Below are 57671 nucleotides of genomic sequence, written 5' to 3'. Positions count from 1 at the left end.
GAACCACTGCCACTGCTCATCGAACCCCCGTCATCTGCCCCCGACTCCGAATATACGCCTGATGAAGGGATGTTCACGACCTCTCCCACCAGCAGGGCATTCGGATTTTTAAGCTGCGGGTTGGCATCAATGATTTCCTTCAGGGTTACGCCCCATGCCTTCGACAGTTTCCAGAGGGAGTCCCCCTGCTTTACCGTATGCTTATGGATAATGGGTTGGCTGCCGCCTGGTACCGGAACAGGCTCTGTCGGTACTTTGATTTTGGCACCGACATCGAGCTTATTCGGATCCACCAGCTGCGGATTGGCATCGATGATTTTCGCTAAAGGAACGTCGTATTTTTTGGACAGCTCATATAGGGTGTCGCCTTCCTTGACGATGTGTATCTTCACGCCGCTAAAACCTCCTACACTCTTCTAGGCGTCATGTAATTCGCCCGCTTTCGTTAATACATCCTATGCACGGAATAGGCGATTGACATCCCTCTGGGCAAAAAAAATCCTTTCATCGACATGAAAGGATGGTTTAAGTCGTTTATTTAGCTGTCCTAAAACGTTAGGATTCCCACACTTTATAACCGTCTTGATCCACAATTCTGCGGAATTCCTGGAGCAGTTGAAGCGTAATTGGACCAGCCTGCCCTTTTCCGATCATCCGTCCGTCAATTTCCCGAGCGGCGATAACCTCGGCGGCGGTTCCTGTAAAAAACACCTCGTCTGCAATATATACGTCATGCATGCTGAAAGGCTCTTCCTTCAATTTAATGCCGAGTTTATCGCATAAATCAATAATCGCCTGACGTGTAATGCCTTCAAGCGCACCAAGGTAGCACGGTGGCGTGGTGACCACGCCGTTTTTCACGACAAAAATATTGTCCCCGGAGCCTTCCGTCACATATCCTTGTGCGTTCATCATGATCGCTTCATCCGCTCCCGCAAAGTTGGATTGGATCTTCACAAGAATATTGTTCAAATAGTTCAGAGACTTGATTTTCGGATTGAGTGCATCCGGAATGTTACGGCGCTGGGCTACGGAAACGGCCTTCAAACCGTTCAGATAGGCTTCTTCAGAGTAGATCGCCAACTGCTCCACAATGATCAACACCGTTGGTTTAGGGCAGCGACGCGGGTCCAGACCCAGATTGCCTGCGCCTCGGGATACCACGATACGGATGTACCCGTTCCGCATATCGTTGCGCCGAATCGTTTCGGCCATAGCCTCCAGCAGCTCATCATATGCCAGTGGGATGACTAAATCGATGGACTTGGCGGAATCGTACAGCCGATCCAAGTGTTCCTTGCACTTAAAGATGTTGCCGTTATATATCCGAATGCCTTCGAATATGCCGTCTCCGTACAAAAATCCATGATCAAAAACGGATACTTTTGCATTCTCTTTTGTGACGAATTCTCCATCCAGATAGATCCATTGCTCTGACATTTACTTAACCTCCATTTTCTCACTCTCGTACGCGTAGCCCGGATAAGTGCCCAGCACACGAACCAAACATCCCAGCGCTTCAATCTCTCCCATGGCGGCGAGCAATAGAACGGAATCGGCTGCGGCCATGACATCGATATAAAAATAGTAATTACCGAGTTTCTTCTTCGTCGGACGGGATTCGATCCGGGACAGGTTCAGGCGCCGCCAAGCAAAAGCAGAAAGCACCTGATGCAGCGCTCCCGGCACATCCTCTGGGAGGGTCACGAGAATGCTGGTCTTGATATGCTCCGGCGAACGGTTGACTGAAATCGGCTCGCGTCCGATCAGGACAAACCGGGTGTAATTGTTATCATGGTCGGTAATCCGCTCGGCAAGCAGATTTAATCCGTGAGTGGCTGCGCCAAGTGAAGTGCCGATCGCCGCCCAGCCCTGACCGGGATTTTCCTTTACGATCTTAACCCCTTCAGACGTGCTGCCTACCTGCTCCAGCTCAGCCTGTGGTGCGGCCTTCGCGAGGAACTGACGGCACTGGGCCGTTGCTACTTGGTGAGACCAAATTTTTGTGATTTTACTGTAATCCATCGTACCGTCATTTGAACGGAACTCGGCAGCATTTCCGATCAGGTTTTGAATGGAAGGATAAACCCACTCTACCTGCATCGGCAGATCCACCTCATTGACCAACCAATCCATATGAAGGCTCACGGAGCCTTCGATGGTATTCTCAATCGGGATCACGCTGTAATCGCTTTTTCCTTCTACTGTAGACATAAATACATCAGAGATCAGTTTATGGTGGACAAACTCCACCGGCTCACCGTTAAGGAGATAAAGTATCGCTTCATGAGATACCGATCCTGAGGGCAACAAGGCTATTTTTTTCATGCGGTAACTTCCCCTCTAATCATATCCAAAAAGGATCTATTGTTTATATCATCCAAGAGCTGGACGCCTTCTGCAACTGGATTCAATGGGTAACACGAAGACGAGATTCCTTCCGCCTTCATCGTCTCCAATAAATATGCGCTCAATTCTTCCACCCGCGAAACGTTCCGATCCACCAACGCAATCATCGTCGGGCCCGCTCCGCTTAGTGCAATACCGAGCGCTCCGTGTCTTGTCGCTTCAGCCAAAATCTTGGTCATCCCAGGCACAAGCGGTACCCGATAGGGCTGGTGAATCCGGTCTTGCATTGCGGCATGAATCAAGTCCAGTCTGCCTGCCGAAAGAGCCGCAGTCATCAAGGAGGTTCGACTAATATTATATACAGCATCCGCTAAACTGACCTGGGCGGGCAGCGCTTCCCTTGCTTTGGATGTCGCCAACTCGAAATCGGGAATAACGACGAGCGTGCCGAGGTCTGCTGGAGGTTCAATACGTATATAATCCGCATGGGCTCCGTCCCATACCGCCGTAATAATCCCTCCAAATAAAGAAGCCCCTACATTATCCGGGTGCTTCTCAAGATCCGTCGCCATGTCAAAAAGCTTGGAATCGGGCAGCGGCGAACCGATCAGCGCATTGGCAGCCGCCAGCGCACCTACAATCGCAGATGCACTGCTGCCAAGACCGCGGGTAAGCGGAATTTCGGAATACATGGAAATCTCGAGATCAGGAACAGCCTGTCCCGCTTCTTCAAAAACCATCTGAGCCACCTTGTAGATCAGGTTGCTCTTATCCGTCGGCAGACCACCCATCTCATCACCATGAAGATGGAATACGGTCCGCTCCGACGCCTTCATCTCGATCCAGGAATATAAAGACAATGCCATGCCGAGTGTATCGAATCCAGGTCCCAAATTAGCCGTACTGGCCGGAACCTTCACCCGGACACCTTGAGACAAACTCATACCCGTGCAGCTCCTTCAAGCTTAGCAATAGCATCCATTACGGCTGATTCTGTATCCGATACGACGAGCGGTTCAGCGTTCACGGTAGAAATGGCGATATTCGGATCCTTGAGCCCATGCCCTGTCAGCACACAGACAACGGACTCTCCACCTTTAAAATATCCTTCTCGCTTCATTTTATAAACGCCTGCAATGGAGGCAGCCGATCCTGGCTCGGCAAAAATGCCCTCACGCGATGCGATTTTGCGGTATGCTTCTAAAATTTCTTCATCCGTCACGTAGTTAATCTGTCCACCGGATTCCGCTGCGGCGGCAACCGCAGTTTTCCAGCTGGCCGGGTTCCCGATACGGATGGCAGTCGCTACCGTTTCCGGGTTCGCAATAGGCTCTCCCTTCACGATCGCCATAGCACCTTCCGCTTCAAATCCTAGCATTTTCGGTAGTGAAGATGATTTACCCGCTGCGTGGTACTCTTTAAATCCTTTCCAGTAAGCGGAGATGTTCCCCGCATTGCCAACCGGAATCGCCAGCACGTCCGGAGCTTTCCCTAACTGGTCAACAACTTCGAATGCAGCCGTCTTCTGGCCTTCGATTCGATAAGGATTCACGGAGTTCACAAGCGCAATCGGATGCTTCGCCGTAATCTCGCGCACAATTTCCAGCGCGCGGTCGAAATTGCCCTCAATCGCAATAACCTTCGCTCCGTAGATCATCGCCTGGGCGAGCTTGCCCAGCGCTATATTATTGTTCGGAATGATAACGATACAATTTAATCCGCCACGAGCGGCATAAGCAGCCGCTGCTGCAGACGTATTACCCGTTGAAGCGCACATGATGGTGCGGCTTCCCTCTTCCATTGCTTTTGCTACGGCCATTACCATCCCGCGGTCTTTAAATGAACCCGTGGGATTAAGCCCCTCAAATTTGAAATGCAGATCAATTCCGAGCTCTTCGGATAAATTCACAGCTTTGATCAGGGGGGTATTCCCTTCCTTTAGCGTTAGAAGCGGAGTACGCTCATTCACCGGCAAATATTCTCTGTAGGTTTGAAGCAATCCTTCATACGGCATCTCTCTTGTTCTCCTTTTCTTATGAAAAAATTATATCGGGTTATTTAATGAGTTCTAATCCCTTATCCTTCAACACGGTAAACACTTTTAATCCGGCGAATGACTTCCAGGCCTTCAAAATGATTCAGCACTTCATCCATATTGGCTTTGCTCGCATTGTGCGTGACGATGATAATCTCTGCGTCCGGATTATGCTCGTTCGGCTGCTGAACAACGGATTCCAGGCTGACGTTATATTCGGCGAACACCTGCGTAATTTGGGCAAGTACACCTGCTTTATCGTCGACATGAAGCAAAATGAAGTTCTTGTACATGATCTGCTCATCGGTTTTGAGTTTCTTCGGTTTGTAAGGAACGATGGCTTTGAGCCCGTTAACGCCGAGCTTCAGATTCTTGATGACCGCAACCAAGTCTGCAACAACGGATGTAGCGGTTGGCATCTCGCCGGCGCCGGCTCCGTAAAACATCGTTTCACCTACAGCTTCTCCGTATACATAAACCGCGTTGAATACCCCATTCACGGCCGCGATAGGATGTCCTTTTCGAACCATCGTAGGCTGAACAGTGATGCTGAACTCATCGTCCTGACGCTCCGCTATACCCAGCAGCTTCATCTCGTAGCCCAAACGCTTCGCATAGGCGATATCTTCTTTGGTCACTTGCGAGATTCCCTTAACGGTTACATCCTGAAGCTCAACGTTCGTGCGGAAGCCAAGTGTCCCTAGTATCGCCATTTTGCGGGCCGCATCCAAGCCTTCTACATCGGAGGTCGGATCGGCTTCTGCATAACCCAGCTCCTGAGCTTCTGCCAGGACATCCTCATACGATGCGCCTTCTTGGCTCATCTTGGTCAAAATGAAGTTGGTTGTACCGTTCACGATCCCCATGATTTTCATGATTCGATCCGAGGAGAAGCCTTCAATCAGCGTGCGGATAATAGGAATACCGCCAGCAACGCTTGCCTCGTAGAACACGTCGCACTGCTTCTCTTGCGCCTTGGCTAATATTTCGGCACCATGGAGAGCCATGAGATCCTTATTCGCGGTAACGATATGCTTGCCGCGCTCCAGCGCTTCGAGGATATAGGTTTTCGTCTGCTCAATCCCGCCCATCACTTCAACGATGACATCAATCTCGGGATCGCGGATGACCGCCCATGGATCTTCCGTCAGTTTATTCTGGTCCACATTAACACTGCGGTACTTCTCCAAATGTTTGACAGCGATGCGTTCTATCGTAATCGGCGAACCGACCTGGCTGCTCAAATCCTCCTGATGCCCCTCAACGATGCGGACAACCCCTGTCCCTACGGTTCCTAATCCCAAAAGTCCTACTTTGACCGGTTTCATTAATACTCTACCTCCTGTATCCCATCGCATAGATATCTATTTATTCATCATAACTTAACCTTGGCCTATCATCTGCACTCTTCTTACTCCGGTTATGCGTCTCAATCCGTCGAGCAGATCATCCAGCTCCTCATTAAGCCGGGAAACTTCGACAGAAATCACGACATTGGCGATTCCCTGGAGCGGAATGCTCTGATGAATGGTTAACACATTCCCGCCTTCACCCGCTACCAGCCCCAGCACTTCGGATAGCATCCCGGAGCGATGTTCCATATCGATAGAAATCGTTACGATTTCATCTCGTTCCAGTTGATTGATAGGATGGATTCCATCCTTGTACTTATAAAAAGCGCTTCGGCTAAGCCCAACCTGCTCAACGGCTTCGTGGACCGTCCTAACGTCTCCCGACGCCAGCAATTTTTTCACTTGCATCGTCTTAACCACAGCCTCGGGAAGGATGTCTTCCCGGACCAAATAGTAGCGTTCCTTCACAAACGTCCTCTCCTCAAAGACTACTGTATTCGTATAGTGGACATTATACTGGATATACCAAGTAAGGGCAATACATAAGTGTCCAGTTTTTTTAGATATCCCGATATTTCTTATGTCAACTCTATAGCCTATACTATATCGCAATTCGAATCAGAACACATCGATATTCACGTCAAAATTGTAAATGATGCGTAAGAAAAAGCAGTCTCCGGTATGCGGAGACTGCCGATAACGTTATACTGACGATGTGTAACTCAAGGTCAACCCGCAGTATTCGCATGGTACCGATTCGCTTGGGTTTAACATGATTCTGTTTCCGCAGCCAGCACACTCATGACTTTTTGGTCCCAGTGACGCGGCTGGTATAGGTAATTGCTCGAATGAAGTATGGGTATTCATCATACTATTGCTGTCTTCCGCGGGATGATTATTTGAAGGCTGTTTAAAAACATTTAGCTGCACCCTTCCATCCTTTATGATTCCGTTCGGAAAGTGTTTGTGATTGAGCAGATACTGCAAATCTTTTAGCACTGTGGATAGTGGATGACGAACATGTAATGCAATATCTTCAATGCTCTGATGACCGCTTAGGACAAAGGTTTCATACTCTTTTGCAAGTTTATAAAACCTCGCATTTGCGCTTAACCTTAATCCATACAAGATAGCAACGATCAATAAAGCTATAATGCCTACTACTAATGCCAAGCCAATAGCTTTATCAGCTCGTTGATTAGGTTCAAACTCACGATATGGAACAAAAAAGTAATACATCACAATAAATATGTAACCACCCATAAGACAATTGGTTAATTGAAAGTAACTATAGCCCTTCCTATAGTTCATATGGGTCGTTTTGATAAAACTCCATAGTACCGGCAATAAAATGACCGGAAACAATATAAAACTCCCAAACAAGATTAAAGCATCCCAACCGGTTGGCTGGAGCTCATACTGTTGATCTTCTTTCACTTTCTATTCATCCTCCTCCCCTCTTCTCACAGTGATTTAATATCATCCGTTATTAAGAAGGATCCCGCAGTATTCACATTCCTTGGCTTCCATATGGTTGAGCAAAACGTTGGAACCACAGCCCGAACACTTCACGTTTTTCGGCTGTGAAGGTATTGGTGGTGCTTTGATGGTTCTAAGTACGTTTCTACGATCACTTTCTCGGAGACTCGCGGAACCCGCAACCTGAGTGGATTGGATCTGCTCGGCCCCAACCTCATTCATATTCCGTTCAAACATCAACATGCCGTCAACGATAGTTCCACGCGGAAAATGGTTATTATCCATTAAATACTCTAAATCCTTCGCTACTCTTAATTCCGTTTGTCTTACTTGCTCTGCAATTTCATGTATATGATGGATCTGATGAATAAAGATTATCTGCCTATACTGATCCACCAGCTTGAAATAGTGTTCACTTCGGTTCGAGTAGAATCCGGCCGCGACTACCAGCAAAACAAAGGATATAGCAAACACTGCGAGAATGTAAGAAAAAATGGAATTCAAGAAAAAACCGTAAAGAATATACGAAACAAAACTTGCTATTAATTGAAATGAAATTAATTTATAGGTAAAGCCTTTTCGATAGTTAAGCTGATTAGAGGCCCCCCTCCAAATGGTCAATGGAATCAATATATACGGCAAAATCAAGCTGCCCATAATCAAAATAAGATCAATTACCTCTATCTTTGGTTCATATTTATAATGTTTTTGCTCCTTTATTTGAGTTGCCAAAGCTAAACCTCCCTTCTCGGCTAAGCAACAATGATCGTGCCGCAGTACTCGCACTCTTTTTCCTCTTGGGGTGAAATCACAGTCCTTGCACCGCAGCCGGAACATTCCACAGATTTCGATCCAATATCCTGTTGAGTCTCAGCCGGTTTTACTGACTCTCTATGCAATGCAGGGATCATCAGCACACCATTCTCAATCTTTCCATGAGGAAGCATCCGCTCCTTGATCATAAAGTTCAAATCCCGGATCACATGGGCCTGGGTTTGATTTGCTACAATCGCAATATGATCGATGTAGATCAGGCGCCGCTGCAAGACGGCCTCTGTATAAATACTCAATAGCTTTCGAAATCTCTTGTCTGCTAGCTCAGCCGCAACAAGCAGCAGCATGGCAGGGACTAATAGGCACAAAGCCATCGCTAAATTGTCGTTTAAGAACTCCTCGCTGGTTTCACTCGCCAGTAAAAAGATCACAGAGGTCATAATGTACGAACCGAAGAATACCCACCCCATCAGCCTTGCGTTTCTTCCCCTGAAACTGTGATGTTGTTGCGTGGGTAAAATACGAAACCCCGCGATGATCAAAGCTAATGGAAAAAACACATACGTCAGACCGATAATAAAATAATCGAATTTTGTAAATCGCGATTTAAACGGCTTCACTGGAACGCTCATACCAAGATCTCCTCAATTTTGTTCTTCATCGGACGCATGAATAAGATTAAGCCACAATCACCGTACCGCAATACTCACATTCTTTTTTCTCCAGATGCGTTACGACCGACCTCGCCCCGCAGCCCGGGCATTCCACAGACTTCGGTGCTGGATCGGGCGTCGCTTCGTTCCGGGTTAATGGCGCTGGTTCAGCCGCAACTTCGCCCAGTGAATACTGCATTCTCTGTCCACTGCGCGAAACAAATTCCCCTTGGAATGGGGATTGGGTTCTCCTCTGCAAGGACGGGATGACGACGACTCCATTGTCGAGCTTTCCGTTAGGCAGCATACGCCGTTCAAACATGAACGTGATATCCCGAACGGCATGTGCCGGCGTTTGTCTTGCCTCACGAGCGATATGTTCAATCTGGACGAGCCCTCTTTTCATAATGGCATTCGAATAAAATTGCAGCAAACTGTTGAATTTCTTGTCTTCCTTTTTGGCAATCAACAGCATGATGATAGCTGGAACCAGTATAATAACGCCCCACACGATGGAAGCCGAATAGAGGCCATCGACATCTTTATCATCAATAGTCGCCAGAATCATAAGCAGTTCAAAGATTCCATAGGTGATGACCAAAACCCACCCGAAGAGACGGTTGTTTCGTCCCTTACAGTGATTATGGCGGTGGGTGACAAGCACCCGAACAGCTGCCAGCACAATGGCCAGCGGAAAAAACAGAACCGCCAGCGCAATAATGGAATAATCCACTGTCGTGAATTTCTGTTTAAAGCGCTTGAGATCAGAAGCTTCCATATTCTATCCCCTCTATCATCTGCATTAGGTTGATCCCGCTTTTGCTTTCAGAAGTTCGGTGTTGCGATCCTGTACCGTTCTAAGGATATCGCGGATGATGTGAACCGTTTGCTCTGCCAGCTCATCGCGTTGTTCCGCCCGTGTCTCCCCGATCAGCGCCACTTGGTCCTCCAACATCGCGATTTTTTGCTGGATCATATGCTCCACTTCATATAACGAGGTGTGTGTGATTGGATCGCTATACCGAAGCGTTTCCTCCAGTTCGGCCATCTGCCGGTCTAACGATTGAATGTTCTCTCCTGGCATCTCCCCTAGTTTCCTCCGGATTCCCCCGATCCAAGCCACCGTCTCTTTCTTAACCGAAAGATGGCCACTTTCCTTCCGTTCATGAGCTCCTGCATATTTTCCCGCCAAAGCTATCAGTCCCAAAACAACCGAAAACCCCAGGAAGGTTATCAGATGAATCATCAAATACGAAGATTCAGGCAGCTTAAATAAATATCCCAGCAGAATAACTTCCAGCAAGACGGAGATTGCATAGATTCCTATAATAACGCCTGAAGCAATATAAAAAGGAGCTCCTGTCGAAGCCGCTTTGCGCTGGTGCATGACAAAACCGATAAATACGAGAATGGCCGCCTCGGCGCATCCGAGGGCTATGCCCGATATCCAAGAATTCAGCTGAACGATCCCACCGATCAATCCGAACAGAAGGATGGTTACGACCGGAAGCGCTACGGCAGCCAGCCATAATCTGTTTCGACTTGTGGTCCTTGTGTTCACTCTATTCCCCCGCTTTCACTTCACATCAATTTATGACCGCACTCCATGCAAAACTTCTGGCCCGGTTTGATCTCATGATGACACCCAGGACATGTAAGTTCATGGCTCGACCCGCAGTGCGGGAAAAACTTGGCTTCCGCATCCACCAATTCACCACATGCCCGGCAAGGCATAGGCAGCGGTGCACCGCACTCCGGACATTCAACAGCACCAGCCGGGTGGTCATGGCCACACTTAGGGCATGCATGGTAAGGGTCTCCGCAGTGAAGACAAAACTTGGCATTCGGAGGTAGAGGCTGCCCGCAATCGTTGCACCGGACGGTTCTCGCCAGCTCTTGCTCGGCTTGCGCTTGAAGCGACTGGCCGCATCCCGAACAGAATCGGGCTTCTTCCCCGTTCCGTGTTCCGCACTTGGTACATGCCTTCTGGTTGATTGGCATATCATCCTTCTCTAGTGCCTTTGAACTCTCAAACATATGCCGGGCGGTCTCGTACATCGGGCCGACCATCCCAAGTCCCATGCCCAGCCCGGTCCCCATGACCGCTGCCGGACTGCCGGGATTCTTCGCTGCCCCCTCAAGCGTATTAAAGGTTCTTTCCTGATGGTAGGTATACCCGATGATGTCCATTTCCGCTTTTTTTGCCAACGCTTCTTTGATTCGAATCGCAGCGGGGTCATTCTCCGGTATGTTGATGGAATCTACATAGAAATTCAACAGAGTGATCCCTATCTCTTCAAATGAAGGCGCAATCGCTTCCATGATATGCTTCGATATTTCCGCTATGTAAGCATTGATCTCCACAACGCTAATTTTTTTGCGAACGATATAGGAGGATATGATTTCCGTAATATTGGACATCAGTACGCCGCGATAATATTTAATCAGGGTGCTCTGGTCAAAAGTTTGCAGCGTACCGACCATGGTCCCCAGAAACTTTCGCGGATCGCTGATCTGTACGCCGAATTGGCCAAAGGCCCGGACCGATACGATAATATTGTATTTCGGATCTTGCAGCTGGATCGGCGAGTTGGTTCCCCATTTCACGTCCAGTGAACGAAGTTTGTTCACAAACCAGACTTCTGCCGTAAAGGGAGACTTCCCACCGAACGGAAGATTGATCACATTGGATAAAATCGGTATATTCGCTGTACTCAGCGTATGCCGCCCCGCCGAGAAGGAGTCCAGGGCCTGACCGCCCTTGTACAGGATTGCCTCCTGTGTCTCATGAACAATGAGCTGGGTCCAAGTCCCTAACTCCTGATTCGGATAACGCCATGCAAACACATCCGGCGGCCCTTCGTATTTTACAACTTCAATAATAGCCATAGTTCTACTCTCCTTTTTACGCCGTTCCTTCCATCCCGATGGTCTATGGAAAAGGACTATTGTACTACTATTGTATACGATTTACCCGATATGTGGATGCAAAATTTGGAAAGCTAAATGGAAAAAGGCATAGCGGAACATTTTCACAGCAGATACCATAAATCACTGCGCATGTTTACGTGTTATCGATTCACGCAGATACAACTTCATTCATAAAAAAAATACCGCCAAGCCTGCTGTTACACAGACCTTGCGGTATTTTTCTTCAAAACGTATTTGTCATGCATTAATAGTAGCTGCTGCCTTCAACAAATTCGAATTCGAAATCGCCAATCCGTACAATGGTGCCTTCTGTCGCGCCCCGTTTCCGGAGCTCTTCATCAACGCCCATATGACGCATCGTTCTTGCAAGTTTCAGAATGGCATCATGTGAATTCATCTGCATCCGTTTCAGCATCCGCTCAATTCGTTCGCTATGCACCACATACATCTCATTATCCCTAGTGACGGTGAAGGAGTTGTCGTTTTGCGCTTTGAATTTATACACCTTACGCTCGGAAACCTCGGATACTTCTTCAATCGCCGGCTCATCCGGAATGCTTTCGAGTACATCGATCGTGCGATAAAGAAGTTCCTGAATACCCTGTCGAGTCAGCGAGGAAATCGGCATGACCTCGATGTCCGGACGGATCTCCTTCACCTTCTCTTTGAAGGCTGCCAAATACTCTTCCGCCTCCGGCATATCCATTTTATTAGCGGCTACGATTTGCGGCCGATCGACCAGAACCGGGTTGTAAAGCCTAATTTCATCATTGATTTTTTCCCAGTCCTCAAACGGATCCCTTCCTTCCGTGCCTGCCATATCCACAACATGGATAATGACGCGTGTTCTTTCCACGTGCCGGAGGAATTCGTGACCAAGTCCCACGCCTTCATGAGCACCCTCAATCAGACCAGGCAAGTCAGCCATTACGAAATTGCGACCGTCTCCAACCTCAACCATTCCCAAATTCGGTGTTATGGTTGTAAAGTGGTATGCGCCGATCTTCGGCTGAGCCGCAGATACAACGGATAACAAGGTGGATTTGCCTACGCTAGGGAACCCGACGAGACCCACATCAGCCATCACTTTAAGTTCCAGGGTTACGTAACGCTCTTCGCCTTCCTCACCGTTCTCGGCAAGTTCAGGCGCCGGATTGTTCGGCGTAGCAAAGCGGATATTTCCACGCCCTCCACGGCCTCCTCTGGCAACAACAACCTGTTGACCGTGCCGGGTCAAATCGCCAATCACCTCACCGGTATCATCATCCATTAAGATGGTACCCGGTGGGATACGGACAATCATGCTATCCGCATTGGCGCCATGCTGACTTTTATTGCGGCCTTTTTCTCCGCGCTTGGCCTTGAAATGCTTCTGGTAACGGAAATCCATCAACGTGCGCAGTCCTTCGTCCACCCGGAAAATCACGTCGCCGCCCTTACCGCCGTCACCGCCGGCAGGTCCGCCTTCAGGAACGTATTTCTCTCGACGGAACGCAATGAGACCATCTCCGCCGTCTCCGCCTTTTACATATACTTTTGCCTTATCTACAAACATGAAATCACCTTCCTCAAGTCACAAACGGCAAATACAAACGATACGAGGTCTCCCCCGGCTCCGTCTGCTCCACCCGAATGCCTTCGCCTTTTACGGATTGTTCAATCTGAAGCTTCAAGCTGTCCGGGTCTCCAAAGGATCCTTCTCCTTGTGCCCATACCATCAGCTCTTGTTCTTTCTGCATAAATGTTAATGTTAATTGCCGGGTATCTCCCCAGGACGCTTTTCCGCTCAATTGAAAGGCTCTCACCGTTTGAATGATTGCTTCGGTAAAAGACTCCGCCGTTTGTGGCGATACTTTGTCTTCCAGTTGTACCTGGTCCACAACTTCAACGTCGAGCTGCAGATTGTTGCTGTACGTACGGTATGAATGTAAATAAAAAACCAGCGAAGGAATGCCTAACTTAGAGATTCTGCTCTCCGTCGCCATCCTGTCCTTTATTCTTTCCACAGAACCCACTGTTTTATCAAGCTTTCCAAGTTGAATGTAGCCGTACAAAATTTGAAGCTCATTCATCCAATCATGACGATGGTGATTCAGCATCTGAATCGCCGTCTGCTCCATGTTCCGAATGATGGCTTGCTGTCTGCGCTCGTCCGATTTTCGGACAAGCCATGCACCGCAGGCAGACGCAGCGACAGCCCAAACCGTCAACACTGCTCCTGCAGCCAAAGTCGGTTTCCATACCATCCATGCTACGGGTATTACGGAGGTTAACCCCGCCCCAGCTGCTATCCATTTCCAGGATTTCATCGCTTCTCCTCGTCTTTCAACAGCAATTGGTTACATTCACCAAATCCCAGTATATCATAGACCTTCAGGACGGTTCATCCCCTGGATGATGATCTTTGCGCAATTTACAAAAAAAGAAGCCCCGGCAACGATGCCGAAAGGCTTCTTCTGTATGCAGCATAAGAAACGATTAAGCTTCTACTGCAGCCGCTACTGGAGCGACATCAACCGGGTAGACGCTCACTTTCTTGCGATCACGACCCCAACGTTCAAATTTCACAACGCCGTCAACTTTCGCAAACAAAGTATCATCTTTACCGATACCTACGTTCGTGCCTGGATGAATTTTCGTTCCGCGTTGGCGAACCAAGATGCTGCCGCCAGTCACTGCTTGACCGTCTGCACGTTTCACACCAAGACGTTTCGATTCGCTATCGCGACCGTTCTTTGTGGAACCTACACCTTTTTTCGATGCGAATAACTGAAGATCCAATTTCAACATGTTGTCTACCTCCTTCTTCAAGTAGTCAATTCTTGTATTCTTATATACTTGCCGTATGAATCGGCAATTCCCTGTAACATAACAACCATGGATTCGAGAAGCAGTTGAACTTGTCCCGAAACGGAATCGTCTGCCGTCGGCGGAAGATTCGCGCTAAGAAAGCCGCCCTTCATCCGGGTCTCCATAACAGTTCCGGTTAACACTTCAATGGAATTGACCGTTCCCACTGTAATGCTGGAAACTCCAGCACATACAATATCTTCTCCAGGATTGGCATATCCCGCGTGCCCCGTTACCTTGAAGCTATGGATCCGTCCATCTCCCCCGCGCAGTACTTGTACAGTAATCAATTACCGCACCTACTTACGCTTGGATTTTCTCGATGGTTACTTTAGTGTAAGGTTGACGATGACCTTGCTTCTTGTGGTAGTTCTTCTTCGGCTTGTATTTGTATACAACGACCTTACGGCCTTTACCGTGCTTCTCTACCTTTGCAGTTACAGTCGCACCGGAAACAACCGGCGTACCTGCTACCAAACCGTCCTCTTTGGATACGGCCAGTACACGGTCGAAAGTCACGCTCTCGCCGTCACCTGCAGTCAGCTTCTCGATGAACAATACGTCGCCCTCTTGAACTTTGTATTGTTTACCACCTGTTTCGATAATAGCGTACATTTGCTTGCACCTCCCTATGTCTCAGACTCGCCTAGTTTAAGGTGTCCGTCCTAAGTAGAAACGTCCTTGCTAACCCAACCGGAGCGGTTACAGCATGTGCAGCAATTCATACTAGACACATACCCAATGATAATATCATATCCCATGTTCACCGTCAACATCATTGTTCGATAATCACGCCTCTGCCCCCACAAGCTCCGCAGGGCTTGGCAAATGGGAGCGAAGAGCTTTCTCTGGCTTTTTTGCGGGTCATTTCCAGCAGTCCCAGCTTGGTCCAACCCACCACAAAACTCTTGGTGCGGTCCTTGCGCATCACAGCCTCCATGGCTGAAACAACCTGCTCCCGATGCTCTTCACGATCCATATCGATAAAATCAACGATGATAATGCCTCCGATATCCCAGAGCCGCAGGATTCTTGCAATCTGCTGCGCCGCCATAAGATTTGTCTTCAGTACCGTTTCCTCGAAATTATCGCCACCGATATATTTGGCTGTATTCACATCCATGATGGTCATGGCCTCCGTCTGATCTACAACGATGGTCACACCCTCGGGAAGCGTGATTTTCCTTGCAAAGCCGGCTCTCATCTGCTCGTCCAGCCCGTAAGCTTGAAAAATCGGACTTCCTTCCGAGTAATATGTAACCTTAGGCTCTATCCCAGGAACGGTTTCCTTCAAATAGCTCTTGGTTTCCTCGCCTTTAAGCTTGCTGTCGATCACAAGTTCGTCATGAAGCGGATCAAAAGCATCGCGGAGAAAACGCTGCAGCATACCTAAATCACGATGAAGAAGCGTCGGAGCAGGAGAAGATTCGCCCTTGTCGAGAATTCGCGCCCACTCTTTTCGCAGATATTCAAGATCTCCCTTAAGGAATTCTAGAGGCTCGTCCTCCGATACCGTGCGGATAATGATCCCCTCTTCGTCTGTGCGGAGCTGATCGCCGATACTCTTCAGCCTTGCTCTTTCCGCATCACGTCCAATTTTCTTGGAGACGGCAACATAATCCGCAGTAGGCATGTACACCATGCATCTACCGGGAAGCGAGAAATGGGTAGTGACCCGCGCCCCCTTGCCACCTCTCGGTTCCTTCATCACCTGCACAATCAATTCCTGGCCTACTGTTAGCAGCTCCGATATTGACGGCTTCTGCTTGGGCTGCTTCTCTAAATGAGGATGGAGCACATCATCAATATATAGAAATGCATTCTTCTTCAGCCCGATATCTACAAAAGCCGCCTGCATCCCCGGCAGCACATTAACGACCCTGCCCTTATAAAAACTACCGACTACACTTTCCTCACGACTCCGCTCAACGGCGAATTCTGCTAACCTCCCATCTTCGATGAGGGCCATCTGAATGGTCTCATGTTCACAATGAACTATCATTTGCCTCATGGCTTCACCCCTCAAATGGAAGACGATATTCTATTTTTTTATCCTAACACAATCTCAGATGATATGAATGGATAAAGAATCATGGCCCGCCCTGCGTCTTCCTCATGGTGTTTACGATTTACGCATACCAGGGCGGACCATTTGATGCAAAATAAGAAGAGATCACATGCTGCTCCGGAACGACGGCAAGCAGGCTGCCTCGTCCGCTCATGACATAAATCAGATGATACTTCTCTCGTTTAAATAGACGCATGATATCATCCAAAGGTTTCGAAGAATCTGCAACGATTGGCTGGGCAGGACCGAGTCCATCCAAATTCCGTTCATAAATCTCGCTCCGATTAACCAAAAATCGTAAGAACCGGTAATGCACATTCCGATAGTCTTCAAAATTGGAATACGCTAAAAAGAGACCGATCATCAGCACATTTAAACGGATACCGCCGCCTGCGAATAATGGCTGCAAGCCATATCCTATCATGATCAAGCTGCACAAAATGCCAGCGCGGGAAGCCCACAGCAAGGTTGCATGATATGGGGCGAGCAGGCTCATGAGAGCCTGCAGCACTTTGCCGCCGTCCAGCGGCAGTATCGGGAGAAGGTTAAACAGCGCAATGATGAGATTCCCCTGAATGATATAAGATAACAGCTGCTCATCTCCCCACCCCGCCCATCTGCACACCAGGGTAATTCCAATCATGATGACATTTTGCAGCGGACCCGCAAGCGCAATTATTATCTCCTTCATCGCGGTCATCCTGCCGTCATCTTCAATGACAGCAACGCCGCCGAACGGCAGCATCTGAATGGCTCGTACCTTGAACCCCATCGCTGCCGCTGCGGCGGCGTGTCCCAATTCATGAATAAACACGATAATAAACAGGGTCAGCAATTCTAAAAAGCGACCGGTGAATACAGAGGCCAGCATGACAATAACAAAGAGAGGATGCAGCGACAATACCGTTCCCTTAAACTTAATCAAACGGAATCACTTCCGCCGGATCGACACCACGATTCCCCTCTTTCAGTTCGAAATAAAGGGCGGGCGGGCTGCCTGTGCCTGAAGACGCCAACGTGCCGATAATATCTCCACCTTGGACCCAATCGTTTACCTTAAGTCCCGTTTCTGCCAGCCTGCTGTATATCGCCGTTCTCTGTCCTGTATGCTGTATGAGAATGGTGATCCCATTCTCAGGATGTTCTTTGACCTCAAGCACGCGTCCGGTCTCTATACTTTTAACCGCTCGGTCTGCTAAAGAACCCCCTCCGGCTTCCAAAACGATGCCTTTAAGATCCACGGCAAAGGATTGGACCACCTTTCCGGAAAGCGGAGAAACTAAAGAAGTCCCGGCATTGACCTTCGTCGAGTGCTCATCAGTTTGTCCAAAAATCGGAATAAAGGAAGGCGCGCTTCCAAAGTGCTCCTCGTACCATACCTGGGCTGCCTGGAAATCCATCTCATGGCTCAGTCCCTCAACAATAAAAGCTTGCGTACGAAGAGCCCACGGCTGCTGAAACGAAAATACCCCCCATGCCAATCCAAACACCAGCGCGCTGACGATTATGCGGCGTGCCAAGCCCGACAAGAATGAAGCTTTTCTTGGCGGTTCTCCTGGATCACCGGGATCCAGCGTACCATGCCAACCACGGTGCCCTTGCTTCCAAAGCCGCTCAGGATCAGGTTCACTCTCTGCGAAACGCGGGGAAGGGTTCGCTCTGTGATCCTGCATAAAGCCTGTCTTGTCAAGATTAAGATTGGCAGGTTTTCTCTCGGAAACGGGCGTCCATGACGACTTATCATGCGGCGCCGGCGACTGTTCCCCTTCCAGCAGCTCGCGAATGCGGGCTTCTCTTCGGTTCTTGACTGAAGTTTTGATGTCCATTGTTCTTTCCCCCTTGGGGCTTGTTTTCTTACTCTATCCTATGAGGAGATGAAAGATATTTAGAACAAGCCCTGTTGAAGAGGCTAGCAGAATGTATGCAGATCAAAACAGCGTTGATGAAGCAAACAAAAAAACCGATGCCTTCCGGCACCGGTTCGTGTTAAAAGCCCTTAACCCATTCCAAAAAACTTTTTGAATTTGGTGAACATTCCTTTTTTCTGATGAATTTGCATCAGAGGAACGGTGTCACCCAGGATACGCCGGGCGATGTTTCTATAGGCGATGGCTGCCTGGGAGTCCGGATTCATCACCGTAGGCTCCCCGATGTTGGCCGCTTTAATGACCATTTCATCATCCGGCACGATACCGATCAGATCAATATTCAGCACCTGCAGCACATCTTCAATCTCCAGCATGTCGCCAGATTTCACCATGTTCGGGCGAATCCGGTTCACCACAAGCTTCGGAGACTCGACATGCGAGCTCTCCAGCAGGCCGATAATCCGATCCGCGTCCCGCACGGCCGCATTCTCGGGTGTTGTAACCACAATCGCTTTATCTGCACCGGCAATGGCATTCTTAAATCCTTGCTCGATTCCAGCCGGACAATCGATAATGACGTATTCGAATTCCTTTTTCAATTCAAGTACGATATCTTTCACCTGCTCCGGAGAAACGGCATTCTTGTCTTTGGTCTGGGCTGCAGGAAGCATATACAGCTCATCAAAGCGCTTATCCTTGATTAGCGCCTGGTTAAGTCGGCATCGCCCTTCTGCAACGTCGCACAAATCGTATATGATCCGGTTTTCCAGGCCCATCACGACATCCAAATTACGAAGACCGATGTCCGTATCAACCAGACACACTTTTTTACCGAGCAGTGCCAAAGCTGTGCCGATGTTCGCCGATGTCGTCGTTTTACCGACTCCGCCTTTACCTGAAGTTACGACGATTGCCTCTCCCATGTTCTACACCCCTTTAAACACATTAAAATCCCGACCCAAACGTGAGATGTTGCTGATCTTATCGATCTCCATGCTTCCGTCCTTCAAATACGCAAACTCCATGACCGTTTCCCGCGTCTCCCATTCATCCGGCGGTCTGCTGATCATCTGGGAGATACGGAGCTGAGTAGGAGCAAAATACGAAGCCGCTATAATCGCTTCCTCGTTGCCCTCTACACCGGCGTGAGCGGTTCCACGCAGAGCTCCCAATATGTAAATATCACCGGTACACGTTATGGTCCCGCCGGGATTCACATCGCCGAGGAACAAGAGATCACCGTCATGATGCAGCACCTGTCCGGAACGCACCATTCCCGTCTTAAGCTTAAGCTTCTCCTCTGGAATGAGCTCGGACTCAAGCGGCGGCGACTCCACATTACGTATTAGCAGGTTGCCCTTTTGCTTCAATATGTCAAGAATCGTCTGCTTCTCTTCTTCGGAAATTTTCCGGGAACCCAGCTTCACATCCACATGAATGATAGGTCCGGTCAAAATATTCTGATGACTGTGCTCCAGCTTATAGCGCAGCTCGCCGAGCAGCTCCTCCAGCTCACACTGGTCATCAAGCAGGAATACCAGGCCATCTTTGATGCCCTTAATCGTTACATGATTGGATTTTACAGCCATAAGCCTGTCCCTCCCATCCCTATACATTTCGCGCTCAAACCTTCAAGTTCCTGCTAGTCTAGTAAAATGTCATAATGGAGGGTTCAGGATGCCTTCCTTCTCTGATTCTTCGTAACCAACTCAATCTGCTTGCGAAGAGGAACGTAAATCGCCAGAGCAAAGGCAAAATGAACAAGGAGATTGGGTAGCATATGATGAAGCAGTGACCAATTATAAGAAGTCGGATTGAGTCGAAACACCTTATATATGCCAAAAAGCGTACTGTCAAACAACAAGCTCCCCAGAATGACAACGGTCATCATCACGGGCAGCGGCGCCCGCGGGGACTTGAAGACAAGTCCCACCAGATACACGGATACGCCCATAGCAAATGAATAAGTGCCAATCATCTCGCCGTAATACACGATATCGTGAAGCATGCCGAATAGGAGTCCGAGCACCAGCCCCGTATGGCGATGATAATAAATCGATACAAAAAACAAACAGACCAATACAAAATTAGGATAAATCTGAAGCTGCAGCGAGCTTGGCGTTAACCAGAAAACCACCGTGCCCTGCAGGATAAACAGCACGAACAGCAACAGGACCAGAATCTGTTTACGTGCCATCTTATTCCGGCTCCTCAGGCGTAAAGACGATGATCAGATACTTCCAATCATCAAACTTGGCCGCTGGTTCGATCGTAGCCGTTCTGCTCTGGCCATATTGGCTTACCTGAACACTTTTCACCTTACCAATGATCAAGCCTTGTGGTATAACGCCACCGGCACCGGATGAAATGATTTTATCGCCTTTCTTGATCGGATCATCTTCCGTAATCCGCGTCATGAGCAGCGTGTTGGTCTTCTCATCATAGCTCTCAACCACGCCAAACGTTTTATCCTCTTTCCCGATGGCCGTTACCGAAATCGGCTGCGGATTCGGATCCTGGGCGTCCATCGTTGTCAACAGCTTCACCGTTGAGGTGAAATTGCTTACGCTGCTAATGATGCCGACCATGCCGTCCACTGTCGTGACCGACATATTGGGGCGAACCCCATCGCGCTCGCCCAGATCGACGACAAGTGTCCGGTTATTCGGATCCGAGTTGACGCTAAGCACCTGGGCAGTACGATACTCATATTTGTCACGATTTTTCTGGTTCTCTGTAAAATTAAGTTGATCCGTCAGCGCTTCGAAATTAGCTTTCATGTTATTGTAATTCGCACTCTCCCGAGAATATTGGGCTACGGCTCTACGCAGCTCCTCGTTCTCTTCATAGATCTCCTTCATGTTCCGTACATCTTCAAAGAAACCCGCTATATAGGCAGCGGGCTTATAAAACACACTTTGCACAAAACCGACCGTATCTTTGACAAATTTTTCAGGCCAAGATAAAGAAGCTCTCGGGCCGAGCGTAAACCCCATAATAGCGATAAACGCTACCAGCCCGATGAGCATAATAAACAAACGCTTATTACCTAGCAGCTTAAACAGTTGCAACACCCTCTAACTTACTGTTTTCTCTCCCAACATTAGGGGTTTACACTTATCTTCAGATGTCTACCGTCTGGAACGGACGGCAGAGCTGCTCCGGGATTTAAACAAATGAATGTTCTCGAGCGCTTTACCTGTGCCAATGGCTACGCAATCCAGCGGATTCTCTGCAACGATCACCGGCATGCCGGTCTCTTCGGCGAGCAGCTTGTCCAGGTTGCGAAGCAATGCGCCGCCTCCCGTAAGCACGATGCCCCGGTCCATAATATCCGCAGCAAGCTCCGGAGGACATTTCTCAAGCGTAACCTTAACAGCTTCAACAATCGCATTAATGGTATCTGCCAACGCTTCGCTAATCTCATCCGAAGTAATGGTAATCGTCTTCGGCAGACCCGTCACCAAGTCACGGCCGCGAATTTCCATCGTTTCCACGGTCTCCAGCGGCATGGCAGAACCGACTTCCATCTTGAGCAGCTCGGATGTGCGCTCACCAATCATCAAGTTATATTGGCGTTTGATATAGGAAATAATAGACTCATCCATCTCATCGCCTGCAACGCGTACAGAGCGGCTGGTTACGATACCGCCAAGGGAAATGACCGCCACCTCGGTCGTACCTCCACCGATATCAACGACCATGCTGCCTGTTGGTTCCCACACAGGCAAATCTGCACCGATTGCAGCTGCAAAAGGTTCTTCGATCGTGTAAGCTTCACGTGCACCCGCTTGCTTGGTCGCATCTTCAACCGCACGCTGCTCGACCGCCGTAATGCCGGAAGGTACACATACCATCACGTTCGGATGACGCGGGAATATGGAGCGCTGCTTCTGCGCTTGACGAATAAAGTATTTAATCATCGTAGCTGTTGTATCAAAATCAGCGATGACGCCGTCTTTCATCGGACGAATCGCACGAATATTGCCTGGTGTGCGTCCAATCATTTTCTTAGCCGATTCTCCGACGGCTTCAATGCTCTTCGTATCTGTACGCAGAGCAACCACGGAAGGCTCTCTTACGACAATCCCTTTCCCACGAACATAAACCAGCGTATTTGCCGTCCCCAAATCGATTCCCAAATCTTTCGTAAAACCACCTAACATGATGTATCTCCCTTTCTTCGTCAATCTGAACTATTATATTACATCAAGCCCCGTTCCTTCAAACTTACAAACGATCCGTCCCCAATGATCAGATGATCCAGCACGTCGATCCCGACAATCTGTCCTGCCTCTACTAAGCGGGCAGTCAGCGATATGTCTTCCGGGCTGGGCGTCGGATCTCCGCTAGGATGGTTATGCGCGCACACCAGGGATGCACTGCTGCATTTGATGGCCGCTCTGAACACCTCGCGGGGATGAACGATGGAAGCATTAAGGCTTCCCATCGATAACGTTTCCTGGGCAATGACATGATTTTTCGTATTTAAAAATACACAGACAAAATGCTCTTTCTGTAAATAGCGCATCTGTTCACTGAGCAGTTCTGCCGCGTCATGCGGACTGCGAATAATAACTGGCTCTACATGTCTCGATGCGGCTAAGCGCCGTCCAAGCTCTATGCCAGCCTTCAGCTGAACAGCCTTAGCGGTTCCAATTCCTTTGATTTGCGTAATTTCCTCAATGCTAAGATCAACAAGCTGCCGGATGCCGCCTGCTTCACCCAGCAGCCGCTGGGCTATATGTACGGCAGATTCCTGGCGGGTTCCGGTCCGAAGCAATATCGCCAGCAATTCTGCATGGCTTAAAGCGCTCGCCCCATATTGCATCATGCGCTCTCTAGGTCGTTCATCATGGGGGATGTCGCGCAGCAATAGCGTTGGCGACTCCATATATTCCCCTCTTTTCTAAGATTTAAATCAGCAGGTCACCGAAACTTCAGGACTCCCCTACATTTCGCATGCCGTTGTTCTATATCTATGAATCGGTGAGTACATCCATCCCCATTTCAGACAGCATGTCCGACAGCAGAGAAAGCGGCAGGCCGACAACGTTAAAATAGTCGCCTTCGATTCCTTCCACGATGGTTGCACCCAAGCCCTGAATCGCATACGAGCCTGCTTTGTCAGCAGGTTCCCCGCTCTTTACATAAGCCGCGATCGCATCATCACTTAACGATTTCATCTTTACGGTTGTCACACGGTGGGCAACCTTTGTACGACCAGATTCCCGGTCAACACAAGCCACGCCCGTGTACACGAGGTGAGCCCGTCCTTGAAGCATGGACAACATCCTTGCCGCGTCAGCATGATCCTCCGGTTTCCCGAGAACATGATCATCGACAACTACAATCGTGTCGCTTCCCACAATGATACCATCTCCCGGATCATCCGTCAGCTTTCGGAGAACCGCTTCCGCTTTACGTAGTGCCAGTGACTCCACAATTCGCTCTGGCGACCACCCTTGCGGGGTGTTCTCATCAGCTTCACTAGGCATAATCTCGAATGGGATACGAAGGGAGGCAATCAATTCCTGACGCCGAGGAGAGGTTGAGGCCAATATGATACGGCGGTTTCTCTTCTCATTCAAGGGGGATAATCTCCTTTGTCATGTCTTAGAGCCTGCGGTATAACCAAAGCGCTGCTATAATGCCAAGCAGACTGAGCAGGCAAAAGTTAAGTTCAAGGTTAATATCATAACGAATAATGTCAAAATCAGCGCGAGGCGACCACTTAATCGGTGTAGTAGACGTTAAAAACGACAAAGCTTTGACAGGCTGAAGCGCCTTAGCAAGCCATGTTCCCGTTAGCCACCCCAGCAGCAAAAACAAGATGAGCATTCCTTTGTTTTTCTTCATGCATCCTCTTCCCTCGCCATATTTTGACACCCTAATTATTATACGGTGAATCGATAAGCAATACAAACAGAAATCCGGCAGGGGGAACTATTTCCAGTTCCAAGCCGGATTTGACGTAAATTTGAATTTATAGGCCATCCAGGAGTTTCTTTTGGCCCATGACATAGTTCATCATGCCCGTTTGAATCTCCCACAAATGCCCCTTGGATTGATTTTTGTTATATTCGGAGAGCGCAGTGATTGAACTGTTCATAGATTGCTCCATCGCCGGCAGCACTGCCCCGGTCTCCGGACCCAAGCCGGCAGCCAGCAACTTCAACGATTGGGTCCACTGCTGGTGCAAATTTGTGATCGCAGTCATATTCTCCGACGCCACCGCGACCGCCTCCTGCTTCCCCAGCAGCGATGCCGATAGCGTACTCAACTCCGATACCAGCTGCCCGCTTATCGTAAAATAATCCGTCAGCGTCTGCTCCTCGCCCGCAAAGACAGCTGACTCTATATTAGGGAGCGCGATTTCTCTTACGTATAATTCGACGCCTTCGGCCTTAAGCTGATTGCTGAGCAGCTTGGCCTGCTCGCGGTCTGGTGAAATGCCCGCGTACACTCGGTTCTCCTCATCCGAATCTCCGCCGGCGGCAATACCGGACTGCAGCAGCTCCCCCTTCGCTTGCTCAGCCCGTTCCGGCGTGCTGAACACACCATACTGAAGCATATAAAAGATTTGACCTGGAATGTGAACAGACGATTCAGTTAAATCAGGTGCGAGGGATGCACCCGTTCCACCAGAGATATCAGCCGATGCTTGATTAACTGCATCATTTGTTTCAAGCTGTCCCGATGTTGGATCCTCACCTGCATTACCGCCGTTAAACATAGACAGCACCATGTACCCAAACAGCAAACCCGTAACAACAGCGGCTGTCACGGACAAAGCCATTTTCCAGAAGGAGGTAGGTTTGCGTGAGCGATAATAACTGTAGTCATCAGCAGATGACTCATATAGATCCGCCTCGGGCCCGAGATTCCAGTTGGAGTCGTTCGCTTCGGGGTCCACTCTTCCGGGATACACGTCATCATGAAGATCATAGAGTTCCTCACGCTCATGCCTATCGTCATATGTATCGGTATGTTCAGGTCCGTCACCGAACGACCCGCCGTCGATATGATCCAGACGCCGTCTTTCCTCAGCTAATCGGCCCCTGGACCGGTTATGACGCGAGGTTCTCCACTCTTGACCGTTCACATTCGGGGTCTCCCCCTCCTCCCGGAGAGGCGGAACGATGCGCAGATGATCATACTGCATACTTCCCCTAGGTTCGAACGAAGTGCCCGCATCGGTAAACCGATCTGCCGCCGTTGTGTCAAACTCGTCGAATATGAGATGGCGGTCATCAACTTGGTCATTGCGTCTTGCTGGAACTTTTTGATACGGATCCCGTTCCTCACGCATATGATCCTTATGACTGTCCTTCGGCGGATCGTGATCAAAACGAATCGTCATCCGTGCTTTATTCATATCCACACACCTCACTTGTCCTTCTACACCTAGCTATATGATCAAGCTTGGCAACTTATGAGTGTGCGAAAAACAAAACAAACAGGCTGATCAAGAAAGCCTCTTGATCAGCCTGTTATACTTATCGATTCCGCTCGCTTTGCCTCCATTTGGAGACAAAAGCCCATGCAATCCCCTACTGCAGCGAAGCGGCAAAGCAAGCGCGCAATCCATTTACTTCTTGCCTTTAATAGACTCTGCTAAAGCAGCGCCGACCTTCCAAATATCGCCCGCACCCATCGTCAGAACCAGATCGCCTTCTTTTACGCGACCTTTGAGATCGCTCAGGACATCTTCTTTGGTAGGCAAATAGCGGGCACCGGCATTGCTGTTCTGGACAATCAGCTCCACCAGCTTACCGGAACTGATACCCTCGATTTGCTTCTCGCCGGCAGGAGAATAAATATCGGTGATGATCACCTCATCGGCTTCTCCGAACGCGCGGCTAAACGCATCCAGAAGGAAAAAGGTCCTCGAATACCGCTGCGGCTGGAATACGGCAATAATCCGTTTGCCCGTAGCTTTAGCAGCACTGATCGTAGCCTCGATCTCCGTCGGATGATGCGCATAGTCGTCAATCACCAGAATGCCTTCTGCTTCACCCAGCACCTGGAAGCGGCGCTTAGCGCCGTTGAACTTAACAATGGCCTCTACAATCGCTTCAAACGAAATGCCGCCTTTCAAGCAGCATATCACCGTAGCCATTGCGTTGTAGACATTGTGTTTACCCGGTACGGATAGTTCCACGGTGCCTAGCTCCATTCCGTTATGAAGCATCGTGAAGCTGACGTGACGGTCGCCGAGCACCAGATTCGTTGCAGTATACTCCGCATCCGCATGAATGCCGTAGGTAGTCACATTGCATTTGAGGTCAGGCAAAATAGCCTGAATGTTGTTATCGTCCGCGCAAACCACGGCCGTCCCGTCTGCCTTAATCTGGCTGAGGAATTGTACATAAGCTGCCTTGAGACGATTGAAATCCCCTTCGTAATTCTCCAGGTGATCGGCCTCAATATTCAGAACAACGCCGAGCCAAGGGTGATACTGAAGGAATGAACCGTCGCTCTCGTCGGCTTCGGCCACCACGTGCTCGCCTTCACCGGCTTTGGCATTCGTGCCAACGTTCATGATTTCCCCGCCGATGATAAATGTCGGATCGACTCCGCATTCTTCCATCACGAGTGCGATCATGGATGAAGTGGTTGTCTTACCATGCGCACCCGCTACGGCGACCCCTTTGCGTTCGTTCAAAAGACGCGCCAGCATCTGTGCACGGTGAAGGACAGGAATGTTCAGCTTCTCTGCTTCGACCCGCTCCACGTTGTCTTTGGACAAAGCCGTCGAGTAAACCACAAGGTCCGCGCCCTGGACTTGCTCGGCGGTATGTCCAATGTATATTTTGGCGCCCTTGGCCGCCAGCTTTTCTGTCAATTCTTGCGATGCCACGTCAGAACCCGTGACTTTATAACCCATCTCCAGCATAACTCTTGCAATGGCGCTCATCCCGTATCCGCCAATTCCTATAAAATGAACATGTTCCAATGTATTCAACAGATATCACCAACCTTTTTCAGAATCGGAAAGGCCCAGGAGGTTGGAACGCACGTCGGCAATCAGGTACAACGTGCCCGACACCACCCCAAGATCCTCCGCTTCCGTCCGTGACTTCAACTCTTCAAGTGCGTTTTTCCAATTTGGTTCTATGATGATTTGCAGTGTATGTTTGGCGTATTTCTCCCTTACCTGCTCTACGATGTCACCAAGCGCCTTGGCGTCCAGTTTCTTCCGGAAATCCGGTTCAGTCAGGATAAGCGTATCCACTATTGGAAGTATATGCTGTAAATACGATTCATGATGCTTATTTGCCAGCATTCCCATCATTAAGTTCAGTTTCCGATACTTGTAGATCTGCTGCAAGCTTTTGGCCAAGGTTTCAGCCCCTTCGGGGTTGTGCGCACCATCGAGAACAACACGCGGGGAGGACTGTACTTGTTCCAGTCTTCCCGCCCAGAAAGTATCCTTAAACCCTGTACGTAATTCTTCTTCATCCACGATAAAAGCCATGTACTGGCGAAGCACTTCCAGCGTCATCATAGCAAGCGCAGCATTGGCGCATTGGTGCTCGCCTTGCATCGAGATGTCCAGATCCATGTCCCGGAACGGGCCCTTAAAGCGGAAAGTCTGGCTTTCTTCATCCCCGCGCAGTCGCTCATAGGAGAATTGTTCATCTACGAGATACAGACTTGTACGGTTTTTTTCTACCGCTTGTTTCAGAATTTCGACAGCCTCAGGTTGAGTTACCGTACTCACCACAGGGACTCCAGGCTTGATAATACCAGCCTTCTCCGTGGCGATCTCCTGAATGGTATCACCCAGAACGTCGGTATGGTCCATTCCGATATTCGTGATCACCGAAATGATGGGATGTACGATATTGGTCACGTCCAGGCGACCGCCAAGTCCCGTCTCCCATACCACTACATCCGGATAAGATACCTCGGCATAATACAGGATCGCAAGGGCGGTGGACACCTCAAACATCGTGGGCGATCCAAGCCCGGAGCTCGCTACTTCGGCTACAAGCGGTTCTAAGCGATTTGCGAGCGCCAGCAGCGTTTCTTCCGGTATGTCCTCGCCGTTATACTGAAACCGATTGGTAAACTTCGTAATATAGGGAGAAGTGTAGGTGCCAACCGTGAATCCCCCTTGAAGCAAAACCTTTGTTAAAAAAGCGCATGTGGATCCTTTTCCATTCGTTCCGGCCACGTGAATAAATTTCAACCGCCGTTCCGGATGGTCGAGCAGCTCCATCAATCGCTGAATTCTATCCATGCCAGGGCGGATTCCAAACGGAATCAGCCCATTGATCCAAGCTACCGCTTCCTCATAGGTATGGAACGGAGCTACAGCTGCTGCTGCCGAATGATCAACCATCGTTCTCACCTTCTGGTCCAAGTTCATCTTGCCCTCAGCCTCTCAATTCTTCGATGCGTGCGATCACTTTACTGCGTTTGTCCGAGTAATCCACAAGCTTCGCCCGTTCTTCTTCAATCACCTTTTCCGGTGCTTTCGATACGAAACCAGGATTGTTCAGCTTCTTCTCCACACGCTCGACTTCGCTGTTCAAGTGTTGAATTTCCTTCTCCAGACGCGTGATTTCCTGAGCGATATCGATCAACCCGGCAAGCGGCAGATACATTTCAACACCTGTAACCACAGCGGTCATCGCCTTATCCGGCGCCTCAAGCGCAAGGGAAGACTGATACTCCGACGTGTTGCAGAAACGGCAAATATAATCCGCATTGCGTTCGATAATGCTGGCTATTTGCTCGCTTACCGGCTTCAATTGCAGTTCCACTTTTTTGCTCATCGGTACGTTTACTTCCGCCCGGATGTTACGTACAGCGCGGATGACATCCATCAGCAGGTTCATTTCGGTAACAGCTTCCGTATTCTCAAACGCCTCATCATAGGTCGGCCATGAAGCCAACATCACCGTCTCGCCTTCATGCGGCAAATGCTGCCAGATCTCTTCGGAGATGAACGGCATGAACGGGTGGATCAAACGCATCGTGCGGTCAAGCACATAGGCAAGCACCGACTGCGTCTTTTTCTTGGCCGCTTGATCCTCGCCATACAGGGACAGCTTGGCAAACTCGATATACCAGTCACACAGATCATCCCAGATGAAATTGTAGAGCAGTCGACCGGTTTCGCCAAATTCGTAGGCATCAATTAGACGCGTAATGTCGCGGGAAGTTTCGTTCAGACGATGCAAAATCCACTTGTCGGCCGTTCCCAGCTCGCCGGAAATGTCGATATCCGCGGCCGTGAAGCCCTCCAGGTTCATAAGCGCAAAGCGCGACGCATTCCAGATCTTGTTCGCGAAGTTACGCGCTTGTTCCACGCGTTCCCAGCGGAAACGAAGATCCTGACCTGGCGTACTGCCGGTCGATATCATATAACGCATGGCATCTGCGCCATACTGTTCAATAACCTCAAGCGGGTCGATACCGTTGCCGAGCGACTTGGACATCTTGCGGCCTTCGCTATCCCGGACCAGACCATGGATCAGCGTATCTTTGAACGGCATTTGATCCGTAAATTCAAGCCCTTGGAAAATCATCCGCGACACCCAGAACGGAATAATATCATAACCCGTTACGAGAACGCTTGTCGGATAATAACGTTTGAAATCCTCGCTGTCCAGATTCGGCCAGCCCATGGTTGAGAACGGCCACAATGCGGAGCTGAACCAGGTATCCAGGACATCCTCATCCTGTCTCAGATCGTCCTTGCCAAGCTTCGCGCGCGCTTCCTCTTCATTCATGGCAACAACCACTTCGCCCGTGGATTCGGAATACCAGGCCGGAATCCGGTGGCCCCACCACAATTGACGGGAAATGCACCAATCGCGAACATTCTCCATCCAATGCAGGTAGGTTCGCTCGAACCGGTCAGGCACGAAGTTTACGCCCTTACCGGATTTTTGCGCAGCAACGGCTGCTTCCGCAAGCGGCTGCATCTTAACGAACCACTGCGTCGACAGATAAGGCTCAACCACCGCACCGGATCTTTCGCTATGGCCAACCTGATGGACATGATCTTCGATGCGGAGCAATACGCCCGATTCCTTCATGTCGTTTACGATCTGCTTGCGGCATTCGCTCCGGTCAAGACCTTGGTACTTGCCGGCAAACTCATTCATCGTCCCCGATTCATCCATCACGATAATTTGCGGCAGGTCATGTCTCTGACCCATTTCGAAGTCATTCGGATCATGCGCCGGCGTAATTTTAACCGCTCCGCTGCCGAAGTCCTTCTCAACGTACTCATCGGCAATAACCGGAATCTCGCGGCCAACAATCGGCAGGACCAATGTTTTGCCGATCATGTCTTTATAGCGTTCATCTTCCGGATGAACGGCTACCGCCGTATCGCCAAGCATGGTCTCCGGACGGGTGGTTGCTACGGTAATGGAGCCGCTGCCGTCTTTCAGCGGGTATTGCAAGTGATACAAATGGCCGTTGACCTCTTTGTACTCCACTTCAATATCGGACAAAGCCGTGCGGGCAGCCGGGTCCCAGTTGATGATGCGTTTTCCGCGATATATGAGCCCTTTATCATAGAGCTTAACGAATACTTCCCGAACCGCTTCCGACAACCCCTCGTCGAGCGTGAAACGTTCTCTGGAGTAATCGAGGGACAGGCCGATCTTGGACCATTGGTCACGGATCGTATTCGCATATAGATCCTTCCATTCCCACACTTTCTCGAGGAATTTTTCACGTCCCAGATCGTATCGGGTAACGCCTTCTTCGCGAAGCTTCTGCTCAACCTTGGTTTGCGTGGCGATGCCCGCATGGTCAGAGCCCGGCAGCCACAGCGCATCATAACCCTGCATCCGCTTTACGCGAATCAAGATATCCTGCAGCGTAAAGTCAAGGGCATGGCCGATATGAAGCATTCCCGTAACGTTTGGTGGAGGAATAACAATCGTGTACGGCTCCGCGTCCGGTCGTTTGCCAGCTTCAAAGAAGCCGCCTTCATTCCAGTACGGATACCATTTTTGTTCAGCTGCCTTCGGATCATACGTCGTCGGCATTTCTAACTGGGATTGGTTTTGTTTTTGATCCATATTTTCGTACCTCCGATGCTGTTAATCAGTTTTGCCAACCCGAAATGTTTTAGCCTCCGGGCGTGGCCGTAAATAGCAATGTTTAGCATGAAACAAAAAAAGCCCTTCGTCCTCAAAGGACGAAAGACTGTTCTCTCGCGGTACCACCTTTGTTTCGTGCTTATAATAATTCATCAACCGTGTCCTCCCATGAAGAACATGAAAGGCTTACGATTAAGCACGACACTTTACGCAGATAACGGCTGCGGCCGGCGAACTCTAACCAGGGTAGTAATCGATCCCTACTCTATCTCAAGTCCGCAACTCCGGGGTGACTTCGGCAAGCTGGTTCCTGCGGAATCTCACAGCGCTTGATAGCAATTCCGCTCTCTGAAGGCCATACCTTCCTACTCTTCCCGTTCAACGTTGTTCTAGCATATGAAATACCTGTACATATTCTATTCAAATATACCGTGGTTGTTGCATATAGTCAATATTTCGAGTGTTTCCGAACGATTTAGACATCATACCTGCCGATCTAAATAAATCTAAACATTGAAAAAGCAGGCCAAGGATGTCCTACCTTGACCTGCTTTTTCTTACGCAATTGCTCCACCCACCGATTACTGGGGAATGTATAATACCTGTCCTTCTTCCACATTCTGCTCGGACATGCGATTATATAACAAAAGCTCTCGCGGCGTCAGTTGATAACGCTCGGCAATCACGTCGAGTGTCTCCTCACGCTGTACAATGCACATCCGGACCTTGCGGAACGGCGTTTCCTCGCGGCGGTTACCCAGGAACAGACTCTTCCACTCCTCATCCTCGGCCGATGCGGAATCAACCAATTCCTCCGTCTCTTCTTCCTCGTCCCGAGCGGCTTGATCCTGATCCTGAACCGTTCTGCTCGATTGAAGCAATGAAGATAAGCCTACACCAGATGTGCTGTTTGTGCTGCTGTTCTTCGTGTTGAAGGCCACCTTTAACTCCGGCTTGGTCGGAACCTCTTCGGCTTTAACGGCAACCTCCTCCGCAATATCATCCATATCCTTCAAAGGTACTGCTTCCTCAGCAAAGACAGCCTGGGTTTCCTCCGTTTCCAGTGATTCCAGTGATTCCAGTACCGGTACGACTTCAACTTCTTCGCCCTTACGCTCAGTGACACCAGGGAAACCGGCTGCTGAATCTTCCTGCACCGGATCCGGCTGGGAGGCAGCCCGTTCGAATTGCCATACACTTGGAATCGACGGCTCAGCTGCCTGAGCTTCCGTCTCGCTATGTAAGGCATATTCGACCGTATCCTGGGCTTCAGTCGCACCGGAGATGCTTATGGTGCTGTCCGAGGCCTGTGAATCCCGAGTTTGGTTCTCGTACTGCGCCCAGGATGCCAGATACTGCTGTGTGCGCGCATCCGTCCCGGACTCTTGGGCTCTGGGCTGAGCCTCGTTGACGTAAGAAGGTGAAGCCGAATTCTCGTCAGTGTTAGCTCCGCCTTGAAACTGGTCATACGGGTTGGCTGTGAACTGCTGCTCCTCATTCGAATAATCTGTCGTTTCAGGAGCATGTACCACTGTGAATTCCTCATTGGCCCATACTTGGTCACGGGCTCCGGGAGCCGCTGCCTGAATTCCTTTGAGTGACAGAACCCCTGTAATGTTCAAGCTGCGCTTAGATAACAAATCCACGTCGAAATTCTCGATTTCGACCGCGATGTCATCCAATGATGATACCCGGTTCAGCGGGACCGTGATTTCGACCGGAATCCAGTGTTCGAGCGGCTCCGTCTCTCCAGCTTCGGTGTCACCTTTATACAGGCCTGCAAGAAGCAGATGACCCCGAAGCGTGGCCTGGTCCTGCTGACTGATCACCTGAATGTGCGGGATCAACTCCGCCTCTTCCAATTCATCGATTCCCGGCAAATCTTCCGTTAAATTAATACGCTCGTAAATATCAAACCGCAATCCGTAGGACTGGTCAAACACGGGAATGTCCTCCTTTTTGGCATATACTATCCGTGATCTGTTAACACGGCATGAGCCTAAGTTTTGCCACTCAATTTATCTATATGCCGAAAATAGGAGAGCATGACTTTTTTGCGAATTGTGCGTGAAAGTTACCGACACATTCAGGATCTTGCAAATTTTCTTAACGGCCCGCTGACTCTATGATTTGCTCTCTTAACTCCAACATATCCAGAGGCCAGGGCGCTTTCACCTCAATACTCTCGCCCGAGAGAGGATGCGTAAACAACAGACGTTCGCCATGCAGCGCCTGGCGCGGAAAGGCGCCGCGTCCTCCGTATAAGGAATCTCCCAGAAGCGGATGTCCCATATGACTTAGATGCACCCGGATCTGATGCGTACGGCCGGTTTCCAGACGAATTTGCAGCAGGCTGGCCTTCGGATACACTTCGGATGAGAGAATATGCGTGATCGCAGCCTGCCCGGTTAATGAAACCCTCCGGCGGCTTGCGTGATATCGGTCTTTGCCTATCGGCAAATCGATTCTCTTCAGATCCTGTGGGATCCTCCCCTGAACGATAGCAGCATAAATCCGGACGATCTTCTTCTCCCGCATAGCCTCGTCAAGTTTTAGCTGCGCATATTCATTCTTGGCGTACAGTACGGGACCTGTTGTATCCTTATCCAGCCGATGAATATGCCGGACTGCCGTATGAATGCCTTCGGCTTCGTAATATGCAGCTACCACATGATTCAGCGTCGTCTCCGTGCTCTCGTTGTCCGGATGGACTGCCATGCCGGCCGGTTTGTTCACGACCAGGCAGAAGTCGTCCTCGTACAATACATCTAGCTCATGCCATCTCGGTTCGATGCCGTAATCCCGATAAGGAAAAAGGACCAGCCGAAGCCGATCCCCTCTCCATTGTATCCCTTGTTCATGACGAAGCTTGCGATACAGCTTCTCGGGCATACCGACCGTTTCCATAAGCCACTTGGCAGCAGCCTCGTTCCGATCCGCCTGACTAAGCAGCGCCTTGCCCGGCGTCATCTCCAGCCATTCGCCGCGTTTGCTCCAGTTGCCCCCGTAACTCATAGGCTCTTGAAGGCGTTGTAGTTGGCTTCTATGGTAGCATCGATATCTTCAACCGTATGCGCTCCCGAGATGAACATGCCCTCGAACTGGGAAGGAGGTACGCTGACTCCCTCTTGTACCATCGCTGCAAAATATTGACGGAATCGATCCAGATCACTTGTCTTGGCCGTATCAAAATTGACAACCGGCGTATTCGTGAAGAAAGGACATACCATGGACCCGATCCGGTTGATCGTAAGCGGGATCCCAAATTCCTGAGCGTTACGCTCAAATCCGGCCTGAAGGCGGGCTCCCCGCTCCTCCAGCTGTTCATAGATAGCAGGCGTCAACAGTTTCAGGGTCGTGTAGCCGGCCGCCATGGCGAGCGGATTTCCACTTAACGTTCCTGCTTGATAGATCGGCCCTGCCGGTGCAATCTGATCCATCAGCTCACGCTTGCCTCCATAAGCACCGACTGGCAAACCGCCGCCGATCACCTTGCCCAAGCATGTCAGATCCGGCGTAACGCCATAACGTCCTTGCGCGCAGTTCAGGTCTACGCGGAACCCGGTCATGACCTCGTCGAAAATAAGCACTGTACCATAATCGGAAGTGACCTTGCGGAGTCCTTCCAGGAACCCTGGTTGTGGAGGTACCACGCCCATGTTGCCGGCCACTGGCTCAACAATGACTGCGGCGATCTCTTCGCCGAACCGCTCGAAAGCAAGCTCTACCGATTCCAAGTCGTTATAAGGAACGGCAATGGTGTTGGAAGCCACGCTCTCAGGGACACCCGGACTATCGGGAAGACCAAGCGTTGCGATGCCCGATCCCGCCTTGATCAGAAGGCTATCGGCGTGACCGTGATAAGAGCCCTCGAATTTGATGATTTTGCTGCGCCCGGTATAACCGCGTGCCAGCCGGATGGCGCTCATGGTAGCTTCCGTACCGGAATTCACCATTCGCACAACCTCCATCGATGGCACGCGCTCGCAGACGAGCTTCGCCATCTTCGTTTCCAACAAGGTTGGCGCACCAAAGCTGGTCCCCTTCGCAGCGGTCTCCTGAAGCGCTTCAACAACCTCAGGGTGCGCGTGGCCCATAATCAGCGGTCCCCAAGAACCTACGTAATCGATAAAGCTGTTGCCATCGATATCATATACGCGGCTGCCTTCTCCGCGATCGATATAAATCGGTGTAAGTCCCACAGATTTAAACGCACGTACCGGACTGTTGACACCGCCGGGAATATATAACTTCGCTTCTTCAAAAGCAGAACGCGATAATTCTTCTTTCCGCATATCTTGGCTCATCCTATGCACTCCTAACTCTTTAGTCGTTAATGGTTACTTGCTGCGCATCCAGCGTGCTGCATCTTTCGAGAAATACGTAATGATAATGTCTGCACCGGCACGCTTCATCCCCGTCAGCAGTTCCATCACAATCGCCTGCTCACTGATCCATCCCTGCTGAGCAGCCGCCTTAATCATGGAATATTCCCCACTTACGTTATAAGCGACTATCGGCAGATCAAACTGGTCTCTCAGCAATCTGACAACGTCAAGGTAGGCCATCGCTGGTTTCACCATCAGCATATCGGCGCCTTCCAGCACGTCCGTCTCCGCCTCGCGAAGCGCCTCTCTCACATTGGCCGGATCCATCTGATAGGTTTTACGGTCCCCGAACTGCGGAGCAGAATCGGCAGCTTCACGGAAGGGTCCATAAAAGGCTGAGGCATACTTAACCGAGTAAGACATAATCGGCACATTATAAAATCCGGCTTCATCAAGTCCGGAACGAATAGCTTGGACAAAACCGTCCATCATGTTGGAAGGTGCAATAATATCGGCTCCCGCCTTCACTTGGGAAACCGCTGTACGAACGAGCAGCTCCAGCGACTCGTCGTTTAATACATCGCCGCAGGTGTGACCATCACGCTCAAAGGTATGCACCATACCGCAGTGACCGTGGTCGGTAAATTCGCACAGGCACGTATCCGCAATCACCAGAAGATCGGGATACCACGACTTGATGAGACGGGTTGCCTCTTGAACAATCCCGTTCTCCGCAAAACCGGATGTGCCTACGCTGTCTTTGGTCTCGGGAATTCCGAACAGGAGCACAGCAGGAATCCCTAGACTTACGATTTCGTCTACTTCCTCTTTCAAGGTATCGAGCGAAAAATGATAGACCCCCGGCATCGAGGAAATTTCGGATTTCACACCACTGCCATAGGTAACGAAGATCGGCTGAACCAGATCCTCCGTATGAAGCACGGTCTCGCGAACCATGCTGCGAATGCCGGCATTTTGACGCAGCCGGCGATGACGTACGATTGGAAAACTCATGACGTATACCTCCAGATGATGTAATTTTTGATCATGGATTTAAATGATAAGGATATTATGGCGCAACGCGGCGTGGATCGTTCTCATTCCAAATGCACAAGGACTTCACCAGACTGTCGATCGTCGCTTCCTCGGCGAGGAGGGATACGTGCAGACCGGCTTCCTCTGCCGTCTGGGCGGTCAAAGGTCCGATACAAGCAATCGTCGATCCTTTTAACAGTTCGGCAGGATCTGCCACGCCCATCCCCTTCAGCACCTTCAACAGATTGGTAACGGTAGAGGAACTGGTAAACGTAACCGCGTGAATGCCGCCATCATGAAGCAGCTTCAGCAGCTCATCATCGTTCTCACCGCACAGCACGTTCTCATAGGTCACCGCTTCCGTCACGAGCAGTCCCATTTCCGTCAGCTTCTCCGGCAGCCACTTGCGTGCCAGATCGCCGCGAGGCAGCAGCACACGCTGACCAGGCTTGAGCTCTGGACCGTAAGCATCGATAAGACCTTCCGCCTGGTACCGCTCCTTAATGACTTCAGCGGCTATACCGTAATTACCAAGAGCACGGGCTGTTGCTGGGCCAACCGCGACGATGCGGGCAGAGGCTAAGGAACGAATATCCCGTCCATTATCCTTCAAGTGGCGGAAAAAGAATTCGACTCCGTTCACGCTGGTGAAGAATACCCAGTCATACGTACTCAGCTTGTCCAGTGCTTGTTGAACTCCAGCAAGCACTTCGTCCTTCGAAGGCATGACGGTTTCGATGACGGGAAATTCATAAGGCTCTCCGCCCAGCTCTTCGATTTGGGATACCAATGCACTGGCTTGGCTTCGGGCCCTTGTGACCAGAATTCGTTTACCGAACAGAGGCAGCCGTTCTGCCCATTTCAGGTGCTCCCGCTGAAGCACCACCTGTCCCACGACGATGACGGCAGGCGGCTGAAAATCCGCTGCCTTGACTTTGTCTTCGATGTCCGCCAGCGTCCCCGTCAGCGTATCCTGCTCCGCCCGGGTTCCCCATCTTATAAGAGCCACCGGGGTTTCCGGCGGTCTGCCGTGCTTGATCAGCTGACGGCTGATATAGCCGATCTTGGCCACACCCATCATAAAAATCAAAGTCCCCGTTGCATTGGTCACCTTATCCCATTGAATCATCCGATCCAGCTTTTCGGGACTTTCATGCCCGGTAATGATAGATAAAGATGAAGCATGGTCACGATGCGTCACCGGAATCCCGGCATAAGCCGGAACGCTGATCGCTGAGGTGATCCCCGGTACAATCTCGTACAAGATGCCATGACGGTATAACAGCTCCGCTTCTTCGCCTACTCTACCGAAGATGGTTGGATCGCCGCCCTTTAAACGGATGACCGTCTTGCCTTCCAAAGCATAATCAACCAGCAGCTGATTGATCTGCTCCTGCTTCATCGTATGCCGATCGGGGAGCTTGCCTACATAGACCTTCTCCGCTCCGGGCTTCATCCACCGCAGCAGCCGAGGGCTGGCTAATCGGTCATACACCACGACATCCGCTTTCTCAATGCATTCCTTGCCTTTAATCGTAATCAGGCGTGCATCGCCCGGACCTGCTCCCACGAGATAAACCTTGCCTGCCATCCCCTCAACCCCTAACTTGTGCCAGTATCTTCTCCGCTCCTTTAGCTTTCAGCTTTGCAGCCACTTCCACTCCGAGCGATTCAGGGTCGGTTCCTTCGGCGCTTTCCTTCAATACGATTTCGCCGTCAGGAGAGCCAACCATTCCTGTTAATTGTATAACGTTTTGTGCTCCGCGGGAATCTTCGGCATCCACATTCTTCAGGACAGCGTAAGCCCCGATAGGCACCTGGCATCCTCCGTTCAGCTCGCTCAGAAACTTGCGTTCAGCCGCAACGGTTCGTGCAGTGACCTCATCATTGTAAAGTGAGAGCAAATGCAGCAGCTCACCATCGTTTTCGCGGCATTCAATCCCGAGTGCGCCCTGGCCGACGGCAGGCAGGCTAATTTCAACCGGCAAGTACGATGTGATCCGGTCCTCCCAGCCCATGCGCTGAAGACCGGCGGTCGCCAGAATGATGGCCTGAAATTCACCATCTTCCATTTTGCGAATGCGAGAATCGATATTCCCCCTGATCCATTCGATCTGCAGATCCGGTCGATAAGCCTTGAGCTGGCTGGACCGGCGCAGACTGCTTGTCCCCACCTTGGCACCTGTAGGAAGGTCATCCAGCGTTGTCCCTTCTTTGGAGATCAGGCAATCACGAGGATCCTTTCTTGCGGGGACCGCGCCGGACACTAAGCCTTCGGGCAGAACCGAGGGCATGTCCTTCATGCTATGAACCGCCATATCAATCTCACCGTCCATCATCGCCTGCTCGATTTCTTTGACAAACAATCCTTTACCGCCTACCTTGGAGAGGGTAACATCCAGTATGCGGTCACCCTTGGTGACGATTTTCTTGACGGTGAAGTCATAGTCCAGACCGTGCTCCTTGGCTAAACGCTTTAAATCATCGATAACCTGTCCTGTCTGTGTCAGTGCCAGAGCACTTTGTCTACTGCCAACTACGATTGTGCGCATCTTTCATTCCTCCTGATTATTCGCAATCCACTGCTTGATTTTGTCCTCACTCCAGGGCACATAACCTTCGCGGCGAATCTCTCCGAGCATATCCATGCGGTATGCCTTGTGCAACAGCCGCCTGCGTGCATCAGCGGACTTCACCTCTTCCCTGACTATCGAACGCATCCTATATAAAAAATCCAAATAATCCTCATACTCAGGCCCGAACTGTTCTTCGAGCTCATCGCGTATACCCCGTGCGGCCATCGGCCCTGCTCCTGATGTTGATACCGCCAGTGTAAGCCTCCCTCGCCGCAGCACCGTCGGGTTGATAAACGTCCCGGCCTCGCCGTTGCTGGCTACGTTAACCAACACGCCAAGACGATCAGCGTCCTCCGCTATCTTCAGGTTTAGCTTGCTGTCGTCCGTTGCCGCATGAACCATGAACGCACCTGTCAGATCGTCTGATTGATACTTCCGCTTCGTCCATTGAAGTGCCTTCTCATTGGCCAAACGTTGCAGTTTCTCGCTTCGTAATATGGAACTTACAATATGTACGCTTGCCCCGGCATTCAGCAGGGTGTCGGCTTTACGTTCCGCCACCTTGCCGCCGCCGACAATCAAGCATAGACGTCCCCTGCAATTCAGCAGGACGGGCACATAATGATCATCATATACCATCTGCCATCACACTCCTGACCAACTATGGAAAGCAGACCACGTATTGAGAAAGAAATTCAAAATAATGAATCCATACCCGATTAAGGCCCATATGGCTGCTTCCCTGCCTGACCTTCTCCACAGGCGGCGTTTGATGAAATAAACCAAATACATCGCAAGAGCCGTCAATGTAGACAGGACTTTGATATCCAAGAACAAGGTCCATCGCCCAGCCATGGCCACCGATATCACGGCCAAGATGAGCGACATGACCAGAATAATCGTTCCAGTCATCAGCGCTTTATAAGAATAAACATCAAGCTTCTCCAGACTTGGCAGCCTGCGGATCGTATCATTCCATTGCTTGTGCTTCAGTTTCCGGTGAAGGAACATATAAATCGCCGCAAACACAGCCCCGACGGTCAAAGCGGCGAAGCTGACACTCGCCAGGGCAATATGAATAAGCAAGAGACGATGTTCCGTCTCCCAGCTGTACAATGCATTGTCTCCCGCCGTGAACCATAAACGATTGACCAGCATGACGCTAAACCCGACGAGGTTCATTAACAGGACGGCAAATTCCGACCGCTTCATATACGCCAGGGCAATCGAAGTAATCGATATGCAGAACGCCAGCAGGAGCAGGAAATCAAACAAAGTAAATACCGGGAAATGGAAATGTCCGCCTTCCATCGCTCTGATGCTGATTCCGGTGAATTGTAATAGTGCAGTAATAACAAGAAGCCCTGTGCCTATCCGCTTCGCCACCGAATTGCGTGAAACGCAATCCGAGATATAAAACAGAAGGCTCAGGGCATAGATACAAATGCCGGTGATATAAATTAAGTTTAACAGCATGGGTTTGTACTCACCCTCCTCAAAGGGTGGCTGGGGCTAGAGACACCTTAAGTGGTTTCTCTTCTGCCTGCTGATCTACAGCATTCTTCGTCCGTTCAGCTTTAACGGATGCAGTTGCTTTCTTGTTGCGGCTGCGGGCTTCCTGCTCATTCTCATGGATCAAGCTTTCCAGCGCAAAGATTTGTGAAAAATAATCCAGTGCTTCACCGCCCTGCTTGCCGCCCGTCATTTCCTTAATCCGGTTAATGGGATCATGCATCATCTGGTTAACGATGCTCTTGGTCAAACGACGGATGACTTTTCGCTGGCGTTCATCCAGTTCTGGAAGCTTGTTGAACAAGCTTTCCATCGTTTCTTCATGAATGGTATTCGACTTCTCCTGCAAGGCCCGAATCGCCGGTCTGACACCGAGCGTCTTCAGCCATGTGTGGAATGCATCCATCTCCTCTTGAATCATCACTTCAATCTTCGCTGCTTCCACCCGGCGCATTTCCATATTGGTCTCTACAATGCCTTCCAGATCATCAATATCGTACAAGAACACATTGGAAAGTTCCCCAATCGCCGGATCGATGTCCCGTGGCACAGCAATATCAATCATGAACAACGGGCGGGCCTGACGTTTCTTCATGCTCTCTTTAACCCGCTCCGCATTCAGAACATATTCATTTGAGCCCGTAGAGCTAATAATAATATCGACTTCATGCAGCAAATTCATGGCTTCGGCTATGGCGCAGGGCGTCCCTTGGAACTTGCGTGCAAGTTCCTCCGCACGGCCAAGCGTACGGTTGGCTACAATTACTTCCGCAGCACCGTTGGCATAAAGATGCTTCACGGTTAGTTCGCTCATCTTGCCTGCGCCGAGAATCATTACTTTTTTGTCGTTAAACGTACCGAAAATCCGTTTACCCAGTTCCACCGCAGCGTAGCTGACAGAAACAGCACTCTCTCCGATCGATGTCTCGGAATGGGCCCGCTTGCCGAGCGTAACGGCTTGCTTAAACAACATATTAAACCAAGTACCTGTGGCATTCTGCTGCTGTGACGTCAAAAAAGCATTGCGCACCTGTCCCAGAATCTGCGTCTCTCCAATGACCATGGAATCCAAGCCGCAGGTAACCTTAAACAGATGGGAAATTGCTTGTTCGTCTTCATATATATAGAGGTGCTGTGTAAATTCTTCACGATTAATGCCGAACCACTGTTCCATAAAACTGCGGATAAAGTAGCCGCACATATGAAGGCGGTCTACCACAACATAAATCTCAGTACGGTTGCAGGTAGCGACAATGACGCCCTCCAATACGCTCTTGGTCGAATTTAGCTGCTCTAACGCCTTCGGCATGTCTTCTTCCGAGAATGTAAAACGTTCTCTGACTTCCACGGGCGCCGTGCGATAGTTCAACCCAACAACGACGATGTGCATTGCATGTTCACCTGCCTATTTCTCCGAGTAGTTTTGCCGTTCACAACGGACTGTCTTGACCCTGTTCATTATATCACAGTATACTGAGCACCCTTGTCTATTTTATGAAATGTTTATGAAATCCCCATACTTCTTCATGCCATTCATGAAGATTTCTAACTATAGACCGTACCTTACTATTGTGGATATAGAACACCTTAGATATACGTATTATTTTCTACGAAATCTGATTTCAGAGAACGACGGACTGGAAATCGTCGTACTTCTCATATCCCCAAAATAAATAACCATGGAAACCTCCATGGTTATCAGTATAGGCATTTTTTAAGAAGGCTGGATTAAACGAGTTCAGCCTGGTTCATCTCAGGCGTCTCCACGGTCATTTCCCCGAGTCCGCGCACGAGTTTCTTAGCATAGCATTTTTCAGGTTTCAAAGCGGATACCAGATAGTCAATAGCCAATTGCGGATCTACTGTCTCCCCGCAGGTATAACAGTCAATCGCAGCAAAACCTCTCTCAGGGTATGTGTGAATCGAGAGATGGCTTTCCGACAGCAACACCAGCACAGTCGCACCTTGTGGTTCAAACTGCTTGGATTGGACGGACATTACCGTTGCTCCACATGCTTCAGCGGCTTCCACCATCTGAGCTTGTAAAAATTCTGCACTGTTCAATAGTTCAAAATCGACTCCCCAAGTATCAACAGCAACGTGTCTTCCGAAAGTTGAGTATTCCATCTTCCGGTTTCCCCCTTCCTAGGAATAAAATGTTTGAAAATTTCATCCGCTAGGACCTACGTCATTCACTTCCCGAGGGAATAATCTCTCGCAACATTACATGTCCTGAGTGAATCCTGGTTCCTATATTCTTTTCAACGAGATTAAAAATAACATCTATGACGCTTAAATGCAACACCTTTTTCGAAAATAACCCATAAATATTTTACAGCTCAATATATGTGCGTTTGAACCACTTGGTGTCATGGATCCATAAATAAAAAAGGCGCCCTGTTACAGGGCAGCCTCCTTAGGCCTCTAGTACGAATAGGCGTTGATTAAACCGTCGCAGCCGCTCATCTATGGTCTTTGTAATAAGATTATCATTCCCTGCTGCAATCCGTTGGTCCAGAAGCACGTTAATATGATGCTGGATGGATTCGATCTCTTTCTCTGCTTCATTGCTGTTGAAGAGTCGCTGCAGCTCTCCTGCCGTATTCTTGTACTCATAAATGACAATGCTGTCGTTCCCGGCGACTTGCGTAATTCTGTGCACCGTTCCCGCATGGTAGTCGTAGCTCATCGTAAAGCCGCGATAAATCCGATTCACTTTACCTGATCCCTTAAAAGCCGCAAACAGTTTGCGTACGGCATTTGTCAGATGGGGAGTAACCAATCGGCACGACAGCTCACAGACGTACAAGCCATTCTTGCGTTCAAAGGGCAAATGAACTTCTTCCCCGCTTTCATCTTCGAGCACGAACACCTGCTCTCCGCTATCCATGACTTTTACCCGGTTAGTAACCCGGAAAGCTTGGGTATATTGCAGAAATTGATCCATTTGAATATCCGTCATTTGCATTGTGGCATTCACATATTCTGTGGCTAACCGCTGAGCCATAAAAATCTCCCTCAATTCTTTTAACTTACTACCATTATACAGCAGATCCAAGCGGTATTTCCTGTCTTTCGAATGAGAATATCCATCATATTTCATAAAAAAACGGAATTAGCCGGAATCAGAGCGATATTTCCCGCAAGATGCTCACTTTCCTGTAAAGAATTCACCGATTCCCTATATTACCTTTGAAAAAGGTATCACGAAATGAACCGGATCAGGCTTGCTCATTGCCTTCCGTTTCCGAATCCAGATATGGCTCTTCCTCTTCATCCTTAGTCCCCATATGGGACTCCATGATGGCCCATAACTCATCTTTACCCAGACCAAGCTCGGATGAAAACATCACAAAAGAGTGATAGGGTTTAAAACCGAGTGTTTCCTTCACGATCTTTACATGTTTCTCGCGGCGCGTTTTCGGAATTTTGTCCGCCTTGGTCGCAACCACGCATACCGGCCGGTTATAATGCTGCAGCCATTCATACATGCTGATGTCGTCTTTTGAGGGCGGGTGACGCATGTCCACAATCAGTAATACAAGCTTCAGTTCTTCCCGGCTGAGCAAATATCTCTCAATCATTTCGCCAAATGCCGCACGCTGGGTCTTGGATACCTTCGCATAACCATAGCCAGGAAAATCGACCAGGTACAGGTCGTCGTTCACCCGATAATAGTTGAGCTGCTGGGTTTTCCCTGGTGTTGCACTGGTACGGGCCAGGTTCTTACGGGATATCATACGGTTAATCAGTGATGACTTGCCCACATTGGAACGCCCTGCCAGAGCAATTTCCGGCAAGGCGTCTTCAGGATATTGAGCAGGTACGACAGCACTGATGACAAACTCGGCTTTCGTAACTTTCATAATTAGACTTTCCTCTCTAGTGCACTCCCGTTTGTTCAACGAGCGCATGCTCCAGAACCTGATCCATATGGGATACCGGAACGAACTCAACGTCGTTCTTCACGCTGTCAGGTATATCACGCAAGTCACGTTCGTTATCCTTAGGGAGTAATATTTTTTTGTAGCCGGCACGGTGGGCTGCCAGGGATTTCTCTTTCAAGCCACCAATCGGAAGAACGCGTCCCCGAAGTGTAATTTCCCCCGTCATGGCCACATCACGGGCTACATGCCGTTTGGTTAAAGATGAGATAAGAGCCGTCGCAATCGTAATGCCGGCTGAAGGGCCGTCCTTCGGAATGGCTCCCTCCGGGATATGGATATGGACATCCAGCTTCTCGTGGAAATCCGGATCAATGCCCAGTTCTACCGCTTTCGAGCGGGTAAAACTGAAGGCGGCTTGAGCCGATTCCTTCATCACATCCCCCAGTTTACCCGTCAAGGTCAGCTTGCCGGTACCAGGCACCACGGTAACCTCAATGGTCAGCGTCTCTCCGCCCACTTCCGTCCACGCAAGCCCTGTTACTGTGCCTACTTGATCTTCAAGCTCGGCCATGCCATAACGAAACTTCGGAATACCGAGATATTCCTTAATATCGTCAGCCTTAATCTCAATGGATTCCGATTGATGGGTCACAATCTGTTTGGCGGCTTTGCGGCACAGCGCAGCCACTTGCTGCTCCAAGTTCCGCACCCCGGATTCACGGGTATATTCCCGGATCACCTTCATGAGCGCTTCCTCGTCAAGAATCAACTGCTCCGGTGCAAGCCCATGCTCACTCTTCTGCTTGGGCAGCAAATAACGATTGGCAATCTGCAATTTCTCCAGCTCCGTATAGCCTGGAATGTACAGCACTTCCATCCGGTCCAGGAGCGGTCTTGGGATGTTGTGAAGCACATTCGCCGTCGTTACAAACATGACGTTAGACAAATCAAAAGGAATTTCCACGAAATGATCGCTGAACGTATTGTTTTGCTCAGGGTCAAGTACCTCAAGCAGTGCGGAAGATGGGTCGCCGCGGAAGTCGGAGGCCATCTTATCGATTTCATCCAGCAGGAACACAGGATTCATCGAACCCGCCGTTTTCATGCCTTGAATGATACGTCCCGGCATAGCCCCAACATAAGTGCGCCGGTGACCACGGATTTCCGCCTCGTCTCTTACTCCGCCTAATGAAACACGAACGAACTTGCGTTCCAAAGATCGGGCAATGGACCGGGCCAGCGATGTTTTACCGACCCCTGGAGGACCAACCAGACATAGAATAGGCCCCTTCATCTTCTTCACCAGCTTTTGGACCGCCAGATATTCCAGCACGCGTTCCTTCGGCTTCTCGAGACCGTAATGATCCTCATCCAGCACTTGCTCCGCTTTGACAATGTCCAGAACATCCTCAGTCTTGTTCGTCCACGGCAGCGCCAATAGCCAATCGACGTAGTTTCGAATCACGCCACCCTCTGCAGAGCTTGCCGGCATTTTCTCGAGTCGGTCGATTTCCTTCTCTACCTTTTCATGTACGCGCTCCGGAAGCTCAAGCTCCTGAAGCTGACTTCGAAGTTCCTCTACTTCCCCGGCACGACCTTCCTTGTCGCCAAGCTCTTTCTGGATAGCCTTCATCTGTTCGCGCAAATAGTATTCCTTCTGGGTCTTCTCCATTTGCTTCTTGACCCGCTGGTTGATCTTGCGCTCCAGCTCCAGCACTTCACGCTCGTTATTCAGTATATCTAGAAGTTTCTCGAGGCGTTTGCGAACATCAATTGTTTCGAGAATTTCTTGCTTATCCTTGATCTTCAGTGACAAATGACTCGTGATGACGTCTGCCAGTCGGCCCGGCTCATCAATATCGGAAACGGCCGCCAGTGTCTCTGGTGTCACCTTCTTCGACAGATTGATATAATTCTCAAACTGAGACAGTACGGTTCGCATTAATGCGGAAACTTCAGGGTCGTGATTCTCTTCTTCGGGAAGCTCCCGAGCGATGACCTCATAGTATTCCTCTTGATCCGTATATTCAATAACTTCCGCCCGTTCCATACCCTCCACTAGCACACGTATGGTACCGTTAGGAAGCTTAAGCATCTGGCGTACATTCGCAACTGTGCCAATCCGAAAAATATCATCTTGCGTCGGTTCTTCAATGTTCACTTCCGATTGAGAACATAGGAGAATCAAATTGTCTTCAACCATCGCCTTTTCTAAAGCCTTTACCGATTTCTCCCGGCCTACATCCAAGTGAAGCACCATGCTTGGATAGACCAACAGACCTCTCAAAGGCAGTAAAGGAAAACGACGACCTTTGGATTTACTGGGTCCCATCGCTTTCGCACCTCCAATGGCTCTCAATGTTGACACTATTCCTATTTTATCAAATCTGCGTATAAAAAACCAACCAAACGAAGCTTAACATCCTCCGGCGTCCGTTATTTTGCCGTTGCGCGGAGGCGTCGCCTGCAGCAATGAAGCGGAAGCGGATGGAAATCCCTCGTTTGCAGGGAGCTGTACCACCTCCGGAGCGAACGATCCACCAAAAATATGGCTGAATACTTCATCCACCGACTCTACCGGAATTACCCGCAAACCGCCGCTCAAATCCTGAAACAGCGTCTGCCAGTTGTCTTTAGGGATGATCACGCGGGTAGCACCTGCCTGGAATGCCGCCTCCACTTTTGCGATGACCCCGCCTATCGGTTTCACTTTACCATGAATGCTCATCTCGCCGGTCATAGCGACCTTGTTATCGACTTCAATCCCTTTGATGGCTGATACGATCGCTGTGGCCATCGCAATACCAGCGGAAGGACCGTCAATCGGTGTTCCTCCGGGAAAGTTGATATGCAGGTCATAGTTTTTATGTGTAAAACCCATCGAACCCAGCACGGTTAGTACATTCTCGATCGAGCCTTTGGCCATACTCTTGCGACGCAGCTTGCGCGAACCTCCGCCAAATTCCTCTTCATCCACGACCCCGGTGATATTGTAGGTACCCCGGCCCTCCTCGACAGGAACCGCAGATACTTCAATTTCAAGCAGTGCCCCCATATTCGGGCCATAAACAGCTAATCCGTTTACTACGCCAATCTGAGGTTTCTCCGGTATTTTCCGGTCGGGCCTTGGCTGAAGCTGGCTGCTGCTGGCTACCCATTCTACATCCGCCGCTCGCAGCGAATCTCGCTTCTCCGTCAAAGCAAGACCGGCAGCCAATTGAATCATATTGACCGCTTCCCGCCCGTTAGAGCAGTACTGCTTCACAACTTCTACCGCTTCAGGTGCTGCATTTAAACCAATTTTCTGAATGGCATCCTCTGCAATTCTCCCAATTTCTTCAGGCAAAAGCGGACGGAAAAAAATCTCCATGCAGCGCGAGCGAAGTGCAGGAGCAATCTCTTCGGGCGAACGTGTCGTAGCACCCACCAGACGAAAGTCTGCCGGAAGGCCATTTTGAAAAATATCGTGTATATAGGCAGGTGTATTGGCATCCTCCGAATTATAATATGCACTTTCGAGCAGCACCTTGCGGTCCTCCAGCACTTTTAAAAGCTTATTCATTTGAATGGGATGCAATTCCCCGATTTCATCTATAAACAGGATCCCCCCATGGGCCTTGGTCACCGCACCCGGCTTCGGCTGAGGAATGCCTGCAACCCCCATGGCACCGGCGCCTTGATAAATCGGATCATGAACTGACCCGATGAGCGGGTCGGCAATTCCACGTTCATCGAAACGGGCCGTCGTTGCGTCGATTTCCGTGAATTTCGCGTCATATTTAAACGGCGATTGCGGGTTCTTCTTCGCTTCCTCCATCACTACGCGGGCAGCAGCAGTCTTACCGACCCCCGGGGGTCCGTAAACGATGACATGCTGAGGGTTCGCGCTGCATAGCGCTGCCTTTAAGGCGCGCAAACCGTCCTTTTGCCCCACAATGTCATCCATCGTTTGCGGCCTTGTTTTCTCAGCGAGCGGTTTCGTTAGCGATATCGACCGGAGTTTGCGGAGTTTATCGAGCTCCTTGCGCGATTCCCGATCCACTGCTGTTTTGCTTGTCTTCTGCCCGCGCAATAAATTCCAAAAATAAATGCCGATGATGACCGCAAAAAACAGCTGCACCAGCATAATCACGATACTTAAATTCACAAGTCATTCCTCCTGTACTCCATTATGTCTTCATCCAAACGTTAATACATGGTAGTATTGCCGATTCCTTGGATGGTAAAACGCTGGAGGCGGAAAAGTATCAAAAAGTGGATGGAGACGCTTAAGTGACGCTCTTAAGTGAGACGCTCCAGTAAAACGCTCCGCGTACGTATCGTTCCTCCGATCGCTGTTGTTTCCGAATTTCATGAATGACGAGTACCAATGTAGAAATTCGGAACCAGCTTATGCTTTCGATGCGAGTTTTCCTGTGGAAAACTTTTAGCCGACCGCTTCGCTTCTCCGGAATCGATTCGTCCGCTCCGCTGCCGCGGCGCATGTGCATCCTTCTTCATCGTGGGGGTGGAGTGGGGGTAGAGCTGATCTTCCATAAAAAGGATGCTCGGTTAGGAGCGATGATACTTGGAACAACAGAACGCACTATTGCAACTTTATACTAATAAGCGACCACTTGTCTTGGTTCACACTGCTATATACGTTCAAAATACGTTCAATGAAATGTGAGAAACAGACCTTGGACTTCCTTGGACCTTTTACTTCCTTAGAAAACAACAAACAAAACGGCAGTCTCTTGTAACAGAGACTGCCGTTTTTATTAGATTGGAACTGCATTTATGATAATTTAGTTATCCAGCTCAGACCGTGGATTTGTGCTTGCGGCCCGGGATTTCACCCGTTTCCTCGTACACCTTCACGATATGATCGATTTCTTTCTTAAGCTCTTCAACCATAGTCTCTTCCGGTACCTTACGGATCATCTCTCCATAACGGAAGAGCAAACCTTCACCCCGTGCGCCGGCAATACCAATGTCGGCTTCTCTTGCCTCGCCGGGGCCGTTTACGGCACAGCCCAGAACGGAAACCTTAATCGGCACTTTGATCTTCGAGATGTATTCCTCCACCTCATTGGCAATGGAGAATAAATCGATATCCAGACGTCCACAGGTCGGGCAAGATACCAAGGTTGCCGCATCCGAGATCAAACCGAATGATTTTAGCAGCTCCCGGCCCACCTTGATCTCTTCCACAGGATCGGCACTCAAGGAAATACGCATCGTACTGCCGATTCCAAGGGACAACAGCGCGCCAAGTCCGGCAGCACTCTTGACGGTACCCGAGAACAGGGTGCCTGCTTCGGTTATCCCTAAGTGAAGCGGGTATGGTATAACTTCCGCCGCCTTGGTGTAAGCCGCAATTGCCATCGGTACATCAGACGCTTTAAGCGAAACGATGATATCATGGAAATCCAGTTCTTCCAGGATGCCGATATGAAACAAGGCGCTTTCCACCATGGCTTCCGGTGTCGGATATCCGTATTTTTCAAGGAGGTGATTCTCCAAGGAACCGGCGTTAACCCCGATCCGAATCGGAATCCCCTTCTCTTTGCATGCTTTCACGACAGCTTCGACCTTTTCGCGCTTCCCGATGTTTCCGGGATTGATCCGGACTTTATCGATACCGTTCTCGATCGCCATCAGGGCAAGCTTGTAGTTAAAATGAATATCCGCCACAAGCGGAATATGAATGCGTTTCTTGATTTCCTTAATGGCCGCAGCTGCTTCCTCATTGTTCACAGTAACCCGTACGATCTGACATCCCGCTTCTTCCAGACGGAGTATCTCGGCAACGGTCGCCTCCACATCTGCTGTTTTGGTGGTGCACATGCTTTGAATAATGACTTCGTTCTTTCCCCCAATCGTGAGATTCCCCACCTTGACGGGCCGTGTGTCTTGTCTCAAAAACATGGTACGATCTCTCCCATATAACGCCAAAGCTCCACTCCAATCAACCCGATTGGGTATAACTGGAAGTGGAGAGTCAGCGTAGATTTATTCCACATCTAATGCGCTAGAGCACATTAGGCGCTTTCTTCTTGTTTCTTATCGTCTTCGTTACTTTTGGCTTGCAGTTCAGGAATCACTTTATCACGAACGACTTGCTCCGTAATGACGCAATCCTTAATATCATCTCTGGATGGTACTTCGTACATCACGTCCAGCATGATACCTTCAATGATGGAACGCAGTCCGCGGGCACCGGTATTGCGCTTAATGGCTTCACGGGCAATCGCTTCTAGCGCGCCTGGCTCAAATTTGAGATTTACGTTGTCAAATTCAAGCAGCTTTTGGTACTGTTTTGTCAGCGCGTTTTTCGGCTCGGACAGAATACGTACCAATGTTGGCTCATCCAGCGGTTCCAGCGTAGACACAACTGGCAGACGACCAACAAACTCCGGAATCAAGCCAAATTTCAGCAGATCTTCCGGCAGAACCATCGTCAGGTATTCACCTGGCTTAAGATCCTTCTGGTTTTCTCCGGATGCATTAAAGCCGATGACCTTTTTACCGATCCGGCGTTTGATGTACTGCTCTAATCCGTCAAATGCTCCACCGCAAATGAACAGAATATTCGTCGTATCGATCTGGATGAATTCCTGATGCGGATGCTTGCGTCCACCTTGCGGCGGCACGGAAGCAACGGTACCTTCAAGAATTTTCAGCAGGGCCTGCTGAACCCCTTCACCGGAAACGTCACGGGTAATGGACGGGTTCTCCGATTTACGAGCCACTTTATCGATCTCATCAATATAGATAATGCCGCGTTCTGCTTTTTCCACATCATAATCCGCTGCTTGGATCAGCTTCAGCAGAATGTTCTCAACATCCTCACCCACATAACCAGCTTCGGTCAGTGAAGTTGCATCTGCAATAGCAAACGGCACGTTGAGAATTTTGGCCATAGTTTGTGCGAGCAATGTTTTACCGGAACCTGTAGGTCCGAGCAGTAAAATATTACTCTTTTGCAATTCAACTTCCTCAATTTTGTTCTGGGTGTTGATGCGCTTATAGTGATTGTAAACAGCAACGGAAAGGGATTTCTTCGCTTGATCCTGTCCGATTACGTATTGATCCAGAATATCACGAATATCACGCGGTTTCGGAATATCCTTCAGATCCACTTCTTCCTCATGGCCGAGTTCTTCCTCAACGATCTCTGAACACAAGTCAATACACTCGTCACATATATAAACACCGGGCCCCGCAACCAGCTTGCGGACCTGCTCCTGCGATTTACCGCAGAAGGAGCACTTCAGCTGCCCTTTGTCATCGTTAAATTTAAACATGCTATTACCACCCCTTAAGATTTGGTCGGTGAAGACAGAACATCATCAATAATACCGTACGCCTTCGCTTCCTCCGCGCTCATGAAAAAGTCGCGGTCTGTATCGCGTTCGATTTTTTCAAGGGGCTGACCCGTGCGCTCCACATAGATTTGATTCAGCTTATGTCTGGTCTTGATGATCCAATCTGCATGGATTTGGATATCGGATGCCTGACCTTGAATGCCTCCGAGCGGCTGATGAATCATCACTTCACTGTTCTCGAGAGCATAGCGTTTGCCTGGCGCTCCTGCAGTAAGCAACAGTGATCCCATGCTGGCAGCCATGCCAACGCAAATCGTGGATACATCAGGCTTGATCAACTGCATCGTATCATATATACCCATCCCAGCTGTAACCGAACCGCCAGGGGAATTGATGTACAAAGAGATGTCTTTTTCCGGATCTTCCGCAGCTAGAAACAGAAGCTGGGCAATGACAAGATTGGCAACATCGTCATCGATCGCACTGCTGAGGAATATTATGCGATCCTTCAGTAATCTTGAGTAGATATCGTAAGATCTTTCGCCTCGACTGGTTTGTTCCACAACCATAGGTACAAGACTCATGCGACCAACCTCTTTTCCTTGAAAAATATACTACAACGTTACAAAAGTTATTCTAACATGTTCACAGCACGATGTCATTTTTTAAGCCTGCTTACATTCTATGAACTTGCCAAGAATTATATCCTGCCAACTTGTCTCATTATGTATGTCGAAATCAATAACCAATTCATGTCACAATTAGTAGTAAATTGGCTATTCTTAGTTAAAAATAAGGCACGCATGAAATGTACGTGCCTTATCTAATGTGAGGGCAGCTTTTCGCAGCCGCCTATTTATTATTCTTCAGTTGCTTCTTTCTTCTCAACAGGAGCGCCTTCTACGCTGTTTTCCAACAAGAAGTCGATGGTTTTGCGAAGAAGCAGTTCTTCACGAAGGCTGTCAAGGGAACCGTTAGCACCCAAGATGCTGCGGATTTCATCAACAGGACGTTTGTATGTGTCAGCCATGTTTTCCAGCTCTTTGTTGATTTCCTCTTCAGATACTTCGAGTTTTTCTTCTTTCGCGATTTGCTCGAGTACAAGGTTGTTGCGAACGCGTTTTGCAGCATCGTCCTTCATTTGACCTTCCAGATCGGCATTCGTTTGGCCGGAGAAGCTAAGGAACATTTCCAGGTTCATGCCTTGCTGGCGAAGACGGTTGTCGAAATCGCGCATCATGTTTTGAACTTCGGATTGAATCATAGCGTCAGGAATTTCAACTTCAGCGTTAGCTGCTGCTTTTTCAACGGCTTCGTTCTCACGAACGCCTTGTGCTTCTTGCTCTTTGCGAGTCAGCAATTGTTTCTTCAGATCTTCCTTATACTCATCAAGCGTATCGAATTCACTTACGTCTTTAGCGAATTCATCATCCAGCTCAGGAAGCTGCTTGCGTTTGATTTCGTGAACTTTCACTTTGAAGATGGCTTGTTTGTTAGCCAACTCTTCAGCATGGTAAGTTTCAGGGAATGTCACTTCCACGTCTTTGAAGTCTCCAGTAGCCATTCCGATGACTTGATCTTCAAAACCTGGAATGAAAGAGTTGCTTCCAAGCTCAAGGGAATAACGCTCAGCTTGTCCACCTTCGAAAGGAACGCCGTCAACGGAACCGTCAAAATCAATCACAACGATATCGCCAGACTGGGAAGCACCTTCGTCGATTACAGTAAGCTCAGCATGACGTTGTTGCAGACGCTCGAGCTCTTCGCTCAGTTCCTCGTCGGAAACCTCAGCAGCTACCGCAGCAACTTCAACACCTTTGTATTCGCCAAGTTTAACTTCTGGTTTCACCGTTACTCTTGCTTTGAACTTGAAAGTTTCACCTTTAGCGAATTGCTCAATGTCCACTTCCGGACGATCCACAGGGAAGATATCCGCTTGTTCTACAGCTTCGCTGTATACTTCTGGAAGAAGGATGTCGATTGCATCCTGGTACAAGCTCTCAACGCCAAAGCGAGCTTCGAAGATCGAGCGAGGTACTTTACCTTTACGGAATCCAGGTACATTTGCTTTTTTAGCTACTTTATTAAAAGCTTTGTCGAGGGCGGATGCAACGCGCTCCGCATCAACCTCAACGTCAAGAACGCCAAGGTTCTTCTCTATTTTTTCCCAAGTTGCTTTCATTTATGCTTTCCCCTCCAAAATAATTCACGTGGTCGACGCAATAATGTATCACGTACCGAATAACCACTATAGTATAAACAACATTAAATTCTTTTTCAAGGGCGAACCCTTATGCTGCGACACCGTAAACGTTTTCCAACTCTGGCTAATCCTCCACGCCCGCAGCGACAAATTGCTTGAGAGATCGGTAGGCTCCCTCATAGCGGAACCGCATGGTGTCCGTTATGCCGTAGAGCGGGCGGATTTCCTCCTCATTACGAAACCCTTTCAGACTCTCCGACACAATGTCATGCAGCGCAGCCGCCCATATGTCAAGCGTGGCTTCTTCTTCATCCAGCATGGAATGGTAATCTTCGGTGCCGTAAATCGCCATGATGAACTGAGACCATAATTCCTGTGCAAAATAAAACAGTGTCGGTTCATGAATCTCAGTCTGATCGGCCACACGCTCCAAAATTCTCGAAATGGCGTCCGGGAAACCTCCCGGATCCAAAGGAACCGAATCGATCTCAATCTCGACGGCTTCCTGCCCGCGATAAAGGCTCACATGCCCTTCCATCCCTCTTCTCCGGAGCGTTTGCAGTACCCTAAATTGCAGCAGCGGATGAAGCGGCGTATTATGCAGCCACTCGACTAAAATAGCGTCGATCTCCGGACGGTCCAAATAAGCAAGCTGTTCCAGCGCCAAAATGGTCTGCTCTGTCAGCGGTCCGTTCATGACCGAAGCCAGCAGCTTGTCGGCATATCCGGCATCCTGGGCAACTTTGTCCCTAACCATCTGCCTCGCCATTTCGGCTTCGTCTGGATCATCCTCCTCGGGCTCTCCTTCGGAATCAACCGAACGGGGGACAGCCTGTTCCGGAAATGCGGCTTCAAGCCAGTCGAGGAGCGAATTCCACTCTTCATAATGCCGTTCATTCTGTCCGCTGCATTTCAGCAGAAAGCGCAGAACCTCCATCGCTTCACCGTAACGTTCATTCTCGAGCATAACCGTAAGCTGAATCTGGTAATAATCCAGCGTCTTCGGAAACAGGATGATGTTCTTATCCTCTTGTTCTTGGGAGTAAGAGTCCTTGATAAGGACACCTCCTTTCTAGTCCTGTTTTTCGTATTGGTTGATTATAGCATATGTACTGCCAAGTTTAAAAAAGGGCTGACATCCCTTGTACTTTGCCGCATCCGGCGACGGGTTGACAACTATCTTTATATATTCCAGCTTATATTTTATCAATATAACCCGATATGCTGCTCTCATAATCTTGCAGAACCAAAAAACTTTGCAACTTAAAATAATGATTGAATTTCTCCAGCGTATGTGATAATATATTTTTTGCTTGAAAAATTTCTATGTCCCAGTAGCTCAGCTGGATAGAGCAACGGCCTTCTAAGCCGTCGGTCAGGGGTTCGAATCCCTTCTGGGACGTAAAAAGGCACCGCCCTTCGGGGCGGTGTTTTTGCGTTCATGGGGATGAGAACCCATAATTGGGTTCGTCGGAGCTTACGCTTCGGTAGGATTACTTCGCAGTCGGCCTGTAAGGCCGTACCCCGACTGGGACACAATTTGAGGAGCCGCCACTACTTATAGTTGGCGGCTTCCTTGCGTATTCCAGAAGGGTGATGAACCCAAAATGGGTTCGTCGGAGCTTACGCTTCGGAAGGATTACCTCGCAGTCGGCCTGCAAGGCCGTATCCCTTCTGGGACGTAAAAGGCACCGCCCTTCGGGGCGGTGTTTTTGCGTTCATGGGGATGAGAACCCATAATTGGGTTCGTCGGAGCCTAATCTTCGGGAGGATTACTTCGCAGTCGGCCTGTAAGGCCGTATCCCTTCTGAGGTACAATGTGGATATGACTTCCAATAGCAGATTCCCAACATCGCGCACAGAACACAAACTCTATCGGACCGTAGGTTCGTTATTTCAGAAAAAACGGCCTAATTTAGAATTTAGAGGACACCACAGCCGTGTATTTAGCTAATTCACAGGCAAATTACCCTCTTTTGTCATAAATAACGGACTTCAGGTCCGTTACCATATCTGTACGAGTATTTTTTCCTCAATTAACGGCCTCTGAGTCCGTTAAGGCAACGCAACCACACAACTCTATACACCTGCTGCAAACAATACTTTACTACCGCCAAGCACTCCCCCGCTCCGATTTCTTCACGAAAATAAAGGACAACGCTCTCGCTCGGAGAGGTTGCCCAATGTCGCGACGGTCAAAAATACTTCCCTTCCATCGGGGGTATAGGTAAACTAATTCGTCCGGGCCGACATGCTTGGACCACAGCTGGGTAAGGCGCTCTACATGCTCTTTACTGCGTCCGATTTCCTCCGACACGGTATGGTAATCCCGTTTGGTCACAAACCAGCGGCGAGGTTCACTCTATCGGGATTCACTATATAGAAGATATTACGGGTCCTCGATCAGATCCAGCACCTGCTGTAGCGATTCTTCATATGATGCTCCAGCCCGCCCGATACCCTCTTCTGATAGATGAGCCAAGGATAGAGAAACGACAAGTTACTTGGAAAAAACTTCATTGACTCCTCAGATTAGACTCCTCCAATTGGCTGCACCTCCCTTTTTCATCAGATTAGTTAGGCTATTACGACTATCAAAGCTCGTTCAACGAAAATAGTGACCATCTGCCGTTATCATGGCCGGCACCTGGAGGCGCCCCGCTTCCCACGAAAAAAACTCTGCAAGATTACTCGCAGAGTTTTTTGCTGAGAATGTTATGCTTACGATTATCAATGGGCTCAGCTGCGCTGATCCATCATCTTACTGCAGCTCCATGTGAATAAGCGGGAATGGCTTCCCGGAGCCGTCCAGCTCGGAGCGGCCGATTTGCACGAATCCGTATTTTTTGTAAAAGGCATGGGCCTTAGGGTTCTGTTCATTCACATCGACTTGCAGCCTCCGCCCCTTCAGCTGTTCGGCATGCCGGATCAGCTTCGTTCCCGTCCCTTGGCCGTGATGGAGGGGATCCACAAACAGCATTTCGATTTTGGAGCCATCCAGCCCCATAAATCCAATCGGTTCCTGTTCCGTATTCAAGCACACCCAGATCTCCACGGCTCTAAGCGCTCCGTTTTGGATCATGCCGTAATAAAAACGGATGTCTTCCTCCGTCAGGAAATCGTGGGTTTGGGATACGGCACGATGCCACAGCTCCACCAACTGATCATGATACTCTTCTGCGTAAGGCGCTATATAGCACGTCATTTTTCATCCATTCCTTTCCAAATTGTTCAATCTCATAGAAATTCATGATATTGGTAAAATTGCTCTATACTATTATAAAGGAATCCGGTACATTAATCAGAGACTTTATCTTTGTCAGGAAGGAGAGATCTGCATTGCCTTTATGGCTTGTATACGCATTGCTGTCGGCAGTCACGGCGG

Annotated in this window: 55 protein-coding genes, 1 tRNA gene and 1 other annotated feature (2 of these 57 running past the window's edge); of the genes, 2 read left to right on the top strand and 54 right to left on the bottom strand. The window is 49.5% G+C overall.

The features are described from left to right. From ABEW73_RS16635 to ABEW73_RS16380, 52 genes are all read right to left on the bottom strand, one after another. A protein-coding gene (locus ABEW73_RS16635) for a LysM peptidoglycan-binding domain-containing protein (protein WP_430169638.1) crosses the window boundary here: on the bottom strand, positions 1-392 show its 5' end (the start). 1330 nt of this gene lie to the left of the window's left edge; the window shows 392 of its 1722 coding nt (coding positions 1-392); its start codon is at positions 390-392; the stop codon falls past the left edge of the window. Between the two features lie 163 nt (positions 393-555). Continuing rightward, the gene (gene ilvE / locus ABEW73_RS16630; RefSeq protein WP_430169641.1) at positions 556-1440 is read right to left on the bottom strand and encodes a branched-chain-amino-acid transaminase; all 885 of its coding nucleotides are present in this window, start codon (positions 1438-1440) and stop codon (positions 556-558) included. Continuing rightward, positions 1441-2328, bottom strand: coding sequence for a prephenate dehydratase (gene pheA, locus ABEW73_RS16625; RefSeq protein WP_430169644.1), 888 nt, complete (start codon positions 2326-2328; stop codon positions 1441-1443). Then, positions 2325-3293: a homoserine kinase gene (gene thrB, locus ABEW73_RS16620; RefSeq protein WP_430169646.1), complete on the bottom strand. Its 969-nt coding sequence runs from the start codon at positions 3291-3293 to the stop codon at positions 2325-2327. The genes pheA and thrB overlap by 4 nt, the downstream gene beginning before the upstream one ends. Continuing rightward, positions 3290-4363 carry a threonine synthase gene (thrC, locus tag ABEW73_RS16615; RefSeq protein WP_430169649.1) on the bottom strand — a complete coding sequence of 358 codons (1074 nt, stop codon included), beginning with the start codon at positions 4361-4363 and terminating at the stop codon, positions 3290-3292. Before thrC ends, thrB begins: the two co-directional genes overlap by 4 nt. A 62-nt stretch (positions 4364-4425) precedes the next feature. Next, entirely contained in the window at positions 4426-5712 is a 1287-nt protein-coding gene (locus tag ABEW73_RS16610; protein WP_071223398.1) for a homoserine dehydrogenase, read from the bottom strand. A 54-nt stretch (positions 5713-5766) separates the two neighbouring features. Beyond that, on the bottom strand, positions 5767-6204 hold the full coding sequence (locus ABEW73_RS16605; protein WP_063478870.1) for an ACT domain-containing protein: 438 nt from the start codon (positions 6202-6204) through the stop codon (positions 5767-5769). Positions 6205-6438: 234 nt separating this feature from the next. Then, on the bottom strand, positions 6439-7173 hold the full coding sequence (locus tag ABEW73_RS16600) for a hypothetical protein (protein WP_430169652.1): 735 nt from the start codon (positions 7171-7173) through the stop codon (positions 6439-6441). 42 nt (positions 7174-7215) lie between these two features. Further along, positions 7216-7947 carry a hypothetical protein gene (locus tag ABEW73_RS16595; RefSeq protein ID WP_430169654.1) on the bottom strand — a complete coding sequence of 244 codons (732 nt, stop codon included), beginning with the start codon at positions 7945-7947 and terminating at the stop codon, positions 7216-7218. A 20-nt stretch (positions 7948-7967) separates the two neighbouring features. Continuing rightward, positions 7968-8621, bottom strand: a complete 654-nt coding sequence (locus ABEW73_RS16590) for a hypothetical protein (RefSeq protein WP_430169655.1) — start codon at positions 8619-8621, stop codon at positions 7968-7970. Positions 8622-8667: 46 nt separating this feature from the next. Beyond that, positions 8668-9420, bottom strand: a complete 753-nt coding sequence (locus tag ABEW73_RS16585; RefSeq protein ID WP_430169657.1) for a hypothetical protein — start codon at positions 9418-9420, stop codon at positions 8668-8670. 24 nt (positions 9421-9444) lie between these two features. After that, on the bottom strand, positions 9445-10203 hold the full coding sequence (locus ABEW73_RS16580) for a hypothetical protein (RefSeq protein ID WP_430169659.1): 759 nt from the start codon (positions 10201-10203) through the stop codon (positions 9445-9447). A 20-nt stretch (positions 10204-10223) separates the two neighbouring features. Then, the gene (locus ABEW73_RS16575) at positions 10224-11531 is read right to left on the bottom strand and encodes an SPFH domain-containing protein (RefSeq protein WP_430169661.1); all 1308 of its coding nucleotides are present in this window, start codon (positions 11529-11531) and stop codon (positions 10224-10226) included. 286 nt (positions 11532-11817) lie between these two features. Further along, positions 11818-13128 (bottom strand): GTPase ObgE, encoded by a 1311-nt coding sequence (gene obgE, locus ABEW73_RS16570; RefSeq protein WP_076323137.1) that lies wholly within the window; start codon positions 13126-13128, stop codon positions 11818-11820. 13 nt (positions 13129-13141) lie between these two features. Beyond that, entirely contained in the window at positions 13142-13882 is a 741-nt protein-coding gene (locus ABEW73_RS16565) for a Spo0B domain-containing protein (protein WP_430169663.1), read from the bottom strand. Between the two features lie 169 nt (positions 13883-14051). Next, positions 14052-14363 carry a 50S ribosomal protein L27 gene (gene rpmA, locus ABEW73_RS16560; RefSeq protein WP_015734021.1) on the bottom strand — a complete coding sequence of 104 codons (312 nt, stop codon included), beginning with the start codon at positions 14361-14363 and terminating at the stop codon, positions 14052-14054. A gap of 17 nt (positions 14364-14380) precedes the next feature. After that, positions 14381-14713 carry a ribosomal-processing cysteine protease Prp gene (locus tag ABEW73_RS16555; RefSeq protein WP_098742552.1) on the bottom strand — a complete coding sequence of 111 codons (333 nt, stop codon included), beginning with the start codon at positions 14711-14713 and terminating at the stop codon, positions 14381-14383. A 13-nt stretch (positions 14714-14726) separates the two neighbouring features. Then, complete coding sequence (gene rplU, locus ABEW73_RS16550) at positions 14727-15038, bottom strand: 50S ribosomal protein L21 (protein ID WP_006208810.1); 312 nt, start codon at positions 15036-15038, stop codon at positions 14727-14729. Positions 15039-15198: 160 nt separating this feature from the next. Continuing rightward, on the bottom strand, positions 15199-16434 hold the full coding sequence (locus ABEW73_RS16545) for an Rne/Rng family ribonuclease (RefSeq protein ID WP_430169665.1): 1236 nt from the start codon (positions 16432-16434) through the stop codon (positions 15199-15201). A 118-nt stretch (positions 16435-16552) separates the two neighbouring features. Next, positions 16553-17416, bottom strand: coding sequence for a M50 family metallopeptidase (locus tag ABEW73_RS16540; protein WP_430169666.1), 864 nt, complete (start codon positions 17414-17416; stop codon positions 16553-16555). Next, positions 17409-18317: a peptidoglycan DD-metalloendopeptidase family protein gene (locus ABEW73_RS16535; protein ID WP_430169667.1), complete on the bottom strand. Its 909-nt coding sequence runs from the start codon at positions 18315-18317 to the stop codon at positions 17409-17411. Before ABEW73_RS16535 ends, ABEW73_RS16540 begins: the two co-directional genes overlap by 8 nt. A 170-nt stretch (positions 18318-18487) precedes the next feature. Then, the gene (gene minD, locus ABEW73_RS16530) at positions 18488-19282 is read right to left on the bottom strand and encodes a septum site-determining protein MinD (RefSeq protein WP_009594006.1); all 795 of its coding nucleotides are present in this window, start codon (positions 19280-19282) and stop codon (positions 18488-18490) included. A 3-nt stretch (positions 19283-19285) separates the two neighbouring features. Continuing rightward, a complete protein-coding gene (gene minC, locus ABEW73_RS16525; RefSeq protein WP_430169669.1) occupies positions 19286-19948 on the bottom strand; it encodes a septum site-determining protein MinC in 663 nt (220 codons plus the stop codon). 83 nt (positions 19949-20031) lie between these two features. Continuing rightward, positions 20032-20556 carry a rod shape-determining protein MreD gene (mreD, locus tag ABEW73_RS16520; RefSeq protein WP_430169671.1) on the bottom strand — a complete coding sequence of 175 codons (525 nt, stop codon included), beginning with the start codon at positions 20554-20556 and terminating at the stop codon, positions 20032-20034. Between the two features lies 1 nt (position 20557). Next, complete coding sequence (mreC, locus tag ABEW73_RS16515; RefSeq protein ID WP_430169673.1) at positions 20558-21433, bottom strand: rod shape-determining protein MreC; 876 nt, start codon at positions 21431-21433, stop codon at positions 20558-20560. 57 nt (positions 21434-21490) lie between these two features. Then, entirely contained in the window at positions 21491-22525 is a 1035-nt protein-coding gene (locus ABEW73_RS16510) for a rod shape-determining protein (protein WP_430169674.1), read from the bottom strand. Positions 22526-22563: 38 nt separating this feature from the next. Then, positions 22564-23253 (bottom strand): RadC family protein, encoded by a 690-nt coding sequence (radC, locus tag ABEW73_RS16505; protein ID WP_009593994.1) that lies wholly within the window; start codon positions 23251-23253, stop codon positions 22564-22566. Between the two features lie 85 nt (positions 23254-23338). Next, the gene (locus tag ABEW73_RS16500) at positions 23339-23950 is read right to left on the bottom strand and encodes a Maf family protein (protein ID WP_430169676.1); all 612 of its coding nucleotides are present in this window, start codon (positions 23948-23950) and stop codon (positions 23339-23341) included. 25 nt (positions 23951-23975) lie between these two features. Further along, a complete protein-coding gene (locus ABEW73_RS16495) occupies positions 23976-24218 on the bottom strand; it encodes a DUF4321 domain-containing protein (RefSeq protein ID WP_076323127.1) in 243 nt (80 codons plus the stop codon). Positions 24219-24345: 127 nt separating this feature from the next. Beyond that, positions 24346-25737, bottom strand: a complete 1392-nt coding sequence (locus ABEW73_RS16490; protein WP_430169678.1) for an SPOR domain-containing protein — start codon at positions 25735-25737, stop codon at positions 24346-24348. 213 nt (positions 25738-25950) lie between these two features. Then, positions 25951-27327: a UDP-N-acetylmuramate--L-alanine ligase gene (murC, locus tag ABEW73_RS16485; protein WP_430169680.1), complete on the bottom strand. Its 1377-nt coding sequence runs from the start codon at positions 27325-27327 to the stop codon at positions 25951-25953. Between the two features lie 6 nt (positions 27328-27333). Next, positions 27334-28710, bottom strand: coding sequence for a bifunctional folylpolyglutamate synthase/dihydrofolate synthase (locus tag ABEW73_RS16480; protein WP_430170016.1), 1377 nt, complete (start codon positions 28708-28710; stop codon positions 27334-27336). A 34-nt stretch (positions 28711-28744) separates the two neighbouring features. Further along, positions 28745-31414: a valine--tRNA ligase gene (locus ABEW73_RS16475; RefSeq protein ID WP_430169681.1), complete on the bottom strand. Its 2670-nt coding sequence runs from the start codon at positions 31412-31414 to the stop codon at positions 28745-28747. A gap of 112 nt (positions 31415-31526) precedes the next feature. Continuing rightward, positions 31527-31826: a binding site (T-box leader), on the bottom strand. Between the two features lie 190 nt (positions 31827-32016). After that, positions 32017-33378, bottom strand: coding sequence for a LysM peptidoglycan-binding domain-containing protein (locus ABEW73_RS16470; protein WP_430169682.1), 1362 nt, complete (start codon positions 33376-33378; stop codon positions 32017-32019). Positions 33379-33541: 163 nt separating this feature from the next. Further along, on the bottom strand, positions 33542-34450 hold the full coding sequence (locus tag ABEW73_RS16465) for an RluA family pseudouridine synthase (protein ID WP_430169684.1): 909 nt from the start codon (positions 34448-34450) through the stop codon (positions 33542-33544). Beyond that, positions 34447-35742: a glutamate-1-semialdehyde 2,1-aminomutase gene (hemL, locus tag ABEW73_RS16460; protein ID WP_213647995.1), complete on the bottom strand. Its 1296-nt coding sequence runs from the start codon at positions 35740-35742 to the stop codon at positions 34447-34449. Before hemL ends, ABEW73_RS16465 begins: the two co-directional genes overlap by 4 nt. 33 nt (positions 35743-35775) lie before the next feature. Then, positions 35776-36777, bottom strand: a complete 1002-nt coding sequence (hemB, locus tag ABEW73_RS16455) for a porphobilinogen synthase (protein WP_430169686.1) — start codon at positions 36775-36777, stop codon at positions 35776-35778. Between the two features lie 55 nt (positions 36778-36832). Continuing rightward, on the bottom strand, positions 36833-38389 hold the full coding sequence (gene cobA, locus ABEW73_RS16450; protein WP_430169688.1) for a uroporphyrinogen-III C-methyltransferase: 1557 nt from the start codon (positions 38387-38389) through the stop codon (positions 36833-36835). Between the two features lie 4 nt (positions 38390-38393). Next, on the bottom strand, positions 38394-39350 hold the full coding sequence (gene hemC, locus ABEW73_RS16445) for a hydroxymethylbilane synthase (protein WP_430169689.1): 957 nt from the start codon (positions 39348-39350) through the stop codon (positions 38394-38396). Positions 39351-39353: 3 nt separating this feature from the next. Next, positions 39354-40013: a precorrin-2 dehydrogenase/sirohydrochlorin ferrochelatase family protein gene (locus ABEW73_RS16440; protein ID WP_430169691.1), complete on the bottom strand. Its 660-nt coding sequence runs from the start codon at positions 40011-40013 to the stop codon at positions 39354-39356. 6 nt (positions 40014-40019) lie between these two features. Continuing rightward, positions 40020-40850, bottom strand: a complete 831-nt coding sequence (gene ccsA, locus ABEW73_RS16435; RefSeq protein ID WP_430169693.1) for a cytochrome c biogenesis protein CcsA — start codon at positions 40848-40850, stop codon at positions 40020-40022. A 19-nt stretch (positions 40851-40869) separates the two neighbouring features. Next, a complete protein-coding gene (gene hemA, locus ABEW73_RS16430) occupies positions 40870-42276 on the bottom strand; it encodes a glutamyl-tRNA reductase (RefSeq protein WP_430169695.1) in 1407 nt (468 codons plus the stop codon). Positions 42277-42614: 338 nt separating this feature from the next. Continuing rightward, positions 42615-43013, bottom strand: a complete 399-nt coding sequence (speD, locus tag ABEW73_RS16425) for an adenosylmethionine decarboxylase (protein ID WP_076323114.1) — start codon at positions 43011-43013, stop codon at positions 42615-42617. Positions 43014-43302: 289 nt separating this feature from the next. After that, positions 43303-43893, bottom strand: a complete 591-nt coding sequence (locus ABEW73_RS16420; RefSeq protein WP_430169696.1) for a non-ribosomal peptide synthetase module — start codon at positions 43891-43893, stop codon at positions 43303-43305. A 214-nt stretch (positions 43894-44107) separates the two neighbouring features. Continuing rightward, complete coding sequence (yihA, locus tag ABEW73_RS16415; RefSeq protein ID WP_430169697.1) at positions 44108-44752, bottom strand: ribosome biogenesis GTP-binding protein YihA/YsxC; 645 nt, start codon at positions 44750-44752, stop codon at positions 44108-44110. Between the two features lie 16 nt (positions 44753-44768). Next, positions 44769-47105: an endopeptidase La gene (lon, locus tag ABEW73_RS16410; RefSeq protein WP_430169699.1), complete on the bottom strand. Its 2337-nt coding sequence runs from the start codon at positions 47103-47105 to the stop codon at positions 44769-44771. A gap of 84 nt (positions 47106-47189) precedes the next feature. After that, the gene (gene lonB, locus ABEW73_RS16405) at positions 47190-48899 is read right to left on the bottom strand and encodes an ATP-dependent protease LonB (protein WP_430170017.1); all 1710 of its coding nucleotides are present in this window, start codon (positions 48897-48899) and stop codon (positions 47190-47192) included. Positions 48900-49573: 674 nt separating this feature from the next. Continuing rightward, positions 49574-50683: a flavodoxin-dependent (E)-4-hydroxy-3-methylbut-2-enyl-diphosphate synthase gene (gene ispG, locus ABEW73_RS16400; RefSeq protein WP_430169701.1), complete on the bottom strand. Its 1110-nt coding sequence runs from the start codon at positions 50681-50683 to the stop codon at positions 49574-49576. 113 nt (positions 50684-50796) lie between these two features. Beyond that, positions 50797-52062, bottom strand: coding sequence for an ATP-dependent protease ATP-binding subunit ClpX (gene clpX / locus ABEW73_RS16395; protein WP_430169702.1), 1266 nt, complete (start codon positions 52060-52062; stop codon positions 50797-50799). A 14-nt stretch (positions 52063-52076) separates the two neighbouring features. Next, on the bottom strand, positions 52077-52667 hold the full coding sequence (gene clpP, locus ABEW73_RS16390) for an ATP-dependent Clp endopeptidase proteolytic subunit ClpP (protein WP_006208779.1): 591 nt from the start codon (positions 52665-52667) through the stop codon (positions 52077-52079). Positions 52668-52942: 275 nt separating this feature from the next. Next, a complete protein-coding gene (gene tig, locus ABEW73_RS16385) occupies positions 52943-54265 on the bottom strand; it encodes a trigger factor (protein WP_430169704.1) in 1323 nt (440 codons plus the stop codon). Between the two features lie 145 nt (positions 54266-54410). Continuing rightward, positions 54411-55253 (bottom strand): hypothetical protein, encoded by an 843-nt coding sequence (locus tag ABEW73_RS16380; protein WP_430169706.1) that lies wholly within the window; start codon positions 55251-55253, stop codon positions 54411-54413. 361 nt (positions 55254-55614) lie between these two features. On the opposite strand from ABEW73_RS16380, the gene ABEW73_RS16375 reads away from it, so the two are divergent. Further along, positions 55615-55688 (top strand) — tRNA-Arg (locus ABEW73_RS16375). Positions 55689-56393: 705 nt separating this feature from the next. Here ABEW73_RS16375 and ABEW73_RS16370 read toward each other — a convergent pair. Further along, the gene (locus tag ABEW73_RS16370; RefSeq protein WP_430169707.1) at positions 56394-56603 is read right to left on the bottom strand and encodes a hypothetical protein; all 210 of its coding nucleotides are present in this window, start codon (positions 56601-56603) and stop codon (positions 56394-56396) included. Positions 56604-57047: 444 nt separating this feature from the next. Then, positions 57048-57491 (bottom strand): acetyltransferase, encoded by a 444-nt coding sequence (locus ABEW73_RS16365; RefSeq protein ID WP_430169709.1) that lies wholly within the window; start codon positions 57489-57491, stop codon positions 57048-57050. A gap of 134 nt (positions 57492-57625) precedes the next feature. Here ABEW73_RS16365 and ABEW73_RS16360 point away from each other — a divergent pair, with 134 nt between their 5' ends. Then, positions 57626-57671, top strand: the beginning of a protein-coding gene (locus ABEW73_RS16360; RefSeq protein WP_054401265.1) for an EamA family transporter. It continues 383 nt past the right edge of the window; 46 of the gene's 429 nt are visible here — the first part of the coding sequence; its start codon is at positions 57626-57628; its stop codon lies beyond the right edge, outside the window.

It is taken from the genome of Paenibacillus lautus (assembly GCF_050482385.1).
Classification (GTDB): domain Bacteria; phylum Bacillota; class Bacilli; order Paenibacillales; family Paenibacillaceae; genus Paenibacillus_AQ; species Paenibacillus_AQ lautus_B.
The sequence above is the reverse complement of the archived record's forward strand: the minus strand, read 5'-3'. Positions and strand labels throughout refer to the sequence as shown.

Coding starts and splice junctions, on each gene's coding strand:
- ilvE (WP_430169641.1), bottom strand. CDS start 1,440: ATGTCAGAGCAATGGATCTATCTGGATGGAGAATTCGTCACAAAAGAG.
- pheA (WP_430169644.1), bottom strand. CDS start 2,328: ATGAAAAAAATAGCCTTGTTGCCCTCAGGATCGGTATCTCATGAAGCG.
- thrB (WP_430169646.1), bottom strand. CDS start 3,293: ATGAGTTTGTCTCAAGGTGTCCGGGTGAAGGTTCCGGCCAGTACGGCT.
- thrC (WP_430169649.1), bottom strand. CDS start 4,363: ATGCCGTATGAAGGATTGCTTCAAACCTACAGAGAATATTTGCCGGTG.
- ABEW73_RS16610 (WP_071223398.1), bottom strand. CDS start 5,712: ATGAAACCGGTCAAAGTAGGACTTTTGGGATTAGGAACCGTAGGGACA.
- ABEW73_RS16590 (WP_430169655.1), bottom strand. CDS start 8,621: ATGAGCGTTCCAGTGAAGCCGTTTAAATCGCGATTTACAAAATTCGAT.
- ABEW73_RS16585 (WP_430169657.1), bottom strand. CDS start 9,420: ATGGAAGCTTCTGATCTCAAGCGCTTTAAACAGAAATTCACGACAGTG.
- ABEW73_RS16575 (WP_430169661.1), bottom strand. CDS start 11,531: ATGGCTATTATTGAAGTTGTAAAATACGAAGGGCCGCCGGATGTGTTT.
- obgE (WP_076323137.1), bottom strand. CDS start 13,128: ATGTTTGTAGATAAGGCAAAAGTATATGTAAAAGGCGGAGACGGCGGA.
- ABEW73_RS16565 (WP_430169663.1), bottom strand. CDS start 13,882: ATGAAATCCTGGAAATGGATAGCAGCTGGGGCGGGGTTAACCTCCGTA.
- rpmA (WP_015734021.1), bottom strand. CDS start 14,363: ATGTTGAAATTGGATCTTCAGTTATTCGCATCGAAAAAAGGTGTAGGT.
- rplU (WP_006208810.1), bottom strand. CDS start 15,038: ATGTACGCTATTATCGAAACAGGTGGTAAACAATACAAAGTTCAAGAG.
- ABEW73_RS16545 (WP_430169665.1), bottom strand. CDS start 16,434: ATGAGGCAAATGATAGTTCATTGTGAACATGAGACCATTCAGATGGCC.
- ABEW73_RS16535 (WP_430169667.1), bottom strand. CDS start 18,317: ATGGACATCAAAACTTCAGTCAAGAACCGAAGAGAAGCCCGCATTCGC.
- minD (WP_009594006.1), bottom strand. CDS start 19,282: ATGGGAGAGGCAATCGTCGTAACTTCAGGTAAAGGCGGAGTCGGTAAA.
- minC (WP_430169669.1), bottom strand. CDS start 19,948: ATGGCTGTAAAATCCAATCATGTAACGATTAAGGGCATCAAAGATGGC.
- mreD (WP_430169671.1), bottom strand. CDS start 20,556: ATGGCACGTAAACAGATTCTGGTCCTGTTGCTGTTCGTGCTGTTTATC.
- ABEW73_RS16510 (WP_430169674.1), bottom strand. CDS start 22,525: ATGTTAGGTGGTTTTACGAAAGATTTGGGAATCGATTTGGGGACGGCA.
- radC (WP_009593994.1), bottom strand. CDS start 23,253: ATGGAGTCGCCAACGCTATTGCTGCGCGACATCCCCCATGATGAACGA.
- ABEW73_RS16495 (WP_076323127.1), bottom strand. CDS start 24,218: ATGAAGAAAAACAAAGGAATGCTCATCTTGTTTTTGCTGCTGGGGTGG.
- ABEW73_RS16490 (WP_430169678.1), bottom strand. CDS start 25,737: ATGAATAAAGCACGGATGACGATTCGTTTTGATCACGATCCGCCGAAG.
- ABEW73_RS16480 (WP_430170016.1), bottom strand. CDS start 28,710: ATGGTTGATCATTCGGCAGCAGCAGCTGTAGCTCCGTTCCATACCTAT.
- ABEW73_RS16475 (WP_430169681.1), bottom strand. CDS start 31,414: ATGGATCAAAAACAAAACCAATCCCAGTTAGAAATGCCGACGACGTAT.
- ABEW73_RS16465 (WP_430169684.1), bottom strand. CDS start 34,450: ATGAGTTACGGGGGCAACTGGAGCAAACGCGGCGAATGGCTGGAGATG.
- hemL (WP_213647995.1), bottom strand. CDS start 35,742: ATGAGCCAAGATATGCGGAAAGAAGAATTATCGCGTTCTGCTTTTGAA.
- hemB (WP_430169686.1), bottom strand. CDS start 36,777: ATGAGTTTTCCAATCGTACGTCATCGCCGGCTGCGTCAAAATGCCGGC.
- cobA (WP_430169688.1), bottom strand. CDS start 38,389: ATGGCAGGCAAGGTTTATCTCGTGGGAGCAGGTCCGGGCGATGCACGC.
- hemC (WP_430169689.1), bottom strand. CDS start 39,350: ATGCGCACAATCGTAGTTGGCAGTAGACAAAGTGCTCTGGCACTGACA.
- ABEW73_RS16440 (WP_430169691.1), bottom strand. CDS start 40,013: ATGGTATATGATGATCATTATGTGCCCGTCCTGCTGAATTGCAGGGGA.
- ccsA (WP_430169693.1), bottom strand. CDS start 40,850: ATGCTGTTAAACTTAATTTATATCACCGGCATTTGTATCTATGCCCTG.
- hemA (WP_430169695.1), bottom strand. CDS start 42,276: ATGCACATCGTCGTTGTTGGGTTGAACTATCGCACGGCGCCCGTGGAA.
- speD (WP_076323114.1), bottom strand. CDS start 43,013: ATGGAATACTCAACTTTCGGAAGACACGTTGCTGTTGATACTTGGGGA.
- ABEW73_RS16420 (WP_430169696.1), bottom strand. CDS start 43,893: ATGGCTCAGCGGTTAGCCACAGAATATGTGAATGCCACAATGCAAATG.
- yihA (WP_430169697.1), bottom strand. CDS start 44,752: ATGAAAGTTACGAAAGCCGAGTTTGTCATCAGTGCTGTCGTACCTGCT.
- lon (WP_430169699.1), bottom strand. CDS start 47,105: ATGGGACCCAGTAAATCCAAAGGTCGTCGTTTTCCTTTACTGCCTTTG.
- lonB (WP_430170017.1), bottom strand. CDS start 48,899: ATGCTGGTGCAGCTGTTTTTTGCGGTCATCATCGGCATTTATTTTTGG.
- ispG (WP_430169701.1), bottom strand. CDS start 50,683: ATGTTTTTGAGACAAGACACACGGCCCGTCAAGGTGGGGAATCTCACG.
- clpX (WP_430169702.1), bottom strand. CDS start 52,062: ATGTTTAAATTTAACGATGACAAAGGGCAGCTGAAGTGCTCCTTCTGC.
- clpP (WP_006208779.1), bottom strand. CDS start 52,667: ATGAGTCTTGTACCTATGGTTGTGGAACAAACCAGTCGAGGCGAAAGA.
- tig (WP_430169704.1), bottom strand. CDS start 54,265: ATGAAAGCAACTTGGGAAAAAATAGAGAAGAACCTTGGCGTTCTTGAC.
- ABEW73_RS16380 (WP_430169706.1), bottom strand. CDS start 55,253: ATGCTCGAGAATGAACGTTACGGTGAAGCGATGGAGGTTCTGCGCTTT.
- ABEW73_RS16365 (WP_430169709.1), bottom strand. CDS start 57,491: ATGACGTGCTATATAGCGCCTTACGCAGAAGAGTATCATGATCAGTTG.